General features: G+C 71.7%; 55 protein-coding genes (2 of these 55 running past the window's edge). 17 read left to right on the top strand and 38 right to left on the bottom strand.

Features of this window, described 5'->3' with window-relative positions; all coding sequences use genetic code 11:
* The 5 genes from zwf to CRM89_RS11870 form a co-directional block, all read left to right on the top strand.
* Nucleotides 1-561, top strand: partial view of a glucose-6-phosphate dehydrogenase gene (gene zwf / locus CRM89_RS11850; RefSeq protein ID WP_060590167.1) — the final stretch only. 1,008 nt of this gene lie to the left of the window's left edge; only the last 561 of its 1,569 coding nucleotides appear in the window; its start codon lies off the left edge, out of view; its stop codon occupies nt 559-561.
* Nucleotides 558-1,466, top strand: a complete 909-nt coding sequence (gene opcA / locus CRM89_RS11855) for a glucose-6-phosphate dehydrogenase assembly protein OpcA (RefSeq protein WP_174520481.1) — start codon at nt 558-560, stop codon at nt 1,464-1,466. Before zwf ends, opcA begins: the two co-directional genes overlap by 4 nt.
* Nucleotides 1,459-2,247 carry a 6-phosphogluconolactonase gene (gene pgl, locus CRM89_RS11860; RefSeq protein ID WP_082668555.1) on the top strand — a complete coding sequence of 263 codons (789 nt, stop codon included), beginning with the start codon at nt 1,459-1,461 and terminating at the stop codon, nt 2,245-2,247. The genes opcA and pgl overlap by 8 nt, the downstream gene beginning before the upstream one ends.
* Before the next feature lie 143 nt (nt 2,248-2,390).
* The gene (locus tag CRM89_RS11865; RefSeq protein WP_098084026.1) at nt 2,391-4,592 is read left to right on the top strand and encodes a thiamine pyrophosphate-dependent enzyme; all 2,202 of its coding nucleotides are present in this window, start codon (nt 2,391-2,393) and stop codon (nt 4,590-4,592) included.
* 92 nt (nt 4,593-4,684) lie between these two features.
* The gene (locus tag CRM89_RS11870) at nt 4,685-5,164 is read left to right on the top strand and encodes a hypothetical protein (protein WP_060590162.1); all 480 of its coding nucleotides are present in this window, start codon (nt 4,685-4,687) and stop codon (nt 5,162-5,164) included.
* A gap of 302 nt (nt 5,165-5,466) precedes the next feature.
* On the opposite strand, the gene CRM89_RS11875 is transcribed toward CRM89_RS11870, so the two are convergent.
* Complete coding sequence (locus CRM89_RS11875; protein ID WP_098084027.1) at nt 5,467-7,029, bottom strand: MFS transporter; 1,563 nt, start codon at nt 7,027-7,029, stop codon at nt 5,467-5,469.
* The gene (locus CRM89_RS11880; RefSeq protein ID WP_098084028.1) at nt 7,026-8,003 is read right to left on the bottom strand and encodes an alpha/beta fold hydrolase; all 978 of its coding nucleotides are present in this window, start codon (nt 8,001-8,003) and stop codon (nt 7,026-7,028) included. The genes CRM89_RS11875 and CRM89_RS11880 overlap by 4 nt, the downstream gene beginning before the upstream one ends.
* Before the next feature lie 53 nt (nt 8,004-8,056).
* Between CRM89_RS11880 and CRM89_RS11885 the strand changes: the two genes are divergently transcribed.
* Together CRM89_RS11885 and CRM89_RS11890 are read left to right on the top strand one after the other, a co-directional pair.
* On the top strand, nt 8,057-8,902 hold the full coding sequence (locus tag CRM89_RS11885) for an SDR family NAD(P)-dependent oxidoreductase (protein ID WP_086841822.1): 846 nt from the start codon (nt 8,057-8,059) through the stop codon (nt 8,900-8,902).
* A 74-nt stretch (nt 8,903-8,976) separates the two neighbouring features.
* Nucleotides 8,977-9,525: a GNAT family N-acetyltransferase gene (locus tag CRM89_RS11890; protein ID WP_076573843.1), complete on the top strand. Its 549-nt coding sequence runs from the start codon at nt 8,977-8,979 to the stop codon at nt 9,523-9,525.
* On the opposite strand, the gene secG is transcribed toward CRM89_RS11890, so the two are convergent.
* Together secG and CRM89_RS11900 are read right to left on the bottom strand one after the other, a co-directional pair.
* Entirely contained in the window at nt 9,512-9,745 is a 234-nt protein-coding gene (gene secG, locus CRM89_RS11895) for a preprotein translocase subunit SecG (RefSeq protein WP_011210117.1), read from the bottom strand. The genes CRM89_RS11890 and secG overlap by 14 nt on opposite strands.
* A gap of 54 nt (nt 9,746-9,799) precedes the next feature.
* Nucleotides 9,800-11,416: an MFS transporter gene (locus CRM89_RS11900; RefSeq protein WP_086841820.1), complete on the bottom strand. Its 1,617-nt coding sequence runs from the start codon at nt 11,414-11,416 to the stop codon at nt 9,800-9,802.
* Nucleotides 11,417-11,437: 21 nt separating this feature from the next.
* Here CRM89_RS11900 and CRM89_RS11905 point away from each other — a divergent pair, with 21 nt between their 5' ends.
* Nucleotides 11,438-11,908: an META domain-containing protein gene (locus tag CRM89_RS11905; RefSeq protein ID WP_086841818.1), complete on the top strand. Its 471-nt coding sequence runs from the start codon at nt 11,438-11,440 to the stop codon at nt 11,906-11,908.
* Between the two features lie 117 nt (nt 11,909-12,025).
* Here CRM89_RS11905 and tpiA read toward each other — a convergent pair whose 3' ends face one another.
* The 3 genes from tpiA to gap are packed head-to-tail and all read right to left on the bottom strand — an operon-like array spanning nt 12,026 to nt 15,068.
* Nucleotides 12,026-12,811, bottom strand: a complete 786-nt coding sequence (gene tpiA, locus CRM89_RS31685; RefSeq protein ID WP_011210120.1) for a triose-phosphate isomerase — start codon at nt 12,809-12,811, stop codon at nt 12,026-12,028.
* Entirely contained in the window at nt 12,812-14,044 is a 1,233-nt protein-coding gene (gene pgk / locus CRM89_RS31690) for a phosphoglycerate kinase (protein WP_011210121.1), read from the bottom strand. It lies immediately after the preceding gene.
* A gap of 4 nt (nt 14,045-14,048) precedes the next feature.
* Nucleotides 14,049-15,068, bottom strand: a complete 1,020-nt coding sequence (gene gap, locus CRM89_RS11920; RefSeq protein WP_011210122.1) for a type I glyceraldehyde-3-phosphate dehydrogenase — start codon at nt 15,066-15,068, stop codon at nt 14,049-14,051.
* Nucleotides 15,069-15,230: 162 nt separating this feature from the next.
* Here gap and CRM89_RS11925 point away from each other — a divergent pair, with 162 nt between their 5' ends.
* Nucleotides 15,231-15,857, top strand: a complete 627-nt coding sequence (locus CRM89_RS11925) for a GNAT family N-acetyltransferase (RefSeq protein ID WP_098084029.1) — start codon at nt 15,231-15,233, stop codon at nt 15,855-15,857.
* A 48-nt stretch (nt 15,858-15,905) separates the two neighbouring features.
* Here the strand turns inward: CRM89_RS11925 and whiA are convergent, their stop codons facing one another.
* The 5 genes from whiA to CRM89_RS11950 form a co-directional block, all read right to left on the bottom strand.
* On the bottom strand, nt 15,906-16,883 hold the full coding sequence (gene whiA, locus CRM89_RS11930) for a DNA-binding protein WhiA (protein ID WP_011210124.1): 978 nt from the start codon (nt 16,881-16,883) through the stop codon (nt 15,906-15,908).
* Entirely contained in the window at nt 16,880-17,926 is a 1,047-nt protein-coding gene (gene yvcK, locus CRM89_RS11935; protein WP_060590153.1) for a uridine diphosphate-N-acetylglucosamine-binding protein YvcK, read from the bottom strand. Before yvcK ends, whiA begins: the two co-directional genes overlap by 4 nt.
* Nucleotides 17,923-18,873, bottom strand: a complete 951-nt coding sequence (gene rapZ, locus CRM89_RS11940) for an RNase adapter RapZ (RefSeq protein ID WP_011210126.1) — start codon at nt 18,871-18,873, stop codon at nt 17,923-17,925. The genes yvcK and rapZ overlap by 4 nt, the downstream gene beginning before the upstream one ends.
* 157 nt (nt 18,874-19,030) lie before the next feature.
* The gene (gene uvrC / locus CRM89_RS11945) at nt 19,031-21,052 is read right to left on the bottom strand and encodes an excinuclease ABC subunit UvrC (protein ID WP_086840092.1); all 2,022 of its coding nucleotides are present in this window, start codon (nt 21,050-21,052) and stop codon (nt 19,031-19,033) included.
* A 44-nt stretch (nt 21,053-21,096) separates the two neighbouring features.
* The gene (locus CRM89_RS11950) at nt 21,097-21,792 is read right to left on the bottom strand and encodes an HAD family hydrolase (protein ID WP_060590149.1); all 696 of its coding nucleotides are present in this window, start codon (nt 21,790-21,792) and stop codon (nt 21,097-21,099) included.
* A gap of 129 nt (nt 21,793-21,921) precedes the next feature.
* Here CRM89_RS11950 and CRM89_RS11955 point away from each other — a divergent pair, with 129 nt between their 5' ends.
* Together CRM89_RS11955 and ggt are read left to right on the top strand one after the other, a co-directional pair.
* The gene (locus CRM89_RS11955; RefSeq protein WP_011210129.1) at nt 21,922-23,226 is read left to right on the top strand and encodes a bifunctional o-acetylhomoserine/o-acetylserine sulfhydrylase; all 1,305 of its coding nucleotides are present in this window, start codon (nt 21,922-21,924) and stop codon (nt 23,224-23,226) included.
* Between the two features lie 120 nt (nt 23,227-23,346).
* Entirely contained in the window at nt 23,347-25,290 is a 1,944-nt protein-coding gene (gene ggt / locus CRM89_RS11960; protein ID WP_098084030.1) for a gamma-glutamyltransferase, read from the top strand.
* Here ggt and CRM89_RS11965 read toward each other — a convergent pair whose 3' ends face one another.
* From CRM89_RS11965 to CRM89_RS11980, 4 genes are all read right to left on the bottom strand, one after another.
* Complete coding sequence (locus tag CRM89_RS11965) at nt 25,291-25,803, bottom strand: PH domain-containing protein (RefSeq protein ID WP_011210131.1); 513 nt, start codon at nt 25,801-25,803, stop codon at nt 25,291-25,293.
* A gap of 3 nt (nt 25,804-25,806) precedes the next feature.
* Nucleotides 25,807-26,286: a 6,7-dimethyl-8-ribityllumazine synthase gene (gene ribH, locus CRM89_RS11970; protein ID WP_011210132.1), complete on the bottom strand. Its 480-nt coding sequence runs from the start codon at nt 26,284-26,286 to the stop codon at nt 25,807-25,809.
* A 28-nt stretch (nt 26,287-26,314) separates the two neighbouring features.
* A complete protein-coding gene (locus CRM89_RS11975; protein WP_011210133.1) occupies nt 26,315-27,559 on the bottom strand; it encodes a bifunctional 3,4-dihydroxy-2-butanone-4-phosphate synthase/GTP cyclohydrolase II in 1,245 nt (414 codons plus the stop codon).
* Nucleotides 27,560-27,726: 167 nt separating this feature from the next.
* Entirely contained in the window at nt 27,727-28,350 is a 624-nt protein-coding gene (locus CRM89_RS11980) for a riboflavin synthase (RefSeq protein ID WP_098084031.1), read from the bottom strand.
* A 345-nt stretch (nt 28,351-28,695) separates the two neighbouring features.
* Between CRM89_RS11980 and CRM89_RS11985 the strand changes: the two genes are divergently transcribed.
* Nucleotides 28,696-29,220 (top strand): hypothetical protein, encoded by a 525-nt coding sequence (locus tag CRM89_RS11985; protein WP_228821951.1) that lies wholly within the window; start codon nt 28,696-28,698, stop codon nt 29,218-29,220.
* 12 nt (nt 29,221-29,232) lie between these two features.
* On the opposite strand, the gene rpe is transcribed toward CRM89_RS11985, so the two are convergent.
* Entirely contained in the window at nt 29,233-29,886 is a 654-nt protein-coding gene (gene rpe / locus CRM89_RS11990) for a ribulose-phosphate 3-epimerase (RefSeq protein WP_041560239.1), read from the bottom strand.
* A 97-nt stretch (nt 29,887-29,983) separates the two neighbouring features.
* On the opposite strand from rpe, the gene CRM89_RS11995 reads away from it, so the two are divergent.
* Together CRM89_RS11995 and CRM89_RS12000 are read left to right on the top strand one after the other, a co-directional pair.
* Complete coding sequence (locus CRM89_RS11995) at nt 29,984-30,406, top strand: anti-sigma factor (protein ID WP_011210137.1); 423 nt, start codon at nt 29,984-29,986, stop codon at nt 30,404-30,406.
* Nucleotides 30,406-31,353, top strand: coding sequence for an RNA polymerase sigma factor SigF (locus CRM89_RS12000; protein WP_082668553.1), 948 nt, complete (start codon nt 30,406-30,408; stop codon nt 31,351-31,353). The genes CRM89_RS11995 and CRM89_RS12000 overlap by 1 nt, the downstream gene beginning before the upstream one ends.
* Before the next feature lie 22 nt (nt 31,354-31,375).
* On the opposite strand, the gene CRM89_RS12005 is transcribed toward CRM89_RS12000, so the two are convergent.
* The 20 genes from CRM89_RS12005 to CRM89_RS12100 form a co-directional block, all read right to left on the bottom strand.
* Complete coding sequence (locus CRM89_RS12005; protein WP_216642004.1) at nt 31,376-31,729, bottom strand: MmcQ/YjbR family DNA-binding protein; 354 nt, start codon at nt 31,727-31,729, stop codon at nt 31,376-31,378.
* Nucleotides 31,730-31,788: 59 nt separating this feature from the next.
* Complete coding sequence (locus tag CRM89_RS12010) at nt 31,789-33,354, bottom strand: RsmB/NOP family class I SAM-dependent RNA methyltransferase (RefSeq protein ID WP_371392059.1); 1,566 nt, start codon at nt 33,352-33,354, stop codon at nt 31,789-31,791.
* Nucleotides 33,355-33,677: 323 nt separating this feature from the next.
* Nucleotides 33,678-34,601, bottom strand: a complete 924-nt coding sequence (gene fmt / locus CRM89_RS12015; protein ID WP_098084034.1) for a methionyl-tRNA formyltransferase — start codon at nt 34,599-34,601, stop codon at nt 33,678-33,680.
* Nucleotides 34,601-35,158, bottom strand: a complete 558-nt coding sequence (def, locus tag CRM89_RS12020; RefSeq protein ID WP_011210142.1) for a peptide deformylase — start codon at nt 35,156-35,158, stop codon at nt 34,601-34,603. The genes fmt and def overlap by 1 nt, the downstream gene beginning before the upstream one ends.
* A gap of 103 nt (nt 35,159-35,261) precedes the next feature.
* Nucleotides 35,262-36,230 carry an esterase/lipase family protein gene (locus CRM89_RS12025; protein WP_371392060.1) on the bottom strand — a complete coding sequence of 323 codons (969 nt, stop codon included), beginning with the start codon at nt 36,228-36,230 and terminating at the stop codon, nt 35,262-35,264.
* Between the two features lie 104 nt (nt 36,231-36,334).
* A complete protein-coding gene (locus CRM89_RS12030) occupies nt 36,335-36,973 on the bottom strand; it encodes a PadR family transcriptional regulator (protein WP_011210144.1) in 639 nt (212 codons plus the stop codon).
* Between the two features lie 261 nt (nt 36,974-37,234).
* Nucleotides 37,235-39,331, bottom strand: coding sequence for a primosomal protein N' (locus tag CRM89_RS12035; RefSeq protein WP_076573877.1), 2,097 nt, complete (start codon nt 39,329-39,331; stop codon nt 37,235-37,237).
* A 129-nt stretch (nt 39,332-39,460) separates the two neighbouring features.
* Entirely contained in the window at nt 39,461-40,675 is a 1,215-nt protein-coding gene (gene metK / locus CRM89_RS12040; RefSeq protein ID WP_011210146.1) for a methionine adenosyltransferase, read from the bottom strand.
* Between the two features lie 216 nt (nt 40,676-40,891).
* Entirely contained in the window at nt 40,892-42,118 is a 1,227-nt protein-coding gene (gene coaBC, locus CRM89_RS12045) for a bifunctional phosphopantothenoylcysteine decarboxylase/phosphopantothenate--cysteine ligase CoaBC (protein ID WP_011210147.1), read from the bottom strand.
* 46 nt (nt 42,119-42,164) lie between these two features.
* Nucleotides 42,165-42,440, bottom strand: a complete 276-nt coding sequence (gene rpoZ / locus CRM89_RS12050) for a DNA-directed RNA polymerase subunit omega (protein WP_011210148.1) — start codon at nt 42,438-42,440, stop codon at nt 42,165-42,167.
* Nucleotides 42,441-42,561: 121 nt separating this feature from the next.
* Nucleotides 42,562-43,143, bottom strand: coding sequence for a guanylate kinase (gene gmk / locus CRM89_RS12055; protein ID WP_098084036.1), 582 nt, complete (start codon nt 43,141-43,143; stop codon nt 42,562-42,564).
* 8 nt (nt 43,144-43,151) lie between these two features.
* On the bottom strand, nt 43,152-43,472 hold the full coding sequence (mihF, locus tag CRM89_RS12060) for an integration host factor, actinobacterial type (protein WP_011210150.1): 321 nt from the start codon (nt 43,470-43,472) through the stop codon (nt 43,152-43,154).
* Between the two features lie 592 nt (nt 43,473-44,064).
* The gene (gene pyrF / locus CRM89_RS12065; RefSeq protein ID WP_098084037.1) at nt 44,065-44,889 is read right to left on the bottom strand and encodes an orotidine-5'-phosphate decarboxylase; all 825 of its coding nucleotides are present in this window, start codon (nt 44,887-44,889) and stop codon (nt 44,065-44,067) included.
* A 17-nt stretch (nt 44,890-44,906) separates the two neighbouring features.
* Nucleotides 44,907-48,239: a carbamoyl-phosphate synthase large subunit gene (gene carB / locus CRM89_RS12070; RefSeq protein ID WP_098084038.1), complete on the bottom strand. Its 3,333-nt coding sequence runs from the start codon at nt 48,237-48,239 to the stop codon at nt 44,907-44,909.
* Nucleotides 48,239-49,357, bottom strand: a complete 1,119-nt coding sequence (gene carA, locus CRM89_RS12075; protein ID WP_011210153.1) for a glutamine-hydrolyzing carbamoyl-phosphate synthase small subunit — start codon at nt 49,355-49,357, stop codon at nt 48,239-48,241. Before carA ends, carB begins: the two co-directional genes overlap by 1 nt.
* The gene (locus tag CRM89_RS12080) at nt 49,354-49,851 is read right to left on the bottom strand and encodes a hypothetical protein (RefSeq protein ID WP_041560241.1); all 498 of its coding nucleotides are present in this window, start codon (nt 49,849-49,851) and stop codon (nt 49,354-49,356) included. Before CRM89_RS12080 ends, carA begins: the two co-directional genes overlap by 4 nt.
* Entirely contained in the window at nt 49,851-51,164 is a 1,314-nt protein-coding gene (locus CRM89_RS12085; protein ID WP_098084039.1) for a dihydroorotase, read from the bottom strand. The genes CRM89_RS12080 and CRM89_RS12085 overlap by 1 nt, the downstream gene beginning before the upstream one ends.
* 31 nt (nt 51,165-51,195) lie before the next feature.
* Nucleotides 51,196-52,155 carry an aspartate carbamoyltransferase catalytic subunit gene (locus tag CRM89_RS12090; RefSeq protein WP_011210156.1) on the bottom strand — a complete coding sequence of 320 codons (960 nt, stop codon included), beginning with the start codon at nt 52,153-52,155 and terminating at the stop codon, nt 51,196-51,198.
* Between the two features lie 3 nt (nt 52,156-52,158).
* Complete coding sequence (gene pyrR, locus CRM89_RS12095) at nt 52,159-52,785, bottom strand: bifunctional pyr operon transcriptional regulator/uracil phosphoribosyltransferase PyrR (RefSeq protein ID WP_060590131.1); 627 nt, start codon at nt 52,783-52,785, stop codon at nt 52,159-52,161.
* Nucleotides 52,786-52,925: 140 nt separating this feature from the next.
* Complete coding sequence (locus CRM89_RS12100) at nt 52,926-53,771, bottom strand: class I SAM-dependent methyltransferase (RefSeq protein ID WP_098084040.1); 846 nt, start codon at nt 53,769-53,771, stop codon at nt 52,926-52,928.
* Nucleotides 53,772-53,906: 135 nt separating this feature from the next.
* On the opposite strand from CRM89_RS12100, the gene CRM89_RS12105 reads away from it, so the two are divergent.
* Nucleotides 53,907-54,533: an alpha-ketoglutarate-dependent dioxygenase AlkB gene (locus tag CRM89_RS12105; protein WP_060593245.1), complete on the top strand. Its 627-nt coding sequence runs from the start codon at nt 53,907-53,909 to the stop codon at nt 54,531-54,533.
* Between the two features lie 43 nt (nt 54,534-54,576).
* Entirely contained in the window at nt 54,577-55,026 is a 450-nt protein-coding gene (locus CRM89_RS12110) for an SgcJ/EcaC family oxidoreductase (RefSeq protein WP_011210160.1), read from the top strand.
* A gap of 92 nt (nt 55,027-55,118) precedes the next feature.
* Here the strand turns inward: CRM89_RS12110 and CRM89_RS12115 are convergent, their stop codons facing one another.
* Entirely contained in the window at nt 55,119-55,694 is a 576-nt protein-coding gene (locus CRM89_RS12115; RefSeq protein WP_098084041.1) for a TetR/AcrR family transcriptional regulator, read from the bottom strand.
* An 87-nt stretch (nt 55,695-55,781) separates the two neighbouring features.
* Here CRM89_RS12115 and CRM89_RS12120 point away from each other — a divergent pair, with 87 nt between their 5' ends.
* A protein-coding gene (locus CRM89_RS12120; protein WP_098086962.1) for a zinc-binding dehydrogenase crosses the window boundary here: on the top strand, nt 55,782-56,292 show its 5' portion. It continues 476 nt past the right edge of the window; only the first 511 of its 987 coding nucleotides appear in the window; its start codon is at nt 55,782-55,784; its stop codon lies off the right edge, out of view.

Below are 56,292 nucleotides of genomic sequence, written 5' to 3' on the forward strand. Positions count from 1 at the left end.
CTCGACGAGGAGGGTTTCGACCCGCAATCGACCACCGAGACCTACGCCGCGATCACCCTCGAGGTCGACACCAGGCGCTGGGCCGGGGTGCCGTTCTACCTGCGCACCGGAAAACGCCTCGGCCGGCGGGTCACCGAGATCGCGGTGGTGTTCAAGCGCGCGCCGCACCTGCCCTTCGACCAGACCATGACCGAGGAACTCGGGCAGAACGCGCTGGTCATCCGGGTGCAGCCGGACGAGGGCATCACCATGCGCTTCGGCTCCAAGGTGCCCGGCTCGGGCATGGAGGTGCGCGATGTCAACATGGACTTCAGCTACGGCGAGGCGTTCACCGAGTCCTCTCCCGAGGCCTACGAGCGCCTGATCCTCGACGTGCTGCTCGGGGTGCCGTCGCTGTTCCCGGTGAACGCGGAGGTCGAATTGTCCTGGCGCATCCTCGATCCGGTGCTCGAGCACTGGGCGGCCGGCGGCAAGCCCGAACCGTACGAGGCGGGGACCTGGGGTCCGGCCTCGGCCGACGAGATGCTGGCCCGCACCGGCCGGGAATGGCGGCGGCCGTGATCATCGATATGCCCGACACCACCACCGGCGCGGTCACCAAGCGCCTGGTGCAGCTGCGCGAGAGCAACGGCGTCATCACGATGGGCCGGGTGCTCACCCTGGTGGTGTGCACGCTCGACAGCTCCGAGGCCGAGGACGCGATCGACGCGGCCAACGACGCCAGCCGCGAGCATCCGTGCCGCGTGGTGGTGCTGGCCCGCGGCGACCGCGAGGCCGAGACGAAGCTGGACGCGCAGATCCGGGTCGGCGGCGACGCCGGTGCGGCCGAGGTGATCGTGCTGCGGTTGCAGGGCGAGCTGGTCAGCCACGAGAGCAGCGTGGTGGTGCCGTTCCTGCTGCCGGACACGCCGGTGGTGGCGTGGTGGCCGCGCGGCGCGCCGGAGTTCCCGTCGAAGGATTCGGTGGGCAGGCTGGCGACCCGGCGCATCACCGACGCCACCTACGCCCCCGATCCGCAGGCCACCATCAAGAAGCGCCGTGACTCCTACGCGCCGGGCGACACCGATCTGGCGTGGAGCCGCATCACCTACTGGCGCGCCCTGCTGGCCGCCTCGCTGGACGAGCCGCCGTACGAGCCGGTGGAGTCGGTGACCGTGTCCGGCCTGCGCGAGGAACCCGCCCTCGACATGCTGGCCGGCTGGCTGGCCGCGCGGCTGGGCTGCCCGGTGTACCGGCGCACCGGCGCCCTGGAGGTGCAGCTGCACCGGCCCGCGGTGTCCATCGCCATCACCCGCCCGCAGACCGGGCGCACCGCCACCCTCACCCGCACCGGCGATCCGGATCAGCGGATCGCCCTGGCCCGCAGGGAAACTCGCGACTGCCTCGCCGAAGAACTGCGCCGGCTCGATGCCGACGAGATCTACGCCGAGGCGCTCGCCGGAATCGAGAAGGTGATCTATGAGTGAGACGCCCGCGGATCGCTACGCCGACCAGGATCGCCGCATCGCGGCCGGTTTCCCCGCGAACACCGTGCAGGTGTTTCCGGACCCCGACGCCCTGGTGACCGCCGGGGCCCGGCGCGTCGTCGAGGTCCTCGTGGCCGCGCAGGCCGCACGCGGGTCGGCCTCGGTCGTGCTCACCGGCGGCGGCACCGGCATCGATCTGCTCGCCGCGGTGCGCAAGGCGCCCGGCGACGTGGACTGGTCGCGGCTCGACGTGTTCTGGGGTGACGAGCGTTTCGTCCCCGCGGGCGACGCCGACCGCAACGAGCTGCAGGCGCGGCAGGCGCTGCTGGACCATGTGCCGCTCGACCCGCACCGCGTGCACCCGATGGCCGGCAGCATCGGCGAGTACCCGGACCCGGTGGAGGCCGCCGCGGCGTACTCCGCGGCCGTGCACGCCCACCTCGCCGAATACGGCGCCTTCGACCTGCACCTGCTCGGCATGGGCGGTGAGGGCCACGTCAACTCGCTGTTCCCGCACACCGACGCGGTGCGGGAGGAACACGAACTCGTCGTCGCGGTGACGGATTCGCCGAAACCGCCGTCGGTGCGCATCACCCTGACCCTGCCCGCGGTGCGCCGCGCCCGGCACGTCGCGCTGGTGGTGGCCGGTGCGGGCAAGGCCGAGGCGGTCGCCGCCGCGCTGAACGGGGCCGACCCGGTGGACATTCCGGCCGCCGGGGCGCGCGGCTCGGAATCGACCACCTGGTTGCTCGACGAAGGGGCCGCATCCGGATTGCGGTGAGCGGCGGTGGACGTGGAGGTCGCGGTGTCGTGCCCACGCTGTGGTGTCGCCGGGAGCGCCGCCACGGTGGCCGCCGCGTCCGACCGGCTCCCACGCGCTGACTGCCGGCGACGGCGCGACGGTCACCGGCAACGGGACGAGCGGTGAGCGCCGCCGATGCCGCGGGCGCGGCGCTGGACGGCCGGTTCCGGTCGGCACTGGCGGGACTCGAGCGCGGCCGCGGCGATCTCCCGCACGGCGTCACCGCCGCCGGGCTGTGGGAGTTGTTCGACGCCCAGGCCACGAGCAGACAGCTCGATCTCGCGGCGCGGCGGCTCGGCACGCATCGGCGCGGCTACTACAGCATCGGTTCCTCCGGGCACGAGGGGAACGCGGCACTGGCCGCGGCGGCCCGCACGACCGATCCCGCGCTGCTGCACTATCGGTCGGGCGCGTTCTTCGTACACCGGCTGCGCCGGGTGGGCGGATCCGATCCGGTGCGGGACGTCCTGCTGGGGGTGGTCGCGGCGGCGGCCGACCCGATCTCCGGCGGCAGGCACAAGGTGTTCGGCAGCAAGGCCGCCCACATCGTTCCGCAGACCTCGACCATCGCCTCACAACTCCCCCGCGCGGTCGGCCTGGCCTTCGCGCTGGAGCGGGCCGCACGGCTGGGTCTGCCGACCGAGTGGCCCGCCGACGCGATCGTGCTGTGCAGCTTCGGGGACGCCTCGGCCAATCACTCCACCGCCACCGGTGCGATCAACGCCGCCCTGCACACCGCCTTCCAGGGCGTGCCGATGCCGATCCTGTTCGTCTGCGAGGACAACGGCCTCGGCATCAGCGTCCCCACGCCCCCGGGCTGGATCGCGCACGCCTACGGCGCGCGGCCCGGACTGCACTACCTGCACGCCGACGGCTGCGATCCGGCGGACGCGCTCACCACGTGCGCGCGTGCCGTCGACTGGGTCCGCACCCACCGCGGACCCGCGTTCCTGCACCTGTCCACGGTCCGGCTCCTCGGGCACGCCGGCTCCGACGCCGAGAGCGCCTATCGACGGCCCGCCGAGCTGGCCGCGGATCTGCGCCGGGACCCGCTGCTCGGCACGGCCGGGCTGCTCGTCGCCACCGGCGCCGACCCCGGCGCGGTGCTCGCACGCTACGACTCGATCGCCGACCGCGTCGCGGCCACCGCCGAGTCCGTCTGCGCCGAACCGAAACTGGACACCGCCGAGGCGGTTCTCGCCCCGCTCGCCCGGAGTCGGCCTGCCGCGGTGCGCGCCGACGTGCTGCGCGACACCCCGACGTCGCCCACCCGCGCCCACCCGGGCGTGCGGGCCGGACGCGATCCCGGCGCGGATGTGCCCGTGACGCTGGCGCAGGCGGTCAACACCACCCTGGCCGCGCTGTTGGCGCGCGACCCCGACGTCCTCGTCTTCGGGGAGGATGTCGGCCGCAAGGGCGGCGTCTACGGCGTCACCAAGGGATTGCGCGCCCGCTTCGGCCCGCGCCGGGTGTTCGACACCCTGCTGGACGAGCAGAGTGTCCTCGGCACCGCGCTGGGCGCCGCGCTCGCCGGGTTCGTGCCGATTCCGGAGATCCAGTACCTGGCCTACCTGCACAACGCCGCCGACCAGGTGCGGGGGGAGGCCGCCACCCTGCGCTTCTTCTCCGCGGGCCGCTACCGCAATCCGATGGTGGTCCGCATCGCCGGGCTGGCCTATCAGCGAGGTTTCGGCGGCCACTTCCACAACGACAACTCGGTCGCCGCGCTGCGCGACATCCCGGGCGTGGTGCTGGCCGTGCCCGCCCGCGCCGACGACGCCGCCGCCCTGCTGCGCACCTGCGTCTCGGCCGCCCGCGTCGACGGCCGGGTGTGCGTCTTCCTCGAGCCGATCGCGCTCTACCACACGCGCGACCTGCACCCGGACGACGGTGCGTGGGCCGTCCCGGCCGCCGCACCGGAGCACGTCCCGATCGGCCGCGCCCGCGCCTACGGCGACGGCACCGACCTGACGATCGTCACCTTCGGCAACGGCGTCCCGATGAGCCTGCGGGTGGCCGCCCGGCTGGCCCGGCAGGGCGTGGCGACCCGTGTCCTCGACCTGCGCTGGCTGGCTCCGCTGCCGGTGGACGATCTGGTGCACCACGCCCGAGCCACCGGCCGGGTGCTCGTCGCCGACGAGACCCGGCGCAGCGGCGGAGTGTCCGAAGCGGTGTGCACCGCACTCGTCGACGCCGGATTCCGCGGCCGCCTCACCCGGGTCACCAGTGCCGACAGCTTCGTGCCCCTCGGGCCTGCGGCCGCGGCCGTGCTGCTGTCCGAAGCCGCGATCGAGTCCGCCGCGCTGGCCCTCGTCCGCGACTGACCGGCCGCCCGCGGGTGGGCGTGTTCACGATTCGACCCGCCGTGACGGGCAATACTCTGGGGCGAACACCCGGCAGCGAAAGGACACGGCGAATGTCAACGATGTCCATCCTCGGCGAGGTCCGCCCCGAGCACGATCACGACGCGGGCGGCGAGCGGGTACTGCTGCACTATCTACGGTCCTACAAGCAGCCGGTGCTCGACGTGTGGTCGGCCTGCACCGCGCGTGACCAGCTCGCCCGCTGGTTCGGCGCGGTGTCCGGCGGGAACGGCAACCTCGGTATCGAACCGCTCGACGGGCCGGTGCCCGGCCCGGTCGCGGTCCGCGTGGAGCACTGCGTGGCACCACACGAACTGGTCGCGCACGTGGACGGCGAGCTGATCGAGGTGCGGCTGGAGCAGGTCGGCGTGCTGACCAATCTCGAGCTCGTGCGCAGGCACCTCTGCCCGGCCGACGCTCCCGCCGTCGGACCGCGCTGGCAGTACCTGCTGGACCGGCTCACCGCCTATCTCGAGGGCACGCCACTGCCCAGCTGGTCGGCCTATCCGAAGCCCGCCGACGAGTACCGGTGATCGACTTCTCGGACAACATTTCGGTAACACGCGCCGACAGTCGTGCTGATCCCGTGATCGAAAAACCCAGAGCCGATGCCTATCCACCGAGGTGAGAGGCGTGCTCCCGGTTCGTACACCTGCACGCTCGCCCGCCTGTGCAGCGGTAATGCCTTCCATGTGACGGCGGGCGCGCGGTGTGGCAGCATCCTTGGCGAGGTCGGGGTCTGGAGCTAGGTCGGGCACCGACTGGTTGGGCCGGCGGCGGCCCCGGGGAGCTTCCCGGGGCCGCCCCGCCGGTTTCCGAGCCGTTTCGCGCCCGCTCAGCGCACCGCCTGCTCCGCAACGTCGCCGGCCTCGGCCGATGCCCGCGCACCCCGTCCCGGCGCCCACGCCCCGAGGACCACGGCCGCCACCACGCTCGACACGCCCAGGGCCAGCGCCGCGTTCTGCATGCCGTGCACGAATGCAGCCTGTGCCAGATCGACCAGCGGCGCCGCCTGCGGCCCGGCGCGGTCGGCCACCTCGAGCGCCGCGGCCAGCGAACTACCCACCGGCTCGCGCGCCTGCTCGGGCAACTGCGGCAGCACCGGACTGATGCGGGCGCTGTACCCCGCGGCCAGCACACTGCCCGCGACGGCGATCCCCAACGCCGCCCCCACCTCGCGGGCGGCATCGTTCACCGCGGAGGCGACGCCGTGGTCGGCGACAGGTGTGTTCGCGATGATCGCCGCGGTCGCGGGCGGGGAACTCAGCCCCAGCCCGCTGCTCATCACCAGCAGCGGCCACAGCAGATCGACGTAGCCGCTGGCGGCGGTGAGCCGCGAGAGACCGATCAAACCGACGCCGACCAGCCCCACCCCGATCACCGTCGGCAGCCGCAGCCCGAAGCGCTCGGCCAGCCACGGCGCGACGGCGGCGAGGGCGATCATCGGTCCCACCATCGGCGCCAACGCCACCGCCGACATCAGTGGGCTGTAGCCGAGGAAAAGTTGCATGAACTGCACGATCAGCAGGAAGGTGCCGAACGCGGCCAGGAACTGCACACCCACCGCCACCGTCCCGCTGCCGAATCCGCGCGCGGCGAACAGCCGCACATCCAGCAGCGGCCGCGCCCCGCGGGCCGCCACCCGGAGCTCGACGACCGCGAACAGCACGCCCGCGACCACGGCCCCGGCCAGCAACCCGAGGACGACCGGATCGGTCCATCCCCGTACCGGCGCCTCGATCGCGCCCACCACCAGCAGCCCGATCGCGGCGGCCGAACTCAGCGCACCGGCAGGATCGAGGCCGGGTCGATCCTCGTCGACGGTCTCCCCGACCGTGCATCCCGCGACCGCGAGCACCGCGGCCGCGATCGCCATGCCGAGGAAGATCGACACCCAGGAGAAGTGCGCGAGCAGCAAGCCCGACCCGAGGAAGCCGATCACCGCGCTCACGCCCGCGACACCGGCCCACACGGCCACCGCCACCGACCGACGCGACTCGGGGAAGCTCGCGGTGAGCAGCGACAGCGTGGCGGGCATCACCAGTGCCGCGCCCACACCGGTGAGCGCGCGCGCCCCGATCAGCCAGTGCGGGCTGTCGACGATCAACGGCAGCGCCGAGGACGCCGCGAAGATCACCAGCCCGAGCACGAGCACCAGCCTGCGGCCGTAGCGGTCGCCCAGCGCGCCGCACGGCAGCACCAGGCACGCCAGGGTCAGCGTGTAGCCGTCCACGATCCAGGTCAGCTGCTGCTGGGTGGCGCCGGTGGCGGCCACGATCTCCGGCAGCGCCGTGTAGAGCCCGGCCATCGCCGCGATGACGAGTGCCACCCCCAGGCAGGAGACGACCAGCAGCCACCACTGGCGTCCGGTCAGCCGCACCGGCGCGGTCGCGCTCACGCCGACCCGAGGTCGGTGAGGTGGGCCAGCACCAGGCGATCGACCTCGGCACCGCGTTCGAGGGGCAACAGATGCCCGGCGCCCGGGATCTCGGTGACGCCGCGCAGGTCGGGCACGTGCGCGCGCATCACCCCCAGCGGATCGCGACCGCTGAATCCGGCCATGTCCGGGTCGTTTTCGCCGTAGACGAAATACGCGGGCACCCGGACCGTCGGGTCGAGATCGGCACCCAGCTCCCAGTTGCGGTCCAGGCTGCGATACCAGGCCAGCCCACCGGAGAAGCCGGTGCGTTCGAATTCGGCGGCGAGCACGTCGAATTCCGCCGCCGACAGCCACGGCCACGGCAGGGCGGGCGCGTCCGGGAGTACCTCGAGGTAGCCGGAGCCGGGCGGGAAGCGCCAGGTGTCGAGGTAGTGGTAGTCGCCGCTGAGCGCGTAATACACGCGGGCGAGGAAATCGCGTGGCGCGGCCGCGAGTTCGCGATCCGCGACACCGGGGCGCTGGAAGTAGTCCAGGTGCAGGAAGTGGCGCTGCGCCGCCTTGGCCCACAGCTGCGAGGGCGCGCGGGACGGCCGGGGCGCGTAGGGATTGTTCAGCACGATCATCCCGCGCACCCGCTCGGGTGCCCGCTGGGCCAGCTCCCACACCAGCACGGCACCGAAGTCGAGGCCGACGAACACCGCCCGCTCCGCGGCGAGATCGTCGAGCAGGGCCAGCAGATCACCGATCACCGCGCGATTGGTGTACGCCTCGGGGTCGGCCGGTGCGTCCGTGCGGCCGTAGCCGCGCAGATCCGGTGCCAGCGCGTGGTAGCCGGCCGCGGCCAGGGCGTCGAGCTGGCGGTGCCAGATGAACCCGGTGTGCGGGAAGCCGTGGCAGAAGATCACCGGCTGCCCCGCGCCGTGCTCGGTGACGTGCATGCGAATGCCGTCGTTGGTCACGATCCGGGACGTGGGCCGCTCGGTCACCGTCACTGCGCCTCCAAAGTTAGAACACGTTCTACGTCTCACGGTAATGTCCGACAGTCGTGAGCGGAATACCAGACCTACGCGACCGGGTCGCGGTCGTCACCGGCGCCAGCCGCGGCATCGGCAAGGGCATCGCCCTGGAGCTGGGCGCGGCGGGCGCGACGGTCTACCTGACCGGGCGATCCACCACCCCGGGAAAACTGCCCGGCACCGTCCACGAGACCGCCGCGCGCATCGATGACCTCGGGGGCACCGGCGTCCCGGTGGTGTGCGATCACCGCGACGACGACGCCGTCGCCCGTCTGTTCGACCGGGTGCGCGCCGAGCACGCCCGGCTCGACGTGCTGGTGAACAACGTCTACAACTCCCCCGCCGCCGCCCGGTGGCTCGGCAAACCCTTCTGGCAGGTGCCCCCGCACGCCTGGGACGAGACCTTCGACGTCGGGGTGCGCTCGCATTACGCGGCGGCGGTGTTCGCCGCACCGCTGCTCATCGAATCCGGCGGCCTGCTGGTCAACATCTCCTCGCCCGGCGCCCGGCGCTACATGCACAACGCCGTCTACGGCGTGGCCAAGGCGGCACTGGACCGGCTCACCGCCGACCTCGCCCACGACCTCGCCGACACCGCGGTCACCGTGGTGTCGCTGTGGCCCGGCATCGTGAACACCGAACTGCTGCAACTGGTCCCGGCGGACGCCGCGGGCAGGCGACTGGTCACCCTGCCCGGGGAAGGCACGTTCGATCTGGACGCGGCCGAATCGCCGCACTTCGCCGGGCGCGCGGTGGTGGCACTGGCCGCCGATCCGGAGCGCCGCGGCCACACCGGCGCCGCCCTGCGGGTGGCCGATCTGGCCGAGCGCTACGGCTTCACCGACCTCGACGGACGCGTTCCCCGCAACGACTGAGCAACCGAGCTGGACACGGCTTCCCCGGACCGTGGATGATGCACGAGCGCACATCGATTTTCCGAGGACGTCAGATGACCCCCGCAGGCCTCACCCTTGTCACCCCGCGGCTGCGGATGCGTCCTCTGCGCAGCGCCGACGCCGAGCGGTTGCACGTGCACTGGAACGATCCGGGCGTGCGGCGCTATCTCTTCGACGACGAGCCGGTGCCGACGCCGCTGGTGCTGGCGATCATCGAACGCAGCGACCGCGATTTCGCGGTGCACGGCTACGGGCTGTGGACGCTGACCGCCCGTGGGACGGCGACCGGCGAACTGCTCGGCGTCAGCGGATTGCGCCGGATCGACCACGGCATCGAGCTGGTGTGCAGCGTGGCCGACCGGCACCGCGGCGAGGGCCTGGCGGTCGAGGCCTGCCGCGCGGTGTTGAAGTACGCCTTCGGAACCCTGGGGCTGGACCGGGTGATCGCGGAAATCGATGCGGGCAACCGCGAATCGGTGCGGCTGGCCGAACGGCTGGACATGGTGCGCACCCGAGCCGAAGCGGACGCGACCGGGCTGGTGCGCTTCGAGGCCACCGCGCCGTGGACCGGCCGGGACGAGGCCGCGATCAGGAGAACTTGATCTCCAGGCCGATGCCGAGGATGGCGATGAGCCAGATGATGCCGGTGAAGATCGTGACGCGGTCGAGGTTCTTCTCGACGACGGTGGAGCCGGACAGGCTGGACTGCACGCCGCCACCGAACAGGCTGGACAGACCCCCACCCTTGGCGCGGTGCAGCAGCACCAGCAGCACCAGCAGCACGCTGGTGATGATCAGGAGGATATCCAGGAACATCCGCATGCCGTCAGTCTATGGGGTACGCCGCCGCGCGCCCCAATCGGGCGTGCGGCGCGCTCATCGCCGGTGCGGGTCGACCGCCACCAGGTGGCTGATGCTGGGTTCGCCGGTGCCGAACTCGGCCACGGCCTGTTCGCGCAACCGGTCCTGGGCGGTGAGCCGGACCTGGTGCTGGTGCATGTGCTCGGCCCACGAGCGCACCACGAACGCCTCCACATACCGATCGACCACGCCCACGTCGCGGTAGAGCCGCCACTCCATCGCGCCGGTGCGCTGCCGGGACCGCCCGACGAAGACCATCGCGGCCAGGAAGTCCGGCACCCGCTCGGCCGGGACGTCGTAGGAGCGCAACACCATGACCGGGCCGTCGTCGGGATCGGGCTCCACCACCAGCTGCGGCTCCGGCCAGAACGCGGTCGGGGTGAGATCGAGATCCTCGGCGTTGTGCCGGATCGGCAGCCACACACTGCTCACCGCGCTGCCCGCCAGCAGGGCCGCCGCGATCAGCAGCGCGGTCACCGCCGAGGTCGCCCCCGCCACCAGGCCCCAGACCAGCGAGCCCATCGCCTGCCCGCCCATGAACACCAGCATGTACACCGACAGTCCGCGGGCACGCACCCAGGCGGGCAGCAGCAGCTGCATCGTCGCGTTCATCGTCGACAACGCCAGCAGCCAGGCCAGGCCCGCGCCCACCAGCAGCACCAGCACCGCCGCCACGCTGTGCAGCAGTGCCGCACCGACACAGGCCAGCCCGAACACCACCGAGGCCGCGGTGAGCCGCTGGGTGGGGGTCAGCCAGGCGCGGATGCGCGACAGTCCCACCGCACCGGCCACCGCGCCCACGCCCAGCGCGCCGAGCAGCACGCCGTAGCCGGAGGAGCCCAAGCCGAGTTCGGCGCGCGCGATCACCGGCAACAGCGCCCACAGCGCGCTCGCCGGCCCCACGAAGAGGATCGAACGCAGCAGCACCCGCCGGATCGCGGGCGCCGCGCGGATGAATCTGGTCCCGGCCTGGAGCGCGGCCAGCGGCCGCTCGCTGGGCAGCCGGCGGTCGGCGGCCGGGCGGCGCCAGAACAGCAGCACCGCGACGATGCCGCCGAACGACAGCGCGTTCAGGGCGAACACCAGCGACGGCCCCGACAGTGCCACCAGCACACCGGCGACCGCCGGGCCCACCGCCCGCCCGATGTTGATGTTCATGCTGCCCAATGCCGCCGCGGACGGAATCTGCTGGCGCGGTACCAGTTCCGGCTGGATCGCCTGCCAGGACGGGGCGGTGATGGCCTGTCCGCAGCCGAGCAGGAACAGCAGCGTCAGCAGCACCCCCGGGGTGGTGTGCCCGGTGGCGGTGGAGACCGCCAGCACCGCGGCGAGCACCGCCATCGTCGATTGCGCGCCCAGCAGCAGCCTGCGCCGGTCCATCAGATCGGCCAGGACGCCCGAGGGAATGGACAGCAGCATCACCGGCAACGTGATGGCGGTCTGCACCAGCGACACCAGGGTGGCGGCGTTCGGCTCGTCCACCAGCAACCACTGCGCGCCGACCGTCTGCATCCAGGTGCCCAGGTTGGAGACCAGCTGGGCGATCCACAGTGCCCGATAGACGGGGGACCGCAGCGGCGCCCAGGTGGACAGCGGCTGCGTGGCGTCGGCGGTGGTCACTCCGCCGAGCATATCGCCGGTAACATCGGGGACATGGCGGCACCACTGGCTCGGCTCGCGATCGCGGTGCTCGCCGCGGCCGCGCTCTCCGCATGCACGAGCGACGCGGACTCGGTCCCGGCGAAGGAATCCACCCCGCCGGACCGGCCGCTGCGCGGCACCACCTGGGTGGTGACGGCCCTGCTCGACCAGGATGTCGACGTGCCCGCGGAGGTGCTCGACGCGGCCAATCCGACGCTGCTCATCGCCGAGGACGGCGGCGTCTCCGGCTCCGCCGGGTGCAATCAGCTGGTCGGCACCGCGGCCGTGCAGGACAAGCCGCACGGCGGATCCAGCATCACCTTCCAGGTCGCCACCACCAAGATGATGTGCGAACCGGCGGTGATGGAGGTCGAGCGCGGCGTGCTCGAGGTCCTGGACGGCAATGTCGGCGCCACCATCGAGGGTGACACGCTGACCCTGCGCGACGACGACGGCCGCGGCCTCACGCTAGCCGCCCGCTGAGCGCTCGGCACCCGGGCAGACGACGAGGGCCCGGCTGCCGAACGAACCGGCCCGGAAACGAACCGGCCCGGCATCGCGGAGGCGACGCCGGGCCGGAGTTCGATGCCGGGACCGCGATCAGGGCAGCGGGCCGCCTGCGGCGATCGCGGACAGGGTGGCGAACTCGTCACCCTTGAGCGAGGCCCCGCCGACCAGCGCACCGTCGACATCGGGCTGGGCGACCAGTTCCCCGACGTTCTTGGCGTTCACCGAGCCGCCGTAGAGCACCCGCACCTGCGCGGCCACCTCGGGTCCGGCCAGCTCGGCCAGCTCGGCGCGGATGGCGCCGCACACCTCCTGCGCGTCGGCCGCGCTCGCCACCTTGCCGGTGCCGATGGCCCAGACCGGCTCGTAGGCGATGACGACCTTCGCGATCTGCTCGGCGGACAGGCCCTTCAGCGACCCGCGCAGCTGCTCGAGGTTGTATTCCACGTGCGTGCCCGCCTCGCGGACGTTGAGCCCCTCGCCGATGCACACGATCGGGGTGAGGCCGTGCTCGAGGGCCTTCTTGGCCTTGCCGAGCACGGTGGCGTCGTCCTCGTGGTGGTACTGGCGCCGCTCGGAGTGCCCGACCACCACGAAGGTGCAGCCCAGCTTGGCGAGCATGCTCGCGCTGATCTCGCCGGTGTAGGCGCCGGACTCGTGCACCGAGACGTCCTGCGCGCCGTAGGTGAGCAGCAGCTTGTCGCCCTCCACCAGCGTCTGCACACTGCGGATGTCCACGAACGGCGGGATCACCGCGACGTCGACCTTCTCGAAGTACTTCTCCGGCAGCGCGAAGGCGATCTTCTGCACCAGGGCGATGGCCTCGAGATGGTTGAGGTTCATCTTCCAGTTGCCGGCGATGAGCGGTTTACGTGCCATTCAGCTGCCCTCCGGAGCGGTGTCCTCGAGGACACTGATGCCGGGAAGTTCCTTGCCCTCCAGGTATTCCAGCGACGCGCCGCCGCCGGTGGAGATGTGCGAGAAACCGTCCTCGGGCAGGCCGAGCGCGCGGACCGCCGCGGCCGAGTCGCCGCCGCCGACGACGGTGAACGCCCCCTTGCCGGTGGCCGCCACGATCGCCTCGGCGACCCCGCGGGTGCCCGCGGCGAACTTCTCGAACTCGAACACGCCCATCGGGCCGTTCCAGAACACCGTCTTGGCCTCGGTCAGCAGGGCCGCGAACCGGTCCACCGACTCCGCGCCGATGTCCAGACCCATCCAGCCGTCCGGAATCTCGTTGGCGGGCACGCACTTCGACTCCGCGTCGGCGGAGAACGAGTCGGCGACCACCACGTCGCGCGGCAGGTGGATGACGTCGGCGTACCGCTCGAGCAGCCCCTTGCAGGTGTCGATCATCTCCTCCTGCAGCAGCGAGGAGCCGACCGAAAGGCCCTGTGCGGCAAGGAAGGTGAAGCACATGCCGCCGCCGATCACCAGGGTGTCGACCTTGGGCGCCAGCGCCTCGATGACGGCGAGCTTGTCGGAGACCTTCGAGCCGCCCAGCACCACGGCGTAAGGCCGCTCGGTGTTGTCGGTGAGCTTGGCCAGCACGTCCACCTCGGCGGCGACCAGCGTGCCCGCGTAGTGCGGCAGCAGCTTGGCCACGTCGTAGACCGAGGCCTGCTTGCGGTGCACCACGCCGAAACCGTCGGAGACGAACGCGCCGTCCTCGCCGACCAGCTCGACCAGGGCCGCCGCGAGCTTGCCGCGCTCGGCCTCGTCCTTGCTGGTCTCGCGCGGATCGAAACGCACGTTCTCCAGCAGCAGCACGTCACCGTCGGTGAGGCCCTCCGAGCGCGAGAGCGCGTCGTAGCCCACCACGTCACCGGCCAGCTGCACGTTGCGGCCGAGCAGTTCGGCCAGCTTCGCCGCCACCGGCGCGAGCGAGAACTTCGGGTCCGGCTCGCCCTTGGGACGGCCGAGGTGCGCGGTGACGACCACCTTGGCGCCCGCCTCGACCAGGGCCTTCAGCGTCGGAATCGAGGCGATGATGCGGCCGGGGTCGGTGATCTGCCCGTTGTCGTCGAGGGGGACGTTCAGGTCGGAGCGCACCAGCACGCCCCGACCTTCGACACCCTCGTTCAGGAGATCCTGGAGTGTCTTGACAGCCATGTGATCAGAGCGACTTGCCGACGAGGCCGATGAGGTCGGCGAGGCGGTTGGAGTAGCCCCACTCGTTGTCGTACCAGGAGTAGACCTTCACCTGATCGTCGATGACCTTGGTCAGCGGCGCGTCGAAGATCGAGGAGTGCGGGTCGGTGACGATGTCGCTGGAGACGATCGGGTCGACGCTGTACTTCAGGATGCCCTTCAGCGGGCCCTCCGCGGCCGCCTTGAACGCCGCGTTGATCTCCTCGACCGTCGCCTTCTTGGCCAGGTCGGCGGTCAGGTCGGTGATCGAGCCGGTGGGGATCGGCACGCGCAGCGAGTAGCCGTCGAGCTTGCCGTTGAGCTCGGGCAGCACCAGGCCGATGGCCTTGGCCGCGCCGGTGCTGGTCGGCACGATGTTCACCGCGGCGGCGCGGGCGCGACGCAGGTCCTTGTGCGGGCCGTCCTGCAGGTTCTGGTCCTGGGTGTAGGCGTGGATGGTGGTCATCAGGCCCTTGACGATGCCGAACTCGTCGTTGAGCACCTTCGCCAGCGGGCCCAGGCAGTTGGTGGTGCAGGACGCGTTGGAGATGATGTTCTGGCTGCCGTCGTACTTGTCGTCGTTGACGCCCATCACGATGGTGATGTCCTCGCCCTTGGCCGGGGCCGAGATGATGACCTTCTTGGCGCCCGCGGCCAGGTGGCCCTTGGCCTTGGTGGCATCGGTGAAGATGCCGGTGGACTCGACGACCACGTCGACGCCGAGGTCGCCCCACGGCAGGGCGGCGGGGCCCTCCTTGATGGCCAGCGCCTTGATCCGCTGGTCGCCGACCACGATGGTGTCGTCGCCGTCGAGCGAGACGTCCTTCGGCAGGCGGCCGAGGATCGAGTCGTACTTCAGCAGCGTGGCCAGGGTCGCGTTGTCGGTGAGGTCGTTGACCGCGACGATCTCGATGTCGGTGGTGCCCAGCGCCTTCTGCGCCTCCACCGCCCGGAAGAAGTTACGTCCGATACGACCGAAGCCGTTGATGCCTACCCGGACAGTCACGTTATCGCTCCTCAGCTTTCAAGCGGATTCATTCCGATGCCGTACCCACACTAATCCCAGCCGCGGATCTCTCCGACAACCACCTGGGATTCGTGAGCGCCCGCGACCGGTGCCGGCTCGGCCGATGCGATATCGGCTGGCGCCGCTCGCCGGAGGCCGGGCATGATCGACCCGGTGAGTACCGACCAGTCGTTCTCGCCCGCGCCGCTGGTGCGCGCGGCCACCGAAGCCGATGTCCCCGCTGCCGCCCGCACCCTCGGGCGTGCCTTCGCCGACTACCCCTGGACCCGTCACGTGATCGACGCCCGCGACCACGAGCGGCGGGTGCTCACCATGCAGGAACTCTTCCTCACCCACCTCGGCCTGCCGCACGGGCGGGTATGGGTGACCGACGACTGCTCCGCCGTCGCGGTGTGGACCACCCCGCAGACCGACGCGGGACCCGTCTTCGCCGAACTCGGCCCGCGCCTGGCCGAACTCGCCGGCGACCGCGCGGCCGTCCAGGAGGCCGCCGAGGCCGCGCTCGCCCCGCACCGGCCGACCGAACCGGTGTGGTTCCTCGGCACCGTCGGCGTCGACCCGGACCACCAGGGCCGCGGCCTGGGCCGCGCGGTCCTGGCACCGGGCATCGCCGCCGCCGAAGCCGCCGGGGTACCCGCGTTCCTGGAGACCACCGGGGAAGGAAACCGGCGCTTCTACGAACGGCTCGGCTTCCGGGTCACCGCGACCGTCGAGATCCCCGACGACGGCCCGACCACCCTGGCGATGCTGCGCGAACCGGCCGCCTGACCGACCTCCGTGGTGACGCTGCGCTACCGCCTCCGGCCGCTGACCCGCTCAGGCTTCGTCGAGCAGTTCGGCGGTGACCGCGGACTCGGTGTCGGGGATGCCGAGTTCCCTGGCCCGGCGGTCGGCCATCGAGAGCAGGCGGCGGATCCGGCCGGCGACCGCGTCCTTGGTCATCGGCGGGTCGGCGAGCTGGCCGAGTTCCTCGAGCGAGGCCTGCCGGTGCTGCACGCGCAGCTTGCCCGCGGCAGCCAGATGGTCGGGCACGTCCTCGCCCAGGATCTCGAGCGCCCGCTCCACCCGCGCGGCCGCAGCGACGGCGGCGCGCGCCGACCGCCGCAGATTGGCGTCGTCGAAGTTGGCCAGCCGGTTCGCCGTCGCACGCACCTCGCGGCGCATCCGGCGCTCCTCCCAGGTGAGCCGGGTGTCCTGGGCGCCCATCCTGGTCAGCAGCGCGCCGATGGCCTCGCCGTCGCGCACCACCACCCGGTCGGTGCCGCGCACCTCGCGGGCCTTGGCCGTGATGCCCAGCCTGCGCGCCGCACCGACCAGTGCCAGCGCCGCCTCGGGGCCGGGGCAGCTCACCTCGAGCGCCGAGGAGCGGCCCGGTTCGGTGAGCGAACCGTGCGCGAGAAACGCGCCGCGCCAAGCGGCTTCGGCATCGGCGATGCTGCCGCCGACCACCTGGGCGGGCAGGCCGCGCACCGGACGACCGCGCACGTCGAGCAGGCCGGTCTGGCGGGCCAGCGCCTCGCCCTCCTTCGACACCCGCACCACATAGCGGGAGGTCTTGCGCAGGCCGCCCGCCCCGAGTACGTGCACGTCGGAGCCGTAGCCGTACAGCTCGAAGATCTCCCGGCGTAGCCGGCGAGCGATCGAGCCCATGTCCACCTCGGCCTCGACGATCACCCGCCCGCCGACGATGTGCAGGCCGCCCGCGAACCGGAGCAGGGCGGACAACTCCGCCTTGCGCGAGCTGACCTGCGACACCGTGAGCCTGCTCAGCTCGTCCTTCACCTCGGCTGTCATCGCCACGAGACGCGCTCCTTTCCACCCAACCCGGACCGCACATCCGCGCCCATGTGCCGTCCCTCCACCCGAAGCCCCGCCAGCTGCGGCCGGGGCTGCCGGATCAGCTGATCCAGGGCGGCGGCCAGCTTTCCGGGATGATGCCGATCTGTGCCCGCTTCGGCGACCTCGGAGAAGGTTACTCGCGCCCGCAACTGTTCGGCAGCCCTTGCCACATGTTCGCGTTCCCGCCCCGGTGGTACCGACCCGGCGTCCACCAGCACCTCGTCGACGGTGAATTCCGGTGCGTGCTGCGACAATACGTGCAGGTGCCGCTCCGCGGAGAAGCCCGCGGTCTCGCCGGGCTGGGCGGCCAGATTCAACACCAGGATCTTGCGCGCGCGGGTGTAGACCAGCGCTTCGCGCAGCTCGGGGACCAGCACATGCGGGATGACGCTGGTGAACCACGAGCCCGGCCCGAGCACCACCACATCGGCGTGCTCGATCGCCGAGGTCGCCTCGGGGCTGGCGGGCGGGTCGGAAGGGATCAGCCGCACCCGTCGCACCTTGCCCGGCGTGGTGGCCACCGCGACCTGGCCGCGGATGCAGCGGCTGACCCGCGGGTCGGCCTCCAGGCCGGAGACGTCGGCCTCGATGTCGAGCGCGATCGGTGACATGGGCAGCACCCGCCCGGTCGACTGCAGCAGCCCGGCCACCTCGTCCAGCGCCGCGACCGGGTCGCCGAGCACCTCGGTGAGCCCGGCCAGGATCAGGTTCCCCACCGAGTGCCCGGCCAGCGCACCGCTGCCGCCGAACCGGTGCTGGAGGGTGCGCGCCCACACGCCGTCCGGGTCGGCGGCCAGCGCCGCCAGCGCCATCCGCAGGTCACCGGGCGGCAACACACCCAGTTCCGCGCGCAGCCTGCCGGAGGAGCCGCCGTCGTCGGCGACCGTCACCACCGCGCTGATGCGCCGGGTCAGCCGCCGCACCGCGCTGAGTGTCGCGTAGAGGCCGTGTCCGCCACCGAGGGCGACGACCGCGGGGCCGGATTCCCACTCCGTCATTCGCGCCCCAGATCCCGGTGCACGACCCGCACCACGTCCGCCGACTCCGCCGAGGTGTCGGCGCCGATCAGCTCCCCCAGCGCCTCGGCGATCGCCACGCTCCGGTGTTTGCCCCCCGTGCAGCCCACTGCCACGGTCATGTATCGCTTCCCCTCTTGGCGGTAGCCGCTCGTCGTCAGGTCGACCAGGTGGTGGCAGGTGTGCAGGTAGTCCTGCGCGCCGGGGCGCGACAGCACGTACTCGCTGACCACGGTCTCCTGTCCCGAGTGTTCCCGCAGTTCCGGTATCCAATGTGGATTGGGTAGAAAACGCACATCCAACACCATGTCGGCGTCGAGTGGAACCCCGTACTTGAAGCCGAAGGACTGCACGGTCAGTTGCAGCGCCGCGGGGGCGCCGCCGCCGTAGGCCTCCTCCAGCTTGCGGTGCAGCTGATGGATCGACAGTTCGGTGGTGTCGATCACCAGGTCGGCGGCGGCCTTGACCCCCGCCAGCCGTACGCGCTCGACGGCGATGCCCGCGGACAGGGTGCCGTCGGCGCTCTCGCTCTGCAACGGATGCCTGCGCCGGGCGAAGCCGAAGCGGCGGATCAGCACATCGTCGGAGGCCTCGAGGAACAGCACCCGGGTGCGCAGGCCGAGCGCGCGCAGCTGATCGGCCACCACCGACAGATCGCCGGTGAAGAAGCGGCTGCGCACGTCCATGACCAGGGCCAGCCGCCGGATCGGCGGGTCGGCGGCGGCGCCGAGCTCCACCATCCGCCCGATCAGTTCCGGCGGCAGGTTGTCGGCGACGTACCAGCCCAGATCCTCGAGTACCTTGGCCGCGGTGCCGCGCCCCGCCCCGGACAGCCCGGTGACGATGACGACCTCGACCTGCTGCTCGAGCGTGCCCGCGCCGCTCGGCGGGGCCTGGCTCGCGGTGTTGTTCGATTCGACGCGTGTCATGTCCTACCGGCTTCGTGTGTGGGGGCCTCTTTCGATCATCGCGCACCGGATCGGTCATCGGGCGCCGACACTCAAGCTACGCGACGGCCGATCCGCGGGCGCGTCACCTGCCGTCGGAGCGGCTCGTTCCCGGTGCGCCGCGCACTCCCGGTGCCGGTCATTCCTGGTGTAGGGCCGCCAGCACCGCCTTCGCCGTGGCCACCCCGATCCCGGGCACCTCGGTGATCTCCTCGACCGTGGCCTCCTTGAGCTTGGCCACCGAGCCGAAGTGGGTCACCAGCGCGGTGCGCCGGGCCGCGCCCAGACCGCGCACCGAGTCCAGCGCCGAGGCCGTCATCCGGCGCGAGCGCTTGCTGCGATGGAAGGTGATGGCGAAGCGGTGGGCTTCGTCACGCACCCGCTGCAACAGGAACAGCGCCTCGCTGTTGCGGGGCAGGATCACCGGGTCCGGTTCACCGGGCACCCACACCTCCTCGAGCCGCTTGGCCAGGCCGATCACGGCGACGTCGGTGATGCCGAGTTCGTCGAGCACCTCGGCGGCGGCCGCCACCTGCGGCGCACCGCCGTCGACGACGTACAGATTCGGTGGGTAGGCGAACTTGCGCGGGCGGCCGGTGGTCGGGTCGATGCCGGGCCGGGACGTCGGCGTTTCGTCGTCGTCGACCAGCGGTGCGCCCGCGGCGGTGCCGTCGAGTTCTTCGCGCTCGGCCTCGTCGCGCTCCTTGCGCAGCCGGTAGAACCGGCGACGGGTGACCTCGGCGATGCTGCCCACGTCGTCGGAGCGGCCCTCCCCCGCCGCCTCCTTGATGGCGTAGTGCCGGTAGTCGGACTTGCGTGGCAACCCGTCCTCGAACACCACCAGCGAGGCGACCACATCGGTGCCCTGCACGTGGCTGATGTCCACGCACTCGATGCGCAGCGGCGCGCTGTCCAGGTCGAGCGCGTCCTGGATGTCCTGCAGCGCCGCCGAGCGGGAGGTGAGGTCGCCGGCGCGCTTGAGCTTGTGCTGGGCCAGCGCCTCCTTCGCGTTGCGCTCGACGGTCTCGGCCAGCGCCTTCTTGTCGCCGCGCTGGGGCACCCGCAGGCGCACCGCCGAGCCGCGCAACCGGCTCAGCCACTCCTGGAGCTGCTCGTGTCCCGCGGGCAGCTGCGGCACCAGCACCTCGCGCGGCACCACCGTGGCGGGCTGCTCGTCGGGGGTCTGGTCGGCGTAGGCGACCTGCTCGCCGTAGAACTGGGTGAGGAACTGCTCGACCAGCGCGCCGGTCTCGTCGTCGCCGGTGCCGGAGTCCACCGCGTCGCCGGACTTGTCCACCACCCAGCCGCGCTGCCCGCGGACGCGGCCGTCGCGCACGTGGAAGATCTGCACCGCCACCTCCAGTTCGTCGGTGGCGAAGGCGATCACGTCGGCGTCGGTGCCGGTGCCGAGCACCACCGCCTGCTTCTCCAGCGCCCGGCGCAGTGCCTGCACGTCGTCGCGCAACCGGGCCGCGGTCTCGAAGTCGAGGTCCTCGGCGGCGGCGTGCATACGCCGTTCCAGCTCACGCACCATCTTGTCGGTGCGCCCGGCCAGGAAGTCGCAGAAGTCCTCCACGATGGCCCGGTGCTCCTCGGCGCTGACCCGCCCGACGCACGGCGCCGAGCACTTGTCGATGTAGCCGAGCAGGCAGGGGCGGCCGATCTGGTTGTGCCGCTTGAAGACTCCGGTGGAGCAGGTCCGCGCGGGGAACACCCGTAGCAGCAGGTCCAGCGTCTCGCGGATGGCCCAGGCGTGCGCGTAGGGACCGAAGTAGCGCACGCCCTTCTTGCGCGCTCCCCGGTACACGAACAGCCGCGGATACTCCTCGTTCAACGTGACCGCGAGCACGGGATAGGACTTGTCGTCGCGGTAGCGCACGTTGAACCGCGGATCGAATTCCTTGATCCAGTTGTATTCCAGCTGCAGCGCCTCCACCTCGGTGGAGACGACGGTCCACTCCACGCTCGCCGCGGTGGTGACCATCTGCTTGGTGCGCGGGTGCAGCGAGGCGACGTCGGCGAAGTAGGAGTTCAGCCTGCTGCGCAGGCTCTTGGCCTTTCCGACGTAGATGACCCGGCCGTAGGAATCCCGGAACTTGTACACACCCGGCTCGACGGGGATGGTGCCCGGCGCGGGCCGGTACGTCGCTGGATCTGCCACGTGACCAGCCTATCGACCGCCTCCGACAGCCCGGCGCGCGCTGGTCAGCGCGGGACGGCCAGCCCGTGCGCACGCAACGCGTCGACCAGGGCGTCGGGACGCTCGGCGGTGGGCAGCGGGTCCACCAGCGCGAACCGGCAGCCCAATGCGCTCGCGCCGCCGTCGGCCACCGCGCTGTCGCCCACCATGAGCGCCGCCTCCGGCGCCACCCCGAGCTTGTCCAGCGCGGCGCGGAAGATGCGCGGGTCCGGCTTGATCGCGCCGACCTCGAACGACAGCGTCACCGCGTCCAGGAGGGCATCCCAGCCGCGGGTCGCGAAGGCCGGGCGCACATCGAAGGCGATGTTGCTGACCACGGCCGTCCGGACGCCGTGCCCGGCAAGGAATTCCAGCACGGTCCCGGTGTCGGGATAGGGGGTCCAGGCCAGCGGGTCGATCAGCCGCCCGTACAGCCGCGCCGCCTGCTCCTCAGTGGGCACCCCGGATTTCCGCAGCACCTCCAGATACGCGCGCCGGTGCAGGGCCGGATCGAGATCCCGGTTGTCCCAGGCGTACTGACCGGCCTCGTCGAACTCGACGAGTTGCTGCACGGGCGCTGTCATCCGGCGCAGGATCTCGGCCTTCTCGTGCACGTCGAACGCGCGGCCGTCCGCGTCGACGAGTTCGTCGGTCCAGGAGGGATCCTCCTCCAATCGGAAGAGCGTGCCGGAGAAGTCGAACAACACCGCCTCGATCGCCACGCGGCCAGCCTACCGATTCGGCGTGCCCGCATCGCGGCCCGCGTGTCGCGACACGATCCGGCAACATTTCCGTTCACCGCGAGCGAAAGACTTTGTCTTGTTGCTGAGGGTTCCCTAACGTCTCAGGGCATGACAAACGATCCGGCCGAGCAGGCGCGCGAGTGGAGCTTCGAGACCAAGCAGATCCACGTGGGTCAGGTGCCCGACACCACGACCAACGCCCGCGCACTGCCCATCTACCAGACCACCTCCTACACCTTCCGCGACACCGCGCACGCGGCGGCGCTGTTCGGGCTGGCCGAGCCGGGCAACATCTACACCCGCATCATGAACCCGACCCAGGACGCCGTCGAGCAGCGCATCGCGGCACTGGAGGGCGGCGTCGCCGCGCTGTTGCTGGCCTCGGGCCAGGCCGCGGAGACCTTCGCGATCCTCAACATCGCCGGCGCGGGTGACCACATCGTCTCGAGCCCGCGGCTCTACGGCGGCACCTACAACCTCTTCCACTACACGCTGCCGAAGCTGGGCATCGAAGTCTCCTTCGTGGAGGATCCCGACGACCTCGAGCAGTGGCGTGCCGCGATCCGGCCGAACACCAAGGCGTTCTACGGCGAGACCATCTCCAACCCGCAGAACCACATCTTCGACATCCCCGGTATCGCCGAGGTCGCGCACGGCGAGGGCATCCCGCTGATCGTCGACAACACCGTCGCCACCCCGTACCTGATCCGCCCGCTCGAGCACGGCGCCGACATCGTGGTGCACTCGGCCACCAAGTACCTCGGCGGGCACGGCGCGGCCATCGCGGGCGCGATCGTCGACGGCGGCACCTTCGACTGGACCCGGGGCCGCTTCCCCGGCTTCACCGAGCCGGACCCCAGCTACCACGGCGTGAAGTACGCCGACCTGGGCGCACCCGCCTACGCCCTCAAGGCGCGCGTGCAGCTGCTGCGCGACCTGGGTTCGGCGGTCTCGCCGTTCAACGCCTTCCTCATCAGCCAGGGCCTCGAGACGCTGAGCCTGCGGATCGAGCGGCACGTGCAGAACGCGCAGGCCGTCGCCGAGTTCCTGGCCGGCCGCTCGGAGGTCACCCAGGTATTCTACGCGGGCCTGCCGTCCTCGCCGTGGTACGAGCGCGGCCGCAGCCTCGCGCCGAAGGGCACCGGCGCGGTGATCGGGTTCGAGCTGGCCGGCGGCGTCGACGCGGGCAAGCGGTTCGTGGAGGCGCTGACCCTGCACAGCCACGTCGCCAACATCGGTGACGTGCGCTCGCTGGTGATCCACCCGGCCTCGACCACGCACTCCCAGCTCACCCCGGAGGAGCAGCTGAACGCGGGTGTCACGCCGGGCCTGGTGCGCCTGGCCGTGGGCATCGAGCACATCGACGACATCCTCGCCGACCTCGAGGCCGGTTTCGCCGCCGCCAACGGCTGACCAACCGCCACCCGGCATCGGGGCCGTCGCGCGCAGCGACGGCCCCGATGTCGTTCCCTTGACCCGCCGAGGTGCGCCAAAAGCCGCGCCGGGCACCGTGTTCGGCGCTACAGTCCTGGAATGGTGCGTACGCGACGAATCCGGTGCGGTGCTGCCGCGCTGCTCACGCTCGGGATGCTCACCGGCTGTTCCGCCGGCGACGAGCCGGTCGCGCAACCCTGCACCAGCACCGAGAACGGCTCCGCGATCACCGCCGAGCCCTCGGCCGCCGCGACGGCGACCACGCAGAATCTCGCGCTCAATCCCGAGATCGCCTCCGGCTACCGCGCCGGGATGACCCCGGTCCAAACCGGCTCCTACGCGGTGTCCACCGCGAATCCGATCGCCACCGAGGCGGCGTGCGCCGTGCTGCGCGACGGCGGCACCGCGGCCGACGCGCTGGTCACCGCCCAGTTGGTCCTCGGCCTGGTCGAGCCGCAGGCCTCGGGCATCGGCGGCGGGGCCTTCCTGCTCTACTACGACGCCGCCTCCGGCGGGATCGAGGCCTACGACGGGCGGGAGACCGCGCCCGCCGCGGCCACCGAGAACTACCTGCGCTGGATCAGCGACACCGACCGCACCGAGCCGCGCCCCGACACCCGCGCCAGCGGACGCTCCATCGGTGTGCCTGGCGTGCTGCGGATGCTCGAGCTGGCCCACCGCGAACACGGCAAGACCGGCTGGCGGGAACTGTTCGACCCGGCGATCGCGCTGGCGGACCAGGGTTTCGCGATCAGTCCGCGGCTGGCCGCCCAGATCGCCGAATCGGCACCGGAGCTGGCCCGCGACGAGGCCGCCCGCGCCTACTTCCTGCAACCGGACGGCACCGGGAAGCCGGCGGGCACCACCCTCACCAATCCCGCCCTGGCCAAGACCCTCTCGACCATCGCCACCGACGGCGCGGACGCCTTCTACACCGGTGTGCTCGCCGAGAACATCGTCGCGGCGGTGGCCTCCGATGCCGGTGGACGCACGCCCGGGCTGCTGAGCACCGCCGATCTGGCCGGGTATCAGGTGAAGAAGCGCACCGCGCTGTGCTCCGCATACCGGGCGCACGAGATCTGCGGCATGCCCGCACCGTCCTCCGGCGGCAGCACGGTCGCGGCGACGCTGGGCATCCTGGAGAACTTCGACCTGGCCGCGCTGGGCCCGCAGGAGGTCGACCGCGACGGCGGCACACCGCGGGCCGAGGCGGTGCACCTGATCGCCGAGGCCGAACGCCTGGCCTACGCCGACCGCAACAAGTACGTCGCCGACCCGGACTTCGTACCGCTGCCGGGCAATTCCGCGCAATCGCTGATCGACCGGAACTACCTGAAGCAGCGCGCCGGACTCATCGATCCGCAGCGCAGCATGGGGACCGCCCAGCCCGGCGACCTCGGCCCGGTCCCGGTCGGCGTCGGCCCGCAGCCACCCGAGCACGGCACCAGCCACATCAGCGTGGTCGACCGCTACGGCAACGCCGCCGCCATGACCACCACCGTGGAATCGGCCTTCGGATCCTTCCACATGGTGGACGGTTTCGTGCTGAACAACCAGCTCACCGACTTCGCCGCCGACCCGGTGGCCCCCGACGGAGCACCGGTGGCCAACCGCCTGGAGCCGGGCAAGCGGCCGCGCAGCTCGATGGCGCCCACCCTGGTGTTCGACCGCGCCCCGGACGGCGGGCGCGGGCAACTCACCCACGTCACCGGATCTCCCGGCGGCGCGGTGATCATCCAGTTCGTGGTGAAAACCCTGATCGGGATGCTGGATTGGGGCCTCGACCCGCAGCAGGCGGTGTCCGCGGTGTCCTTCGGGGCGGGCAACAGTCCCACGACCGGCGTCGGCGGTGAACACCCGGCGATCGACGCCACCGACAACGGCGATCACGACCCGCTGGTGCGCCGCCTGCGCGAACTCGGCCACGACGTCTCGGTCGCCCCGCAGACCAGTGGTCTCAGCGCGCTGCGCCGTGCCGAGCCCGGCTGGATCGGCGGCGCCGACCCGCGCCGCGAGGGCGCGGTACTCGGCGACACCCGCTGATCAGCGCGGCGGGTGCGGCGTCTCGGGGGCGTACCTGCCGCCCAGCTCCCGCAGCCGCTCCATCGCCCGCGCGGCGTGCTCCTTGTCGTTGCTGCGGATCGCCAGCAGGGGCACGTAGTCGTCGTCGACGAGTTCCAGCCGCGCCCACGACTTGCGGTCGGGGAAGCTCACGCCGCGAATGTGCTCCCAGCCGAACAGGTTCTCCCCCAGCACGTTGCGCACCGCGACGCCCTCGGCACCCGCCCGCACCCGCGGGCGGGTCAGCAGCAGTACACCACCGGCGACCAGCGCGCCCACCACGATCATGGCGATCTGATCGGCGAGCCGGAAGTGCACACCCGTCGAGCCGTTGCGCAGGAACACGCCGCCGACGGTGAAGACGGCCAGGATCAGCACCGCCACGATCCACGCGGTGCGCACCGCGCGCCGCGGCCGGACCTCGAACTCCCACCGCTGCCCCGCGGCGGCGGACGCGGCCGGATCGGTGCGGCGCCACAGTCGAACCACCGGCATGGGTCAGCCCTGGCCGCGCAGCGCCCGCAGGGTCAGCGCGGCATCCAGCGCCGCCGCGCACGCCTGCTCGCCCTTGTCCTCGGCCGAACCGGGCAGCCCCGCCCGGTCCAGCGCCTGCTCCTCGGTGTTGGTGGTGAGCACACCGTTGGCGACCGGGGTGGCCGCGTCCAGCGACACCCGGGTCAGGCCGGCGGTCACCGCGTCGCACACGTACTCGAAGTGCGGGGTGCCGCCGCGGATCACCACGCCGAGCGCGACCACCGCGTCGTGCGTGCGGGCCAGTTCCTGGGCCACCACCGGCAGTTCCATCGCGCCCGCGCAGCGCACCACCGTCACGTGCTCGACGCCGGCCTGCTTCGCCACGCGCTCGGCGTTGGCGACCAGGGTGTCGCAGATGGTGGTGTGCCAGCGCGACGCGACGATGCCCAGGCGCAGGTCCTTGGCGTCGGCCAGCTCGAAGGTGGGAACACCGGTGCCGCTCATTCCGAAGTGCCTTTCCCGCGAATGCCGCTCACTGTGCGGTCTCTCCCAGATCCAGATCGTCGAGCCCGACCAGGTCGTGGCCCATGCGGTCGCGCTTGGTGCGCAGGTAGCGCAGATTCTCGGCGTTGGCGCGCAGGGGCATCGGCACCCGTTCGGTGATGGTGAGGCCGTAGCCGTCCAGGCCGACCCGCTTGGCGGGGTTGTTGGTCAGCAGGCGCATCGACCGGATGCCCAGGTCCACCAGGATCTGGGCGCCGGTGCCGTAGTCGCGGGCATCGGCGGGCAGACCGAGATCCAGGTTGGCGTCGACGGTGTCGCGGCCGGAGTCCTGCAACTGGTAGGCCTGCAGCTTGTGCATCAGGCCGATGCCGCGGCCCTCGTGCCCGCGCATGTACAGCACGACGCCCCGGCCTTCCTGGTCCACCATCTCCAGGGCCGCGTCCAGTTGCGGCCCGCAGTCGCAGCGCAGCGAACCGAACACGTCACCGGTGAGGCATTCGGAGTGCACGCGCACCAGCACGTCCTCGCCGTCGCCGATGTCGCCGCGCACCAGGGCGACGTGTTCGACATCGTCGTAGATGCTCTGGTAGCCGACCGCGGTGAACGCGCCGTGCGCGGTGGGGATGCGCGCCTCGGCGACCCGCACCACCTGCTTCTCGTGCTTGCGCCGCCAGGCGATCATGTCCGCGATCGAGATCAGCGCCAGATCGTGGTCGTCGGCGAACACGCGCAGTTCCTCGGTGCGGGCCATGTGGCCCTCGTCCTTCTGGCTGACGATCTCGCAGATCACGCCGGCCGGTCGCAACCCGGCCATCCGCGCCAGGTCGACGGCCGCCTCGGTGTGGCCGGGGCGGCGCAGCACGCCGCCGTCCTTGGCGCGCAACGGCACGACGTGGCCGGGGCGGGTCAGGTCGTCGGCCTTCGCGTCGGCGTCGGCGAGCAGCCGCATGGTGGTGGCCCGGTCGGCCGCCGAGATGCCGGTGGTGATGCCCTCGCGCGCGTCGACCGAGACCGTGTAGGCGGTGCCGTGCTTGTCCTGGTTGGTCGCATACATCGGCGGCAGGCCGAGCCGATCGCAGTCCTCACCGGTGAGCGGCACACAGATGTAGCCGGAGGTGTAGCGGATCATGAAGGCGACCAGCTCGGGGGTGGCCTTCTCCGCCGCGAAGATGAGGTCGCCCTCGTTCTCGCGGTCCTCGTCGTCGACGACGACGACCGCCTTACCGGCGGCGATGTCGGCGACTGCGCGCTCGATGGTGTCGAACCTGGTCACGTCTGCTGCGCTCCCTCTAGGAATAGGTGCTTGAACAGTATTGCCGTTGGCCCGGCCGGCACGGCTCGCGCCCCCTGCGAGTCGCCCGGTGGACGCACGGGCTTCCGGCTTCCTACCGTTCGGAAGGTCTGGGACGGCCGGGCCGTCCCAGCGGTGGGTGCCGCCGGTCAGCCTCGCTGTTGCAGGCGCTCGACGTACTTGGCGATCACGTCGACCTCCAGGTTCACCCGGGTGCCGACGGCCGCGCTGCCGAGGTTGGTCAGCGAGAGGGTGGTGGGGATCAGCGAGACCTCGAACCAGTCACGGTTACCGTCGGTGGCGGGCTGCTCACTGCGGCCGAGCCCGGAGACGGTGAGGGAGATGCCGTCGACGGTGATCGAACCCTTCTCCACCACGTAGCGGGCGATCGCGTCGGGCAGCGAGATCCGCACGACCTCCCAGTTCTCCGAGGGGGTGCGCGCCAGCACCGTGCCGGTGCCGTCGACGTGCCCCTGCACCAGGTGGCCGCCGAGGCGGCTGTTCAGCGCGGCGGCCCGCTCCAGGTTCACCCGGGCGCCTGCTTCGAGGCCGCCGATGCTGGAGCGGTCGAGGGTCTCCTGCATCACGTCGACGGTGAAGGAGTCGCCGTCGAGCACGTCCACGACGGTCAGGCACACGCCGTTGACCGCGATCGAATCGCCGTGCCCGGCATCGGAAGTCACGAGCTTGCCCCGGATCGTCAGCCGGGCGGCGTCCGCCAGCCGTTCCACGGCGACGATCTCGCCCAGTTCCTCGACGATGCCTGTGAACATCCCTGACTCCTGTCGCGTCTGATTACCTGGCGGAACAGCGCCGCCGTGGCCGCTATTCCCCGTATCGGTTCGCTCGTCAGCCTAACGACGGGTGCGGCCGGAGCGGCACGGCGCTTCCGCTGCGCGGACTCCCGGCCTCCGGACCGCCGAAAACGGGGCGGCGGGTCTCATTACCGCAACCCTTGCGCCCGGTCCAGAGTGGATGCAGAATCGTTACGCAGTCGATTTCTTTTCGCCAGCATGCCCATCGAAACAGCATTCCCATCGAGACACGAACCGGCCGCGCGCCGAGGAAGTCGATGACACGGTGAGCACTCACACGCTCCACACCACGGGGGGAACGACATGACCACTCTGCTGTCCGAGCACGCACCAGGCACCGCGACGGATTCCGCTCGGCCCGATCCCGCCGAGGCCGTGGACCCTCGTCGCGCGGCGCTGGCCGAACGCTGCGGCCGCTACCACCGCGAGGAGCACCTGCGGGCGCGGCTCGACGAGCGCGCGCGGCACATCACGGTGCGAGCGGGCTCCGAATACCGCGCGGTGACCATGCCCGCCGACCTCGGCGAGCACGTGCGCGCGCAGTTGTCGAAGTCCGGGATCAGCGCTCCGGTGGTCGAGCACCGGCGGGCGCGCCGCTGGACCTTTCTCACCGGTCCGGCCGCGGCGCTGGACACCGCGGCCGCCGCGCAGTTGTTCCGGCTGTTCGCGACGGTGGCGCCGGTCGGCAGCGAGATCGTGCTGCCCTCCCCCGACGACGAACGCACCGGCTACCGCACCTGGGTCCAGCGGCCGGGCGCGGCCCTGCCCCGGCTGCACGACGTGGTGGCCGCGACCTTGGCGACGGCGCCGAAAAGACCCGCCCGGTAAACGATTCCGGGATCAGCCGCGCGCCGCGGCGGCCTGCCTGCGCAGCTTCGCCACCGTCGCGCCGGGGTCGTCGGTGTTGTAGACCGCCGACCCGGCGACGAAGCAGTCGATGCCCGCCTCGGCGGCCTGTTCGATGGTGTCGGCGTTGATGCCGCCGTCGATCTCCACCAGCAGGCGCAGTTCGCCCGAGTCGACCAGCCGGCGCACGGTGCGCGCCTTGTCGAGCACGTGCGGAATGAACGACTGACCGCCGAAGCCCGGCTCCACGCTCATCACGAGCAGGGTGTCGAAGTGCTTCAGGATCTCGAGGTAGGGCTCGATCGGGGTGTTCGGCTTCACCGAGAGTCCGGCCTTCGCGCCCGCGGCGCGGATGTCGCGCGCGACGGCCACCGGATCGTCGGTCGCCTCGGCGTGGAAGGTGACATTGTGCGCACCCGCCTCCGCGTACGGCGGCGCCCAGCGGCCCGGATCCTCGATCATCAGGTGGCAGTCCAGCGGGATGTCGGTGGCCTTCAGCAAACTCTGCACCACCGGCAGCCCCAGAGTGAGGTTCGGCACGAAGTGCGCGTCCATCACGTCGACGTGCAGCCAGTCCGACCCCTCCACCCGGCGCGCCTCGTCCGCGAGGTGCGCGAAATCGGCGGACAGGATGGACGGGGCGATCATCGGCTCGGCGGGCCGGGAAAACGTGGACACAGGGCGCGAGTGTAGGCCAGCGCCCTTTCGCGATTGTCAGGGGGCGGGAATGGGTAGCCTGTGCAGAGTGATCAACATTTCGGCGGAACAGGGGCTCTACAGCACCCCGGTGGAGATTCGGGTGGCCGCATCGGTCACACAACTGCCCATCGTGCGCGGGCTCGCCGAAACTCTCGTCCTACTCAGCGATTTCACCCTGGACGAGGTGGCCGACATCCGCCTCGCCGTCGACGAGGTGTGCTCGACCCTGATCGCGGTCGCCGCGCCGGGCAGCAGCCTCGACTGCTGGTTCAGCATCGGCGAGCGGGAGCTGCTGGTGCGCGTCACCGGTCTCGCCGGCACCGAAGGCCTTCCCGACCAGCACAGCTTCGGCTGGCATGTGCTGCGGACCCTCACCGACTCGGTGAAGGCCACCCAGGATTCCTACGACTCGGCACTCTCCGGATATCCGACGACGGTGGAGTTCCGTCGGGTCCGGGGGAAAGCGTAGTGACGGGCGCGCAGAAGAGGTCCGGATCGGACCGGGACGAGACGATCGAGACCACGCCGCCCACCGGAACCGCGTCGGGGGCGAGCGAGCCGGGGCAGACTCCCGCCGAGGTCGACGTCGAGCGCGACGAGGACGTCGAGGCCGAGCAGGACGCGGAGGTGGCGGCCGAGGCGGTCGCCGAAGCCGGGTCGGTGACCGGCTACGACGATCTGCCCGACCTGTTCGATCGGCTGGCGGCGGTCGAACCGGGCACCGCCGAGCACGCCGCCCTGCGCGACGAGCTCATCAGCCGCTGCGTGCCGCTGGCCGACCACATCGCCCGCAAGTTCAGCGGACGCGGCGAGCCGTTCGACGACCTCACTCAGGTGGCCCGGGTGGGACTCGTGCACGCCGTGGACCGGTTCGACCCGGCTCGCGGCTCCAACTTCCTGTCCTTCGCGGTGCCCACGATCATGGGCGAGGTGCGCCGGTACTTCCGCGATCACACCTGGGCGATGCGGGTGCCGCGACGGGTGAAGGAGACCCACCTGCGCATCGGCGCGGCCATCGACACCCTCTCCCAGTCGCTGGGCCGCTCCCCCACCGCCAAAGAGATCGCGGCCGAGCTGGGTGTCGACCCCGACGAGGTGACCCAGGCGGTCATCGCCGGCAACGCCTACCAGCCCAGCTCCATCGACGCCGCCGCGCTGGGCCGCGAGTCCGACGCCTCCCTGCTCGACACCCTCGGCGAGGAGGAGGCGCAGTTCGAGCGCGTCGAGGAGTACGTGGCCATCCGCCCGCTGCTGGCCGGGCTGCCCGAACGCGAACGGCGCATCCTCACCATGCGCTTCTTCGAATCCATGACCCAGACCCAGATCGCCAAGCAGATGGGCATCTCGCAGATGCACGTCTCCCGCATCCTGGCCAAGACCCTCGCCCGGCTGCGCGAACTCTCCGCCCGCGAGTGAGGCCGCCGACCGACGAGCCCGGCTAGGCGGTGTCGGCCGCGCGTTCGCGCCTGCGGCGGGCGGCGGCGGGAGCGGCGAGCCACCAGGCGGCGTCGAGCAGCTCGCGCAGCCGGCCCTCGTCGACCCGGTCCAGGTCGACGAGGATATAGGGGCTGCCGTCGTAGTGCGGGGTGGTGTAGAACGCCGGTTCGCCGGAGGCGAGTAGCGCGTGCTTCTCCGCCAGGTCGCAGCGCAGCGCCAGCCCGCCCTCGGCCTCCACCCGCAGCCGCGCGAAGCCCTTGCCCGCCACCTTCAACCCGGGCGAGCGCCACCACGTCGACTCGGCGACCTCGGGCAGCTCGGTCGCCATCGTCACCACGTCCTGCCAGGTCAGCATCATGCTGCCAGTGTGCCCGGCCCGCGCGAGGACCGGCTTGGACGAATGGAACGGCCGGTCTAGCGCGGCTTGCGCAGGGCCGCCATGAACATGGCGTCGGTGCCGTGCCGGTGCGGCCACAGCTGCGCCGCGGGCCCGTCACCGACGTCGGACACGCCGGGCAGCAGGTCCCTGGTGTCGAGTTGCTCGGCGTCGGTCCGGCGGACCAGATCGGCCACCACCGAGACCGTCTCCGCCAGGTGCGGTGAACAGGTCGAGTACACCACGACCCCGCCGGGCCGCAGCAGATCCCATGCGGCGGTGAGCAATTCGCGTTGCAGGCGGACCAGGTCGCGCAGATCCTCCGGCCCGCGCCGCCAGCGGGCTTCCGGCCTGCGCCGCAGCGCGCCGAGACCGGTGCAGGGCGCGTCCACGAGAATCCGGTCGTAGCCGGGGGACAGCCCGCTGTCCCTGCCGTCGGCCACGTGGACCCGCACCGGCAGCTCCCTGGTCGCCGTGCGCACCAGCTCGGCGCGGTGTTCGGCGGGTTCGACGGCGTCGACCTCGAAGCCGTCGATCGCGGCCAGCGCACCCAGCAGCGCGGCCTTGCCGCCGGGCCCGGCGCACAGGTCGAGCCACCGGCCGGTGTCGGGACCGTCCAGCGGCGCGCGGGTGAGGCTGAGCGCGACCAGCTGGCTGCCTTCGTCCTGCACCGCCGCCATTCCCTCGCGCACCGGCTCCAGCCCGCCCGGGTCGCCGCCCTCCAGGTACACCGCGTACGGGGACCAGCGGCCTTCCTCCCCGCCGGTCACCAACGCCAGTTCCTCGGCGGTGATCTCGCCGGGGCGTGCCACCAGATGCACGGTGGGCCGTGCGTCGTCGGCGGCGAGCAGCTCCGGCAGTTCGGTGGCTCGCGCGCCCAGCGCATCGGCGAACGCTTGCGCGATCCACACCGGATGCGCGTACTCGAAGGCCAGCTTGCCGATCGGGTCGGCCGGGGCGAGTTCCTCGACCCATTCCTGCGCCGCGCGCCGCGCCGCCTGCCGCAGGACCGCGTTCACGAATCCGGACTTGCCCGCGCCGAATTCGGCGCGCGCCAAGCCCACCGAGGTGTCGACCGCCGCGTGCGCGCCGATCCGGGTGCGCAGCAGCTGGTAGACCCCCAACCGCAGCACATCGAGCAGCGGCCCGTCGATCTGCGCGACCGGCCGTCCCGCGCACGCCGCGATGACGGCGTCGAGCAGCCCCTGCGCGCGGCAGGCACCGTAGGCGAGCTCGGTCGCCAGCGCGGCGTCCCGCCCGTCGATGCGCCTGTCGCGCAACAGCTTCGGGAGGACGAGGTTGGCGTAGGCGTCACGTTCGCGCACCGCCCGCAGCACCTCGAGCGCCACCTCGCGCGGTGGATCGATGCTCCGGCCCGCGGCGTTCTTCGGTCCGGTGCGCCCCGGTCGTCCGGCGCTGCGCCGATCGGCGTCGGCCGCGCGGGAGCGACCGCCCGCTCCGGAGCCGCCGTCCGGGCCACGGCGCCCACCGTGCTGGTTGCCGGAGCCCGGGCCCGGCGTCGCGCGCCCGGATCTCGCGGTCGACGACCCCCGCGCGGCGTCCGGCCTCGCGTCACCGCGTGACTCCCGCTCCCGGCGCGGGATTCCGCCCCGTTCTCCGCGCGGCGACCGCTCGTCCCGCGAGCCGCCCGCACCGCCGGTACGACCACGCTCGGCGCCGCGACCACCGGCGCGGTCCGCGCGGGCAGCGCGCGGCGCCCGTGGCTCGCCCGCACGCCCCCCGCGTCCCTCCGACCGGCCGGGTGCACCGCGTCCACGGTCCCCACCGGCTCGGTGCCCGGACTCCGGCGGCTCCCCGTCACCGGGCTTGCGCCCGGACCGGCGGGCTTCCTGCTCGCGGGCGGCGCGACGGGCCCACCCGCCGTCGATGTCGCGGTCGTCGACCTTTCTCGGACGCTCGGCGGCGCTCACTCGACCACCGCGCCGGGCTGTAGGCGGGCGCCGCGGGCCCAGTCGAGGGCGGGCATCATCTTCTTGCCCTGGGGCTGCACCTTGTCCAGGCGGACGGCGGTGGTGGCGGTACCGACGAACACGCCGGACTTGCGCACCTCGATCACCCGCTCGGGCAGCTGCTCCTCGACCAGCTCCACCGGGCCGAGCTTGAGCCGGTTACCGCCGACGAGCGTCCAGGCTCCAGGCGCGGGAGTGACGGCGCGGATGCGCCGGTTCACCGCGAGCGCGGGCTGATCCCAGCGGATCCGTCCGTCCTCGGGGGTGACCTTCGGCGCGTAGGACACGCCTTCGGTCGGCTGCGGCACCGCCTGCAGCGTGCCGTCCGCGACGCCGTCGAGCGTGGTCTCCAACAGCCGGGCACCGGTTTCGGCCAGTCGTTCGAGCAACGTCCCCGCGGTGTCGGTGACATCGATCTTCTCGGTGACGACGCCGTAGACCGGGCCGCTGTCGAGGCCGGCCTCGATCTGGAAGGTGGTGGCGCCGGTGATCTCCTCACCGGCGTTGATGGCGGCCTGCACGGGTGCCGCGCCGCGCCAGGCGGGCAGCAGGGAGAAGTGCAGGTTGATCCAGCCGTGCCGCGGAATGTCCAGGGCGGCCTGGGGCAGCAAGGCACCGTAGGCGACGACCGGGCAGCAGTCCGGCGCCAGCTCGGTCAACCGGTCCAGGAATTCGGGTTCGGCGGGTGTGCGCGGCGAGAGCACCGGAATGCCGTGCTCGTCGGCCAGTGCCGCGATCGGCGATCGGGTGATCTTGCGGCCGCGACCGGCGACCGCGTCGGGCCGGGTGACCACGGCGACCACCTCGTGCCGCGGCGAGGCGATGAGGCGGCGCAGCGACGGGACGGCGGGTTCGGGCGTGCCCGCGAAGACCAAGCGCATCAGCGGGTCCGTCCGAACGGACCGGACTGGCCGACGCCCTGACTCTCGCGCACGGTGATGCCCGCCTCGAACCAGTCGGACTCGCGGATGGCGCGCATCGCCTCCTTGCGGGCGGCCGGGTCGAGCCGGTCGATGAACAGCACACCGTCGAGGTGGTCGGTCTCGTGCTGCACGCAGCGGGCCAGCAGCTCGTCGGCGTCGAATTCGACGGGGGCCCCGTGCATGTCGACACCGCGCACGTGCACCCGTAGCGCGCGCCGGGTGTCGTAGCGCAGGCCGGGGATGGACAGGCAGCCCTCGGGACCGACCTGTTCCTCGTCGCCGACCACGGTGTAGGTGGGATTCACCAGGTGCCCGGCGGCGTCGCCGGTGTCGTAGACGAAGACCCGCAGCCCGACACCGATCTGCGGCGCGGCCATACCGACGCCGCCGTCATCGTGCATGGTGTCGGTGAGGTCGGTGACGAGCTGGCGCAATTCCCGATCGAACTCGGTGACCTCCGACGCACGCGCGCGCAGGATGGGATCGCCGAACAGGCGAACGGGCTGGATGGTCACGGTGGCTCCCGGCAGAACGACGAATACGGTCCGTTCATTCTAGTGAGCCGGCACGCCCCTCCGGCGCTCCGGATGGGGCCCGCCCCGTCCGAGCCGGTTCCGCTCAGGAATTGCCCGCGATGATCACCTGCGGTATCCCCGTACCCAGCGGAACCGGCTCGCAGACCGGCTCGGGTGCGTGGCCGGGGTCGAGCACGGTCAGCAGCAGATCGGCGACGAACGGGTCGTACACCATGTGGAAGTGGCCGGTGAGGTTCTGCGGGCACAGATCCTGCAACGCCAGATTGCGGGCGCCCGGCCCGCGCAAGGCGATGTTCTCGAAGGGCTGGATCATCTCGTCCACCCGGCTGCCCACGGTGGTGTACTCGACGCCGGGGACGGTGTCGCCGCCCGCGTTGACCGCGAGCATCACCTCCGAGCCCTGCGCCTGCTGCACCGCGGCGAGGGAGGTGACCCGGGCGACGGCGTCGAGCAGGCCGGGTATCGCCTGCGCCACCGGCACCAGCCCGTACATGACCCCGCCGTAGGTCGGCGAGGCCAAGCCGACCCAGTGGCCGACGTTCGGTGCGCCGCCGAGCTTGTTGACGTAGTAGCGAGTCACGGTGGCGCCCTGGGAGAATCCCACCAGATCGACCTTGTCGGCGCCGGTGGCCGCGCGCACCCGGTCCACGAAGACGCCGATCTGGGCGGCGCTGGCGAGCAGGTCCTCGGTGCCGTACGTCTGGGCGCCCGGCGCGCCACCGTAATTGAGCGCGAAGACGCAGAACCCGGCCGCGGCGAGCCGAGGCCCGATCGCCGACCAGTCCGAGTAGGCGCTCGAGTCGGTGCCGTGCGCGAGGATCACCGGCCGCGGCCGCTCCGGATCCGGAACGCAGCCGAAATCGTTGGTGCCCGACGGGGTGACGTCGCGGTGCTGCCTCTGGTACAGCGCGGCGGCGAGGTGGTCCGGCTGCGGCGGGCCGGGCTGGGTGGGAACGTCGGGCGGGCCGATGCCGCCGGGGTCCGCCGCCGTGACGGTGGCCGCGGCGAGGATCGCCGTCGCCGCGAAGACGCCGGCGGTGACGCGGCGCAGCCATTGTGACCCGCCCCGACTCCGCCACTCGACCGTTTGTCGCACCTCACAATGATCTCCCCGGCCGCGCCCGTCGCGCATCTCGAACGAGCACTACCGATCGGTCACGATTCGGGTGCGTCGTCCTCGGCGAGGATGCGATACAGCGACCTGCGGGCCTCGGTGAGCACCTCGGCCGCCTTGCCCGCCTGCTCGGGGGTACCGACGGCGGCGACCTGGGCGACCGCACCCATCAGCTGACCGACCAACGCCCGCAGGTCGATGGCCTGGGCGCCGACGTCGTTCTTGACATCGGCCCACGGGTCGCCGAGTTCGTCGCGGTGTTCGGTCACATAGGCGGTGCCCGCCTCGGTCAGCTTGGCGGTCTTACGGCCGGCGACCTTGTCGATGAGGACCAGGCCCTCGTCCTCCAGTTGCGCCAGGGCCGGGTAGATCGATCCGGGGCTCGGCCGCCAGATGTCGTCGCTGCGCTCGCGGATCTGCTGGATGAGTTCGTAGCCGTGCATCGGCCGCTCGGTGAGCAGCAGCAGCACGGCCGCGCGGACGTCGCCGCGGCGGCCACGGCCGCCGCGTCCGCGACCCCGGCCGATGTGCGGACCGAAGCCCGGTCCGAAACCGTGGCCGGGTCCGAATTCCGGACCGAAACCGTGGCGCGGACCCCGGCGATGCGGGTGGCGTTCCGGGTCGAAACCGTGCGGTCCGCGGCCGAAGCCGCGACGGCGGTGGTGATGTTCGTGTTCCATGTCGGCCTCCTGAGGCTCTCGTGTGTACTTCATGTTATCGACGATATATCGTCAATGCATCTAACGCAAGGAATGCCGACAGCATTCCTCGGTTCTGTTCGTGTTCTGGTGTGGAGGGTGCCCAGGCCCCCGGGCTCGGTGGCGACCGCGGACGCGACGGCGGTCCCGTCCTGGGCGCGCCGAGCACACCGGGTGTGCGATCGGCCAGTGTTCGGGTTGCCCGTCTGACCGGACCGAAACCCCCGGGGCCCGCCGCGCGGGTCAGCCGATGTCGACGGGATCGATCTGCACCCGCAGGGGCGCGTCGGACCGGTGGGTGCTGCGCACCGCCTGCGCGGCGGTGAGCGCGCGTGCCAGCGCCGCCCCGGCTCGCCGGTCGACGCGCAGCAACACCCGCTCGACCTCGGCGGGCGAATCACCGGCGAACGGCTTGCGGGCGCCCTCGGGCAACGGCACGGGGCCGAGCACCTCCACCCCGTCGGGCAGCGTGGCGGCGGCCAGCAGATCCCGGATCGCCTCGGCCGCGCCGTCGACCGCCGCGAGTCGCACGGCGGGCGGGAAACCGACCTCGGACCGCTCGGCCACCTCCGCACGCGCATGCCCGACCGGATCCCAGCGCACCAGCGCCTGCACCGTCGGCAGGGCGGGCTCGGCCATCACGACCACCTGGCCGTGCGAGCGCACCAACGCGGCGGCGTTCAGCCATCGGCGCAGCGCATCCTCGCCGGCCCGCAGATCGGCGCGGCCGAGCAGTGCCCAGCCGTCCAGCAGCAGCGCGACGCCGTACCCGCCGCGCACCACCGGTTCGGCGCCGACCGTCGCCACCACGACCTGCGGCCCCGGTTCCACGCTGTCGAGCATCGCCCCGGCGCTCGACCCGCGGATCGGCACGCCGGGAAAGGCCCGGCCCAGTTCTTCGGCGGTGCGGGTGGCGCCGATGACCACCGCGCGCAGCGCCCGCGAGGCGCACACCGGGCAGCGGAACGCGGTCTCGGCGACGCCGCACCAGCGGCAGGCCGGACTGTGGGCCGCGCCGTCGGGCGCGTCGGGCAGCGCCAGTGGCCCGTTGCAGCGCCGGCAGCGGGCGGGGGTCCGGCATTTCGAGCAGGCCAACGCGGGCACGTAACCGCGTCGCGGCACCTGCACCAGCACCGCGGCGCCTTCCTTCAGCGCCGCCCGGGCGGCCGCGAACGCCACCGCCGGAATCCGCACCGCGCGCGCCACCGGATCGCGTTGGAGGGCGATGTCGCTGTCCCCCGGCGCGCTGATCCGCGGCGCCGCCGTGCGGACCACCGGCCGTTCGGCGACCAGATCGTGGGCCCACCCCGAATCGACCACCGCCTGCACCTCGGCGGTGCGCGCGAATCCGGCCGCCACGAACGCCGCGCCGGTCTCGTGCGCACGCAGCATCGAGACCTCCCGCGCGTGCGGATAGGGTGCGCGCGGCTCGGCGTAGGTGTCGTCACCGTCGTCCCAGATCGCGACGAGACCGAGGTCGGCGACCGGAGCGAACACCGCCGCCCGCGTCCCCACCACCACCCTGGCCTGACCGCGCAGCACCGCCAGCCAGCGCCGGTACCTGGCCGCGGGCCCGAGCCCCGCCGACAATCCCACCGCCGTATCCCCCACCAGCGCAACGCATTCCGCCAGCACCCGATCGAGGTCGCGCTGGTCGGGCACCATGAGGATCACGCCGCGTCCCGACCGCACCACCACCGCCGCCAACTCGGCCAGTCTGCGCGCCCAGTCCTCCCCCGGCAGCGCCTGCCAGGCCGCCCGCACGCCGCGACCCGCCGCGAGTGCGGCGACGAAGGAGTCGCCGTGCAGGTAGCGCGCCCACCCGGCCGTGTCGACCGGGGGACGTTCGGCCGAATCAGCCTCCGGGCCAACGGATGTCGCGACGGACGAGCCCGAGACCTCGGCCTCCGCCCCGTCGGCATCGATGGGTGGCACGTCCGCAGCGGCGGCTTCCGGCCCGCCCGCGGCCGAATCGCCTTGGCCCGCAGCCTTCTTCGCTCCCCCGTTCTCGGCGCGCGCATGTCGCGGCGGGATCGCCAGCCGCAGCACGTCGGCGCGGGTACCCGCGTACCGGCTCGCCACGGCGGTGACCAATCGCAGGATTTCCGGGGTGAGCACCCGCTCGCCGGAGACCACGCGCTCGAGCGGGATGAGGGTGCCGTCGTGGTCGCTGTGCGCGAGGCGGTCCAGCAGGTACCCGTCGACCAGACGCCCCGCGAACCGCACCCGCACGCGCACGCCGGGCCGGGCGAGCTCGTCCATCTCGGCGGGGACGAGGTAGTCGAAGTCGCGGTCGAGGTGGGCGGGCGTGAGCAGCGGCAGCACCCGCGCGATCGGCAGGGTGGCCGCCGGGGCGGCACGCGGCTTGCGACGGCGCGCCGAAGACGCCGACGCCCCCGCGGACGCGGTGTCCGCGGGGGCTGCCGATGCGCCGTCCGTGGTGGGTCGGCTCACGCGGACCCGGTCGACCTAGAGTCCGGCGGCCGCGCGCAGCTTGTCCGCGCGATCGGTGTGCTCCCAGGGCAGATCGATGTCGGTGCGGCCGAAGTGCCCGTAGGCCGCGGTCGGCGCGTAGATCGGGCGCAGCAGGTCCAGGTCGCGGATGATCGCGCCGGGACGCAGGTCGAACACCTCGGTGATCGCGGCCGCGATACGCGCCGGGTCCACCTTCTCGGTGCCGAAGGTCTCGACGAACAGACCGACCGGGGCGGCCTTGCCGATCGCGTAGGCGACCTGCACCTCGACCCGCTCGGACAGGCCGGCGGCCACGACGTTCTTGGCAACCCAGCGCATGGCGTAGGCGGCCGACCGGTCGACCTTCGACGGGTCCTTGCCCGAGAAGGCGCCGCCGCCGTGGCGGGCCATGCCGCCGTAGGTGTCGACGATGATCTTGCGGCCGGTCAGGCCGGCGTCGCCCATCGGGCCGCCGAGCACGAACTTGCCGGTGGGGTTGACCAGCAGCCGGATGTCGGAGGTGTCCAAGGGGCTGGGCAGGTCCAGGTCGGCGAGCACCGCGTCGACGACCTTCTCCCTGATGTCGGGAGCGAGCAGGTTGTCCAAGTCGATGTCGGCGGCGTGCTGGGTGGAGATGACCACGGTGTCCAGCCGGACCGGGCGATCGCCGTCGTATTCGATGGTGACCTGGGTCTTGCCGTCCGGGCGCAGGTAGGGCAGCACGCCGGTCTTGCGGACCTCGGTGAGCTTGCGCGAGAGGCGGTGCGCCAGCGCGATCGGCAGCGGCATCAGCTCGGGGGTGTCGGTGGTGGCGTAGCCGAACATCAGGCCCTGGTCACCGGCGCCCTGCTTGGCGATCTCGTCGTCGGTGCCGCCCACCCGGGCCTCGTGCGAGGTGTCCACACCCTGCGCGATATCGGGCGACTGCGCGCCGATGGCGATGTTCACGCCGCAGGAGTTGCCGTCGAAACCCTTTGCCGAGGAGTCGTATCCGATCTCGAGGACCTTCTCGCGCACGATCCGCGGAATGTCGGCGTAGGCGGAGGTGGTGACCTCGCCCGCGACGTGCACCTGACCGGTGGTCACGAGGGTCTCCACCGCGACCCGGCTGCGCGGGTCCTCGGCGAGCAACGCGTCGAGGATGGAATCGCTGATCGCGTCACAGATCTTGTCCGGGTGACCCTCGGTCACGGACTCACTGGTGAATAGGCGGCTGCCAGACGTGCGCATCAGTTGTTCCCTCTCCCTCAACGGGTTCGTCGTATCGGATCGCGACAGCGACAGTAGTGCCAAGTCGCCGCCGCGCAACCCTTCCTCTGCAGACTATTCCAAATCATGGACGCGGTGCGGCCGTCGGTGTCGGCATTCACCGCACGTTCGTGTCCACTACCTCCGGGCGGACCCGCTGTTCACCGAAACAACCAGGGGGCCGCCGTCTTTCACCGCTCAGGAGCGCAGCAGGGGCGCCAGCGCGTCGAGTACCCGGCTGGCCAGCAGCGCCTTGGAACCGTGGTCGAGCGCCTGTTCGGTGCCGTCGGCGCCGAGCAGCCAGCCGTCGTTGGTGTCCACCTCGAAGGCCTTGCCCTCGCCCACGGCGTTGACCACCAGCAGATCGCACCCCTTGCGGGCCAGCTTGGCCCGCGCGTGGGTGAGCACATCGCCGTGTTCGTCGCCGGTCTCGGCGGCGAACCCGACGATCGCGGTGCCGGGCAGCTGGCCGTCCCGGCGGGACTGGACCAGCCCGGCGAGAATGTCGTCGGTCTTGGTCAGCGGGATGACGTCCGGCTCGCCGGCACCCTTCTTGATCTTGGCGGCCGCGACGTTGGTCGGCCGGAAATCGGCCACCGCCGCGGCCATGATCACCGCGTCGGCGCCGACGGCGTGCTTGTCGACCGCGGTCTTGAGCTGTTCGGCGGTGGTGATGTGCACCAGCTCGACCGCGGCGGGCGCCGCCATCTCGATGGTGTTGCCCGCGATGAGGGTCACCTGCGCACCGCGCTGGGCCGCCACCCTGGCCAGGGCATAGCCCTGTTTGCCGGAGCTGCGGTTGCCCAGGAACCGGACCGGGTCCAGCGGTTCGCGGGTGCCGCCCGCGGTGATCACCAGACGGCGGCCGACCAGGTCACGCGGCACGGCGTCCTGCCGTTCCTGCAGCAGCGACGCGAGGCCGAAGATCTCCTCCGGCTCCGGCAGCCTGCCCGGGCCGGTGTCGGTGCCGGTGAGCCTGCCGGAGGCGGGCTCCATCACGACGGCGCCGTGCCTGCGCAGGGTCTCGACGTTGGCCTGGGTGGCGGGGTGCTCCCACATCTCGGTGTGCATCGCGGGCGCGAACAGCACCGGACATCGGGCGGTGAGCAGGGTGGCGGTGAGCAGGTCGTCGGCGCGGCCGTGTGCCGCGCGGGCCATCAGGTCCGCCGTGGCGGGGGCGATGACGACGAGGTCGGCCTCCTGCCCGAGCCGGACGTGCGGCACTTCGGGTACATCGGTGAACACGTCGGTGTGCACCGGATTCCCGGACAGCGCCTCGAAGGTGGCCTTGCCGACGAACTGCAGCGCCGACTCGGTGGGGATCACCCGGACCTGATGGCCGGTCTCGGTGAACCGCCGGATCAACGCGCAGGCCTTGTAGGCGGCGATCCCGCCGCCGACGCCGACGACGATGCGTGTGCTCACTACGCCTCCGTGTTCATGCGGTCCTCGGCGGGGCGCCGAGGAGGAGTCACTCGCCTTCGGAGTGCTCGAGCAGGTCGGCGTGGATCTCGCGCAGCGCGACCGACAGCGGCTTCTCCTGCAGGCCGGGCTCGACCAGCGGGCCGACGTATTCGAGGATGCCGTCGCCGAGCTGGTTGTAGTAGTCGTTGATCTGCCGTGCCCGCTTGGCCGCGTAGATGACCAGCGCGTACTTCGACGACGTGCGCTCGAGCAGCTCGTCGATCGGGGGGTTGGTCAGACCGATCGGGGTGTCGTACGCGGGCGCGGTCTTGGTGTCGCTCACTCGTGAGGCTCCTGCGGCTTGTCGGTGGGTGCTTGTTTCGGTGGGTGTCTCGGTCGGGTATCGCGGATGGGTATCGCGATCCGAGTCGGCGGCCGGCACGCGGCGGCCGCCGGACCGGGCACTATCTCGAATTTGTGCTAACGAACAACGATACCAACTGCTCGCAGGCGCTGGTCACCTCGTCGTTCACGATGACGTTGTCGAACTCGTCACAGGCGGCGAGTTCGATCCTGGCGGTCTCCAGCCTGCGCGCGATCACCTCGGGTGTTTCGGTGCCGCGCGCGGTGAGCCGGGCGACGAGTTCGTCCCAGCTCGGCGGGGCCAGAAAGACCAGCCGCGCCTCCGGCATGACCTTGCGCACCGAGCGCGCCCCTTCGAGATCCACCTCGAGCAGCACGTTCTTGCCCGTCGCCAGTGCCTCGCGCACCGGGGCGGCAGGGGTACCCGAGCGCTGCAACCCGCCGTGGATCTCCGCCCATTCGAGCAGTTCACCGGCCTCGATCATGGCGTCGAACTCGGCCCGGGTGACGAACCGGTAGTCCCGGCCGTCGACCTCCCCGGGCCGGGGGGCCCGGGTTGTCGCCGACACACTGAAGACCAGTTCGGGCAGGCGTTCCCGCACGCACCGCACGACCGTCGATTTCCCCACGGCCGAGGGGCCGACCAGCACGACCAGCCGACCCTTCCGCGTGTGTTCGACCACCCTCGGAATCAGGCGTCGAAGTCGAACCGGGCCAGCAGCGCCTTGCGCTGCCGATCACCGAGTCCGCGCAGCCGGCGGGTGGGGGCGATCTCCAGCTCGCTCATGATCTCGGCCGCCTTGACCTTGCCGACCTTGGGCAGTGCCTCCAGCAGCGCCGACACCTTCATCTTGCCGAGGATCTCGTCGGTCTCGGCATCGGCGAGGACGCTCTTCAGGTCGGTGCCGCCACGCTTCAAGCGCTCCTTGAGCTCCGCCCGAGCGCGGCGAGCGGCAGCCGCCTTCTCCAGAGCAGCGGCGCGCTGCTCGTCAGTCAGCTGGGGAAGGGCCACGGTTCCTCCGTCTCATCGTTCATTGCTTCAACTGACCGCCGGTGAGCCGACGGTCTCAGCGACCGTACCCACGACGTCCGCCGATTGCGAACCCACCCCCCAGGTCAGCGCATGATTCCGCATGCCGTAAGGGCGAGCGGGGCCGGATGCGCGGCGCGCTCCGGTCACAGCCGCGATCGTACTCCCGATTTCACCGAAAACGCCGCTACCAGCGTTTTTCTCAGACGCCGCCCGGTTTGCCCACAGATAGCGACGGCAGGCCGGGCGCGCCTGGCAACCAATCAGCCTCCGACCAGGAATTTTCTGCGAATCGCCCGCGTGTCGCACACTTCGTCCGCGTGTCGCATCGAACACATGTCTCGAGGGGCGGGACGGTGCCCGGGCACGACGAACAGCCCCCGGGCGCCGGGCACCCGGGGGCTGTCGGAGGACGCGGCGGCCGCCGGCCGCTGTGCGGCGCGCACGCGCCGCCGGGCACCTCGGAATCGATCCAGCCGCGTTGACGCTGGAGAACGCCGTTCAGCGGGCAGCACGGCGGACTGTACCCACTCCGGCGCCGTTTCAAACCCCGGTCCGACCCGGGGCGGACTGCTCACCTCCGCAGGAACGCGAAGTCCTCCTGGAGCGCGGCCAGCCGCTCGCGCAGAGCCGACACCGACGGGCCGTGCCGCAGCACCTCGCGGGAGACGTTGGGCACGACCGCCGGAAGCAGGTCCGCGGGCACCAGCTCCCGCACGGATGCGGGACCACCGCCCTGGGCCCCCACGCCGGGCATCAGGATCGGGCCGTTGAGTCCGGCCAGCTCCGGCGCGGCGGTGAGGGTCGCGCCGACCACGACGCCGACCGACCCGAACTCCGCACGTGCGTTGCGGGCCGCGACCTCGTCGACCATCGTCTGAGCGACGCTGCGACCGCCGGCGCCGACGGCGGTCTGCACCTGCGCGCCCTCCGGATTGGAGGTCGCGGCCAGCACGAACACCCCCCGACCGCCCGCCGCGGCCAGCTCCAGCGCCGGGTCGAGCGACCCGAATCCGAGATACGGCGACACCGTCACCGCGTCCGAACCCAGCGGTCCGTCGCCGAGCCAGGTGCGGGCGTAGGCGGCCATGGTGGAGCCGATGTCACCGCGCTTGGCGTCGGCGAGCACCAGGGTGCCCGAGGCACGCAACACCTCGATGGTGCGTTCGAGCACGGCGATGCCCGCCGAGCCGTAGGCCTCGAAGAACGCGACCTGCGGCTTCACCAGCGCGACGGTGCCGTCGAAGGCCTCCACGCAGATCTCGGCGAAGCGCTCCAGACCCTCGGCGTCGTCGGTCAGCCCCCAGTCCGCCAGCAGCGGCGGATGCGGGTCGATGCCGACGCAGAGCGGACCGAAGCGGTCCATCGCGGCGCGCAACCGGGTACCGAACCCGGTCACGCCGCCACCGTGCCCGCTCACCCGCGCAGTGCCGAGTGCAGTTCCTGCAGGGACCGCACGCCGATGCCGCCGGTGATGCTGGCCTCGATGCCCTGCACCGCGGCCGCCGCGCCCTGCACCGTGGTGATGCAGGGAATGTTCACACCCACCGCGGCGGTGCGGATCTCGTAGCCGTCCACGCGCGGACCGGAGTTGCCGTACGGGGTGTTGAACACCATGTCGACCTCGCCGTCGCGGATCTGCTCCACGATCGTCGGCTCGTCGGCCGGGCCCGGCTCGGAGTGCTTACGCACCCGCTCGCACGGGATCCCGTTGCGCCGCAACATCTCCGCGGTGCCCTCGGTGGCCAGGATGCGGAACCCGAGGTCGTGCAGCCGCTTGACCGGGAACACCATCGCCCGCTTGTCGCGGTTGGCGATCGAGACGAACACGGTGCCCTCGGTCGGCAGCGAGCCGTAGGAGGCCGTCTGGCTCTTGGCGAAGGCGGTGCCGAAATCGGCGTCGATGCCCATCACCTCACCGGTCGACTTCATCTCCGGCGAGAGCAGCGAGTCCACGCCGCTGCCGTCGGCGCGACGGAAGCGGTGGAACGGCAGCACCGCCTCCTTCACCGCCACCGGCGCCTCCAGCGGCACGTGTCCGCCGTCGCCGGTCTCCGGCAGCATGCCCTCCTTGCGCAGCTCGGCGATGGTGGCGCCGAGCATGATCCGGGCCGCCGCCTTGGCCAGCGGCACCGCGGTGGCCTTGGAGACGAACGGCACCGTGCGGCTGGCGCGCGGATTGGCCTCGAGCACGTAGAGCACGTCGTCCTTGAGCGCGTACTGCACGTTCAGCAGGCCGCGCACCCCGATGCCCTTGGCCAGCGCGACGGTGGAGCGGCGCACCGCCTCGATGTCGCTGCGGCCCAAGGTGATCGGGGGCAGCGCGCACGCCGAGTCGCCGGAGTGGATGCCGGCCTCCTCGATGTGCTCCATCACACCGCCGAGGTAGACCTCGTCCCCGTCGCACAGCGCGTCCACGTCGATCTCGATCGCGTCCTCGAGGAACCGGTCGACCAGCACCGGGTGCTCGGGATTGAGTTCGGTGGCGCGGGAGATGTAGCCCTCCAGGGACTTCTCGTCGTAGACGATCTCCATGCCGCGGCCACCGAGCACGTAGGACGGGCGCACCAGCACCGGATACCCGATCCCGGCCGCGATCTTCTTGGCCTGCTCGACCGTGGTGGCGGTGCCGTACTTCGGCGCGGGCAGCCCGGCGGCGACCAGCACGTCACCGAACTCGCCGCGGTCCTCGGCCAGGTCGATAGCGGCGGCACTGGTACCGACCACCGGCACCCCGGCTTCGGTGAGCCGCTGCGCCAGGCCGAGCGGGGTCTGCCCGCCGAGCTGCACGATGACACCGGCGACGGTGCCCGACTCGCATTCGGCGTGGTAGACCTCGAGCACGTCCTCGAAGGTGAGCGGCTCGAAGTAGAGCCGGTCGGCGGTGTCGTAGTCGGTGGAGACGGTCTCGGGGTTGCAGTTGACCATCACCGTCTCGTAGCCGGCGGCCGACAGCGTCTGCGCGGCGTGCACGCAGGAGTAGTCGAACTCGATGCCCTGGCCGATGCGGTTCGGGCCCGACCCCAGGATGATGACCTTCTCGCGCTCGCGCTGCGGCGCCACCTCCGACTCCGCGGCCGGATCCAGCTCGTAGGCCGAGTAGTGGTAGGGCGTCTTGGCCTCGAACTCGGCGGCGCAGGTGTCGACGGTCTTGTACACCGGGCGCACCCCGAGCCGGTGCCGCAGCGCGCGGACACCGCTCTCCCCGGCCAGCTCCGGGCGCAGCGCGGCCAGCTGCCGGTCGGACAGGCCGTGGTACTTGGCCCGCCGCAGCAGCGGCTCGTCCAGCACCGGCGCGTCGAGGATCTCGCGGCGCAGCTCCACCAGCCCGGCGACCTCGGCCACGAACCACGGGTCGATGCCCGAGGCGGCGGCGACGTCCTCGATGCTCGCCCCGAGCCGCAGCGCCCGCTCCACCTGGTAGATCCGGCCCTCGGTCGGGACACGCAGGTCGGCGAGGATCTTCTCGATCGCCCCGGCCACGTCACCGTCGGCCGGCGCCCACGGGCCGTCGTCCTGGGTCCAGAAACCGGCGGCCTTGGTCTCGAGCGACCGCAGCACCTTGCCCAGCGCCTCGGCGAAGTTGCGACCAAGCGACATCGCCTCGCCCACCGACTTCATGGTGGTGGTCAGCGTGGGATCGGCGCCCGGGAACTTCTCGAACGCGAACCGCGGCGCCTTGACCACCACGTAGTCCAGCGTCGGCTCGAAGCAGGCCGGCGTCTCCTTGGTGATGTCGTTGACGATCTCGTCGAGGGTGTAGCCGATGGCCAGCTTGGCCGCGATCTTCGCGATCGGGAAGCCGGTGGCCTTGGAGGCCAGCGCCGAGGACCGCGACACGCGCGGGTTCATCTCGATGACGATCAGGCGGCCGTCGCGCGGGTTCACCGCGAACTGGATGTTGCAGCCGCCGGTGTCGACACCGACCTCGCGCAGGATGGCGATGCCCAGGTCGCGCAGCTTCTGGTACTCGCGATCGGTGAGGGTCATCGCCGGCGCGACGGTCATCGAATCACCGGTGTGCACGCCCATCGGGTCGACGTTCTCGATGGAGCAGACCACCACGACGTTGTCGCGGCCGTCGCGCATGAGCTCGAGCTCGTATTCCTTCCAGCCGAGGATGGACTCCTCGATCAGGACGTTGGCGGTCGGCGAGGCGGCCAGGCCGCCACCGGCGATCCGGTCCAGGTCCTCGTCGTTGTAGGCCATGCCCGAGCCGAGCCCGCCCATGGTGAACGAGGGCCGCACGACGACCGGGAAGCCCAGTTCGGCGACGGTCTCGCGGACCTCGTCCATGGTGAAGCAGACCCGCGAGCGGGCGCTCTCACCGCCGACCTTGGCGACGATGTCCTTGAACTTCTGCCGGTCCTCACCGCGCTGGATGGCGTCGAAGTCGGCGCCGATCAGTTCGACGCCGTACTTCTCCAGCACGCCGCGCTCGTGCAGCGCGACCGCGGTGTTGAGCGCGGTCTGCCCGCCGAGGGTCGCCAGGATCGCGTCGGGGCGCTCCTTGGCGATGACCTTCTCGACGAATTCGGGGGTGATCGGCTCGACGTAGGTGGCGTCGGCGAACTCGGGATCGGTCATGATCGTGGCCGGGTTCGAGTTCACCAGCGACACGCGCAGGCCCTCGGACTTGAGCACCCGGCACGCCTGGGTGCCGGAGTAGTCGAACTCGCAGGCCTGGCCGATGACGATCGGGCCCGAGCCGATCACCAGGATGTGCTTCAGATCCTCGCGGCGTGGCATCAGGCTCCTTCCATGAGACCGGCGAAGCGGTCGAACAGATATGCGGCATCGTGCGGACCCGCGGCGGCCTCGGGGTGGTACTGCACCGAGAAGGCGCGGCCGTCGAGCAGGCGCACCCCCTCGACGGTGCCGTCGTTGGCGCACACGTGGCTGATCTCGGCGCGGCCGAACGGGGTGTCGAACTGCTCGCCCCGCTCCCCTTCCAGCGCGAACCCGTGGTTCTGCGCGGTGATCGAGATGCGGCCGGTCTCGTGCTCGACGACCGGGATGTTGATGCCGCGGTGGCCGAACTTCATCTTGTAGGTCTCCCGGCCCAGCGCGCGGCCCAGGATCTGGTTGCCGAAGCAGATGCCGAACAGCGGCACGCCCCGTTCGAGCACGCCCTGGGTGATCGCGACCGCGTCGTTCTGGGTGGCCGGGTCGCCGGGCCCGTTGGACAGGAAGACCCCGTCCGGCTTCAGCTCCAGCACCTGGTCGAGCGAGGTGGTCGAGGGCACGACGTGTACCCGGATACCGCGCTGGGCGAACATGCGCGGGGTGTTGGTCTTGATGCCGAGGTCGACGGCGACGACGGTGAAGCGGTGATCGCCGGTCGGCTCGATCGTGTAGACCCCGTCGGTGCTGACCTCCTCGGCCAGGTCGGCGCCCAGCATCGAGGGCTGCCCGGTCACCCGGGCCAGCAGTTCCTCGGCGTCGGCGAGGGCGGCGCCGGAGAAGATGCCCGCCTTCATCGAGCCGCGGGTGCGCAGGTGGCGCACCAGGGCACGGGTGTCGATGCCGGCGATGCCGACGATGCCCTGGCGGTCCAGCTCGTCGGGCAGCGACCGGGTGGCGCGCCAGTTGGAGACCCGGCGCGCGGGATCGCGCACCGCGTATCCGGCGACCCAGATCCGCTGCGATTCGTCGTCCTCGTCGTTCCAGCCGGTGTTGCCGATCTGCGGCGCGGTGGCCACCACGATCTGGCGGTGGTAGCTCGGGTCGGTCAGGGTCTCCTGGTACCCGGTCATCGCGGTGCAGAACACCGCCTCACCGAGGGTCTGCCCGACCGCTCCGTAGGCCGTGCCGCGGAACACCCGGCCGTCCTCGAGCACCAGGGCGGCTGCAGTGTCTGCGCTCATCTCTCCTCTTCTCCCGTCATCGACGCGGCCCACGCCGGGTACACCGTCTTGTCGTCGCCGCGGAACCCGGTATCGATCTCGGTTCCGGTCGGCAGCTTCCAGCGAATTACCAGCACTCCATCTTCCGTCATCACTTTGCCCGCGTGTCCGCGTTCGGTGCGCACGGCCGTCACGGATTCGCTCGGAATCCAGATGGCCGCGGCGCCGCTGCGTTCGAGCAGAATTCCGCGTTCGAACTTCGTCAGTTCCGCGGTGGCGCGGAACCCGAGATCACCGACCGCGATCCGGTCCTGCCAGCTGGGTGCGATGGTGCTGCCCAGGTACAGGCCGGTGGTCGGCTCCAGCAACTGCGCGCCCAGCTCGGCGGGCACCGGCGGCAGTTCGCCGATGCGCTCGGCCTGGCGCGCGGCCCGGTTCTGCCACCCCCGGTACATCAGCCACAGGCCGAGCAGGAACAGCACCAGGCAACCCAGCACCCACAGTGTTCGTTCCATCACGCACCTCCCGCGCCCTGCGGCTGCGCCGCGCGACCGGCACGGGCGGTGATCCGTCCGCGCAGCAGTGTCATGGTCACCCTGGCCGGGAAGGTCATCTCCTCGAACGGGGTGTTGTTCGAGATGCTGGCCAGCTCGCTCGCGCGCACCGTCCAGGTCGCGTCCGGATCCACCAGCACCAGGTTGGCGGGCTCGCCGACCGCGATCGGACGGCCCTGGTCGTCGAGGCCGACGATCTCGGCGGGCCGCTCGCTCATCACCCGCGCCACTCCCCGCCAGTCCAGCAGCCCGGGCCGCACCATCGTCTCGACGACGATCGACAGGGCGGTCTCCAGACCGAGCATGCCGGGGCGGGCGGCGGCGAACTCGCAGCACTTGTCCTGCTCGGCATGCGGGGCGTGGTCGGTGGCGACGCAATCGATGATGCCCTCGGCCAGCGCCGCGCGCAGTGCCGCCGTGTCGGAGGCCTCCCGCAGCGGCGGGTTCACCTTGTTGACCGCGTCGTAGGTCTCCAGTCGCGAGTCGTCCAGCAGCAGGTGGTGCGGGGTGACCTCGGCGGTGATCGAAATACCTTGCGCCTTGGCCCATTTCACCAGCTCTGCGGTGCCCGCGGTGGAGGCGTGGCAGATGTGCACGCGCGCGCCCGCGTCCCGGGCCAGCAGCGCGTCGCGGGCCACGATCGATTCCTCGGCCGCGCGCGGCCAGCCCGCGAGCCCCAGGCGCGCCGCCGTCGGGCCCTCGTGGGCGACCGCGCCCTTGGTCAGTCGCGGCTCCTCGGCGTGCTGGGCGATCAGCACGCCGAGGGAGTTCGAGTACTCCAGCGCGCGGCGCATGATCAGCGGGTCGTAGACGCAGTGCCCGTCGTCGGAGAACATCCGCACCCCGCCGACCCCGGCGGCCATCGTGCCCATCTCGGCCAGTTGCTTGCCCGCCAGTCCGACCGTCACCGCGCCCACCGGGTGCACGTCGACCAGCCCGACCTCCTGACCGCGCCGCCACACATGGTCGGTGACGACCACCGAGTCGGCCACCGGGTTGGTGTTCGCCATCGCGAACACCGCGGTGTAGCCGCCCAGTGCGGCCGCGGCCGAGCCCGTCTCGATGGTCTCGGTGTCCTCGCGGCCGGGCTCGCGCAGGTGGGTGTGCAGATCGACGAAGCCGGGCAGCAGCACCTGGCCGCGCGCCTCGACGATCTCGGCGTCCACCACGCCCAGGTCCGTGCCGATCTGGCGGATCTCGCCCTCGTCGACGAAGACGTCGACCGGCTCACCCTCGCCGTAGAGGACGGCGCCCTTGATCAACAGTCCACTCATGCCCGCTCCTCCCGGTCGTGTGCCCCGCCGTTCACGCGATCGCCTCCTGCGCCCCGACCAGCAGCCGGAACAGCACCGCCATCCGCAGGTGCACACCGTTGGTCACCTGCTGCAGGACGGCGGCCTGCGGCGAATCCGCGACCGCGGAGGCGATCTCCATGCCGCGCAGCATCGGCCCGGGGTGCATCACCACCGCGTGCTCGGCCAGCAGCGCGAGCCTGCGCTCGGAGAGGCCGTAGTTGACCGAGTACTCCCGCGCCGACGGGAAGAACCCGCCGTTCATGCGTTCGGCCTGGACCCGCAGCATCAGCACCGCGTCGGCGCCGGGCAGTTCGGCGTCGAGGTGGTGGGAGACGCGGGCCGGCCAGCTCTGTACGCCCACCGGCAGCAGCGTGCGCGGCGCGACCAGCACCACCTCCGCGCCGAGGGTGTGCAGCAGGAAGACGTTCGAGCGGGCGACCCGGCTGTGCAGGATGTCGCCGACGATGACCACCCGTTTGCCCTCGATGTCGCCGAGGCGCTGCCGCAGGGTCAGCGCGTCCAGCAGGGCCTGGGTGGGGTGCTCGTGCATGCCGTCGCCCGCGTTGACGATCGCCGGACCGTGGGAGCGGCCCGACTCGCGCGCCCACCCGTCCATCCACCGCGCGATCTGATGGGCGGCGCCGGAGGCGGGATGGCGCACGATCAGCGCGTCCGCGCCCGCGGCGTGCAGGGTGAGCGCGGTGTCGCGCAGCGACTCACCCTTGGACACCGAGGACGAACTCGCACTGACGTTGATGACGTCGGCGCTCATCCACTTGCCCGCCACCTCGAAGGACACCCGGGTGCGCGTGGAGTTCTCGTAGAAGACCGTCATCACGGTGCGTCCGCGCAGCGTCGGCAGCTTGTGCACCTCGCGTCCGAGCAGCGCCTGTTCGAAGCGTTCGGCCTCGTCGAGCAGCTCGGTGGCGGCGGTGCGATCCAGATCGGTCACGCTCAGCAGATGTCGCACCGGCTAGCCCTCCTCGTGGTGGAGGTAGACGCCGTCGCGACCGTCGTGCTCGGTGAGCAGCACCGAGATGTCCTCGCTGCGGGAGGTGGGCACGTTCTTGCCCACGTAGTCGGCGCGGATCGGCAGCTCGCGGTGGCCGCGGTCGACCAGCACGGCCAGCTGCACCGCGCGCGGCCTGCCCAGATCGCGCAGGCCGTCCAGTGCCGAGCGCACCGTGCGTCCGGAGAAGAGCACGTCGTCGACCAGCACCACCAGCGCGTCCTCGATGCCGCCCTCGGGCACGGAGGTCCGTTCCAGCGGCCGGTGCGGGCGGGTGCGCAGATCGTCGCGGTACAGGGTGATGTCCAGCGAGCCGAGGGCGGGGCGCACGCCGGAGAATTCCTCGATCTTGTCGGTGAGCCGCGCGGCCAACGTGGTGCCGCGGGTCGGGATGCCGATCAGCACCACCCGCGGAGCGCCGGCATCGCCCGCGTCCAGCGCGGTCTTCTCGATGATCTGATGCGCCATCCGCGCGACGGTCCTGCCGACATCGGAAGCCGACAACAGCTCCCGCCCGGCGGCCACCCATTCGGGTGTGTGCCGCTGCGACTGCTCGGCGGACTTGGCGGCCCGATCTCCGGGCACAGCCATGCCGACCTCCTTCCCCGCCTCACCGGACGGTCCGTTAAAGGATGTCTTACGGCAAGCAGCCTAACAGCGCTCCGGACAGCGCTTTCACCAGGTACACGCGCTGTGAGCTGCCCCACGCGGCGAGTGTGAGCGGGCGCACGTCAGCGCTTGACCGCCAGCAGCAGGCCCGCGTCCAGATCGCCGGTGGCCTCCCCGCGGCCGAGCGGCGCGATGAGCTCGTCCCAGGACCGGAAGCTGGTGCGCCAGCCGCGCGCGGCCAAGCCGGCCTCCGCGTCGGGGCCGAGCCCCGGCGTCCCCGACGACCGCCGCCCGCCGCGCACCAGCTCCCGCAACGCCGCGTACTTCGGTTCCGCCGAGGGCACCACGAAACGCCCGACCTCGAAGGTGCTGCCCGGCGCGGACAATTCGGTGAGGGTGTCGGCGACCGCCCAGGCCGCATCGGTACCGAGATAGGCCAGCACGCCCTCATCGATCCAGTGCGTGGGCACCTCGGGCCGGAATCCGCTGTCCCGCAAGGCGTTACCCCAGTCGCCGCGCAGATCGGCGGGGAGCACGATCCGCTCGCACACCGGACGCGCACCGGCCTGGGCCAGCACGGATTCCTTGAACGCGAACAGTTCCGGCAGGTCGATCTCGAAGAACCGCGCGTGCGCGGGCAACGGCATCCGGAATGCGCGGGTGTCCAAACCCGCGCCGAGCAGGACGAACTGCGCGCAGCCCGCCGCGATCGCGGCGCGCACACCGTCGTCGACGAGCCGCACGCTGACCGTGCGGCCCTCGTAGAAGGCATCGGCGAGATCGAGCATGCTCGCCCAGCGGTCGTCGCCGTCGGGAGTGCCGACGAATTGGGCGCGGGCCGCTGCCACGAACACCGTGGCCAGCGGATCGTCGTAGAGCCGGTCGGGCCGGGCGGACTCGCGCGCCCGGATGACCGCGACGCCGATCGCCGTCATCGCCACACCCGCCCGCGGCGCCGTACCCGTCATCGCGATCCCTCCCCGTTCGGCCGTCCCCTTCGACGGTAGGCGAACCATCCCGCCCGCGGCGGCGGAACGGCACAGACCGATTTCCGCCACCCGCGCCGTGTGCACATATGTTCGAATGGCGGTAGGATCGTGCAGGTGACGGCATGGTTGCAGGGTTCCCTGCTCGACGGATTCGGCGAGGTCGAACTCGGCCCGCTCGCCGCCGCACGCCGCACGATCCTCGGCCGGGGCGCGTGGATCGACCTGCTGCCCGGCTGGCTCACCGGCGCGGACATCCTCTTCGACCGACTGGTGCGGGACGTGCCGTGGCAGGCCGAGCGGCGCCCGATGTACGACCGCGTCGTCGATGTCCCCCGCCTGCTGTGCCACTACCCCGAACAGGCCGAGCTGCCCGATCCGGTGCTCGCCGAGGCCCGTGCCGCACTCAGCGAGCACTACGCGGCCGAACTCGGCGAGCCCTTCCGCACCGCGGGCCTGTGCTTCTACCGCGACGGTCGCGACAGCGTCGCCTGGCACGGCGACACCATCGGCCGCGGCGGTACCCACGACACGATGGTCGCGATCGTCTCGTTGGGCGCACCCCGCGCCTTGGCGCTGCGACCGCGTGGCGGGGGTACGAGCCTGCGCTTCGAGGTCGGGCACGGCGACCTGCTCGTGATGGGCGGGTCGTGCCAGCGCACCTGGGAACACGCGGTGCCCAAGACCCGTAAACCGGTCGGCCCGCGCATCAGCGTCCAGTTCCGCCCACGCGGCGTGCTGTGACGGCGCTTGACCTCGAGCGCGGTTCAGGTACCAGCCTGAGGGCATGACCATCGAGAGCACCGCGCCGCGCGTCGTCCAGCACGACGATCACGACCACACCGCCGACATCACCGAGATCCGCCGCATCGTCGAGCGCGTCGAGACGGCCTACAACACCAACGACGCCGAGCTGATGACCGCCGACTTCACCCCGGACGCGACCGTGGTGAACGCGGTCGGCACCCGGATCTCGGGCCGGGCGGCGCTGCTGGCGGCCAACCGGGCCGGGCTCGCGGGCTTCCTGAAAGACCAGTACGTGCGCTACGACGTCACCGACATCGTCTTCCTGCGGCCCGATGTCGCGCTCGCCCACAAGGTCGCCCGCGCGACGACCGCCGACGGCGAGCTCATCGATCGCGAACCCGCGATGATCGCACTGTACGTGCTGATCCGCGAGAACGGCCGGTGGTGGACCGCCGCGCGTCAGAACACGCTTGTCCCGCACAAGGATTGAGCGTCCGGGCGGCACGGTCGCGGCGCTCGGCCGCGGACGATCGGGCGTCGGGTTCCGCGGCCCGATCCGGCGGCGGCGCGGGGCCCGTCGGGTCAGGTGCCGCGGACCAGCGACAGCACCACCTCGCGCATCGCGGCCGACACCCGCTCGGCCTGCCCGGCCCGCACCATCGCCGCCACCGGCTCGGCGCCGAGCGCCGCGAACAGCAGGGTGCCGACCGCCTCGGCGTCGATGTCGGGGCGCGCTTGGCGCAGCAGGTCGGTGACGTGCTCGGCCCAGAACGCGTGGAATTCGTCGCGTCGTGGATGCGGCGGGACCGCGTTGTAGGCGGCGACCAGTTCGACGTTGTCGGTCACCAGCTCGGTCATGGCGGCGAAGAATGCCACCAACCGGTCCGCGGGCGGAGCGCCCGGCCCCAGCGGCGGAGGTCCGGAGGCGACCGCTTCCCGCAGCGCCAGCGCGGGTTCGGCCATCAGCTCCTGGAGCAGACCCGCCCGGCTGCCGAACCGGTGGAAGATCGTGCCCTTGCCCACCCCCGCGACCGCGGCCACCCGTTCCATCGTGACGCCCTCGGCGCCGTGTTCGGCGAGCAGCGCCCTGGTGGCGGCCAGGATCGCCCGCCGGTTGCGCGCGGCGTCCGCGCGTTCGCGCGCCCGGCCCTCCGCCATGACATCCTCCTCGGCCGTTGACAAGTTGACCGCAGGTCCATACGTTCGGCAATCAACTGGACCAACAGTCAACTTATGGAGTTCTCGATGCGGGCAATCGTAATGACGGCAACCGGCGGACCGGAGGTCCTGGTCGCCACCGAAGTACCGGCGCCGCGCGCCGGCGCGGGGCAGATCCTCGTCCGGACGGAGGCGATCCCGGTGCTGTGGCCGGAATTGATGCTGCGGTCGGGGCAGTTCCCGACCGCGATCGCGCCGCCGCTGGTCTTCGGCTTCCAGGCCGCGGGCACCGTCGTCGAGGTGGGCGCGGGCGCCGATCCCGCGCTGCTGGGCGCCCGGGTGGTCGCCCAGACCGACGGCACCGGCAGTTACGCGGAGTACGTGGCGGCACGGGCCGAGGCCGCCACGCCGATCCCGGACGGCCTGGACACCGACACCGCCGCCGCGTTGCTCATGCCGGGCAGCGTGGCCACGGTGCTGCTGGAGACCGCCGCACTCACCGGTTCCGAAACGGTGCTGGTACAGGCGGGCGCGACGGGCATCGGCGCCCACTTGGTGCGTCACGCCAAGGCAGGAGGTGCCGCGCGCGTCATCGCCA

The sequence above is a fragment of the Nocardia sp. FDAARGOS_372 genome, assembly GCF_002554515.1.
Taxonomy (GTDB): Bacteria; Actinomycetota; Actinomycetes; order Mycobacteriales; family Mycobacteriaceae; genus Nocardia; species Nocardia farcinica.

What these genes read in the sequence shown, in the direction of transcription:
- carB (WP_098084038.1), bottom strand. Translation starts at nt 48,239, where the DNA reads ATGCCACGCCGCGAGGATCTGAAGCACATCCTGGTGATCGGCTCGGGC.
- pyrR (WP_060590131.1), bottom strand. Translation starts at nt 52,785, where the DNA reads ATGGCTGTGCCCGGAGATCGGGCCGCCAAGTCCGCCGAGCAGTCGCAG.
- rapZ (WP_011210126.1), bottom strand. Translation starts at nt 18,873, where the DNA reads ATGACACGCGTCGAATCGAACAACACCGCGAGCCAGGCCCCGCCGAGC.
- fmt (WP_098084034.1), bottom strand. Translation starts at nt 34,601, where the DNA reads ATGCGCTTGGTCTTCGCGGGCACGCCCGAACCCGCCGTCCCGTCGCTG.
- CRM89_RS12110 (WP_011210160.1), top strand. Translation starts at nt 54,577, where the DNA reads ATGACCATCGAGAGCACCGCGCCGCGCGTCGTCCAGCACGACGATCAC.
- CRM89_RS12005 (WP_216642004.1), bottom strand. Translation starts at nt 31,729, where the DNA reads ATGCTGACCTGGCAGGACGTGGTGACGATGGCGACCGAGCTGCCCGAG.
- CRM89_RS11900 (WP_086841820.1), bottom strand. Translation starts at nt 11,416, where the DNA reads ATGCTCGGCGGAGTGACCACCGCCGACGCCACGCAGCCGCTGTCCACC.
- pgk (WP_011210121.1), bottom strand. Translation starts at nt 14,044, where the DNA reads ATGGCTGTCAAGACACTCCAGGATCTCCTGAACGAGGGTGTCGAAGGT.
- CRM89_RS12085 (WP_098084039.1), bottom strand. Translation starts at nt 51,164, where the DNA reads ATGAGTGGACTGTTGATCAAGGGCGCCGTCCTCTACGGCGAGGGTGAG.
- CRM89_RS11890 (WP_076573843.1), top strand. Translation starts at nt 8,977, where the DNA reads ATGACCCCCGCAGGCCTCACCCTTGTCACCCCGCGGCTGCGGATGCGT.
- secG (WP_011210117.1), bottom strand. Translation starts at nt 9,745, where the DNA reads ATGCGGATGTTCCTGGATATCCTCCTGATCATCACCAGCGTGCTGCTG.
- carA (WP_011210153.1), bottom strand. Translation starts at nt 49,357, where the DNA reads ATGAGCGCAGACACTGCAGCCGCCCTGGTGCTCGAGGACGGCCGGGTG.
- tpiA (WP_011210120.1), bottom strand. Translation starts at nt 12,811, where the DNA reads ATGGCACGTAAACCGCTCATCGCCGGCAACTGGAAGATGAACCTCAAC.
- CRM89_RS12100 (WP_098084040.1), bottom strand. Translation starts at nt 53,771, where the DNA reads ATGACGGGTACGGCGCCGCGGGCGGGTGTGGCGATGACGGCGATCGGC.
- CRM89_RS12115 (WP_098084041.1), bottom strand. Translation starts at nt 55,694, where the DNA reads ATGGCGGAGGGCCGGGCGCGCGAACGCGCGGACGCCGCGCGCAACCGG.
- ribH (WP_011210132.1), bottom strand. Translation starts at nt 26,286, where the DNA reads ATGAGCGGCACCGGTGTTCCCACCTTCGAGCTGGCCGACGCCAAGGAC.
- metK (WP_011210146.1), bottom strand. Translation starts at nt 40,675, where the DNA reads ATGCGCACGTCTGGCAGCCGCCTATTCACCAGTGAGTCCGTGACCGAG.
- rpe (WP_041560239.1), bottom strand. Translation starts at nt 29,886, where the DNA reads ATGATCGCCCCGTCCATCCTGTCCGCCGATTTCGCGCACCTCGCGGAC.
- yvcK (WP_060590153.1), bottom strand. Translation starts at nt 17,926, where the DNA reads ATGACGGAGTGGGAATCCGGCCCCGCGGTCGTCGCCCTCGGTGGCGGA.
- CRM89_RS11980 (WP_098084031.1), bottom strand. Translation starts at nt 28,350, where the DNA reads ATGTTCACAGGCATCGTCGAGGAACTGGGCGAGATCGTCGCCGTGGAA.
- CRM89_RS11870 (WP_060590162.1), top strand. Translation starts at nt 4,685, where the DNA reads ATGTCAACGATGTCCATCCTCGGCGAGGTCCGCCCCGAGCACGATCAC.
- CRM89_RS11965 (WP_011210131.1), bottom strand. Translation starts at nt 25,803, where the DNA reads ATGCCGGTGGTTCGACTGTGGCGCCGCACCGATCCGGCCGCGTCCGCC.
- CRM89_RS12030 (WP_011210144.1), bottom strand. Translation starts at nt 36,973, where the DNA reads ATGGAACACGAACATCACCACCGCCGTCGCGGCTTCGGCCGCGGACCG.
- CRM89_RS11985 (WP_228821951.1), top strand. Translation starts at nt 28,696, where the DNA reads ATGACCACTCTGCTGTCCGAGCACGCACCAGGCACCGCGACGGATTCC.
- CRM89_RS11905 (WP_086841818.1), top strand. Translation starts at nt 11,438, where the DNA reads ATGGCGGCACCACTGGCTCGGCTCGCGATCGCGGTGCTCGCCGCGGCC.
- whiA (WP_011210124.1), bottom strand. Translation starts at nt 16,883, where the DNA reads ATGACAGCCGAGGTGAAGGACGAGCTGAGCAGGCTCACGGTGTCGCAG.
- CRM89_RS12080 (WP_041560241.1), bottom strand. Translation starts at nt 49,851, where the DNA reads ATGGAACGAACACTGTGGGTGCTGGGTTGCCTGGTGCTGTTCCTGCTC.
- ggt (WP_098084030.1), top strand. Translation starts at nt 23,347, where the DNA reads ATGGTGCGTACGCGACGAATCCGGTGCGGTGCTGCCGCGCTGCTCACG.
- pgl (WP_082668555.1), top strand. Translation starts at nt 1,459, where the DNA reads ATGAGTGAGACGCCCGCGGATCGCTACGCCGACCAGGATCGCCGCATC.
- CRM89_RS11955 (WP_011210129.1), top strand. Translation starts at nt 21,922, where the DNA reads ATGACAAACGATCCGGCCGAGCAGGCGCGCGAGTGGAGCTTCGAGACC.
- CRM89_RS11925 (WP_098084029.1), top strand. Translation starts at nt 15,231, where the DNA reads ATGATCGACCCGGTGAGTACCGACCAGTCGTTCTCGCCCGCGCCGCTG.